General features: G+C 62.3%; 46 protein-coding genes, 3 tRNA genes and 1 pseudogene (2 of these 50 only partly in view). 28 read left to right on the top strand and 22 right to left on the bottom strand.

From position 1 onward, the window contains the following. The 7 genes from AC3Z8Y_RS06385 to AC3Z8Y_RS06415 form a co-directional block, all read left to right on the top strand. Window positions 1–1,639, top strand: partial view of a hypothetical protein gene (locus tag AC3Z8Y_RS06385; protein WP_490088934.1) — the 3' portion only. It extends 428 nt beyond the left edge of the window; the window shows 1,639 of its 2,067 coding nt (coding positions 429–2,067); its start codon lies off the left edge, out of view; its stop codon occupies window positions 1,637–1,639. A gap of 18 nt (window positions 1,640–1,657) precedes the next feature. Next, the gene (locus AC3Z8Y_RS06390) at window positions 1,658–4,282 is read left to right on the top strand and encodes a hypothetical protein (protein WP_490088935.1); all 2,625 of its coding nucleotides are present in this window, start codon (window positions 1,658–1,660) and stop codon (window positions 4,280–4,282) included. Further along, complete coding sequence (locus AC3Z8Y_RS06395) at window positions 4,282–11,094, top strand: hypothetical protein (protein WP_490088936.1); 6,813 nt, start codon at window positions 4,282–4,284, stop codon at window positions 11,092–11,094. The genes AC3Z8Y_RS06390 and AC3Z8Y_RS06395 overlap by 1 nt, the downstream gene beginning before the upstream one ends. Then, window positions 11,091–13,052, top strand: a complete 1,962-nt coding sequence (locus tag AC3Z8Y_RS06400; RefSeq protein ID WP_490088937.1) for a hypothetical protein — start codon at window positions 11,091–11,093, stop codon at window positions 13,050–13,052. The genes AC3Z8Y_RS06395 and AC3Z8Y_RS06400 overlap by 4 nt, the downstream gene beginning before the upstream one ends. A gap of 444 nt (window positions 13,053–13,496) precedes the next feature. Further along, window positions 13,497–15,380, top strand: coding sequence for an autotransporter outer membrane beta-barrel domain-containing protein (locus AC3Z8Y_RS06405; RefSeq protein WP_490088938.1), 1,884 nt, complete (start codon window positions 13,497–13,499; stop codon window positions 15,378–15,380). Between the two features lie 11 nt (window positions 15,381–15,391). After that, window positions 15,392–16,873 carry a hypothetical protein gene (locus tag AC3Z8Y_RS06410; RefSeq protein WP_490088939.1) on the top strand — a complete coding sequence of 494 codons (1,482 nt, stop codon included), beginning with the start codon at window positions 15,392–15,394 and terminating at the stop codon, window positions 16,871–16,873. A 97-nt stretch (window positions 16,874–16,970) separates the two neighbouring features. Then, window positions 16,971–17,231: a hypothetical protein gene (locus AC3Z8Y_RS06415; RefSeq protein ID WP_490088940.1), complete on the top strand. Its 261-nt coding sequence runs from the start codon at window positions 16,971–16,973 to the stop codon at window positions 17,229–17,231. Between the two features lie 3 nt (window positions 17,232–17,234). Here the strand turns inward: AC3Z8Y_RS06415 and AC3Z8Y_RS06420 are convergent, their stop codons facing one another. Further along, complete coding sequence (locus AC3Z8Y_RS06420; RefSeq protein ID WP_490088941.1) at window positions 17,235–17,720, bottom strand: N-acetylmuramoyl-L-alanine amidase; 486 nt, start codon at window positions 17,718–17,720, stop codon at window positions 17,235–17,237. A gap of 156 nt (window positions 17,721–17,876) precedes the next feature. Between AC3Z8Y_RS06420 and dnaX the strand changes: the two genes are divergently transcribed. From dnaX to recR, 4 genes are all read left to right on the top strand, one after another. Further along, the gene (dnaX, locus tag AC3Z8Y_RS06425) at window positions 17,877–19,925 is read left to right on the top strand and encodes a DNA polymerase III subunit gamma/tau (RefSeq protein ID WP_490088942.1); all 2,049 of its coding nucleotides are present in this window, start codon (window positions 17,877–17,879) and stop codon (window positions 19,923–19,925) included. 27 nt (window positions 19,926–19,952) lie between these two features. Continuing rightward, entirely contained in the window at window positions 19,953–20,279 is a 327-nt protein-coding gene (locus AC3Z8Y_RS06430; protein ID WP_040260854.1) for a YbaB/EbfC family nucleoid-associated protein, read from the top strand. A gap of 69 nt (window positions 20,280–20,348) precedes the next feature. Then, window positions 20,349–21,380 (top strand): NADP-dependent oxidoreductase, encoded by a 1,032-nt coding sequence (locus AC3Z8Y_RS06435; protein WP_490088943.1) that lies wholly within the window; start codon window positions 20,349–20,351, stop codon window positions 21,378–21,380. 75 nt (window positions 21,381–21,455) lie between these two features. Continuing rightward, entirely contained in the window at window positions 21,456–22,058 is a 603-nt protein-coding gene (gene recR / locus AC3Z8Y_RS06440) for a recombination mediator RecR (RefSeq protein WP_490088944.1), read from the top strand. A gap of 68 nt (window positions 22,059–22,126) precedes the next feature. Here the strand turns inward: recR and AC3Z8Y_RS06445 are convergent, their stop codons facing one another. The 11 genes and pseudogenes from AC3Z8Y_RS06445 to ccoN all read right to left on the bottom strand — a co-directional run bounded on the left by AC3Z8Y_RS06445 (window position 22,127) and on the right by ccoN (window position 31,851). After that, complete coding sequence (locus AC3Z8Y_RS06445; RefSeq protein WP_181114907.1) at window positions 22,127–22,675, bottom strand: adenine phosphoribosyltransferase; 549 nt, start codon at window positions 22,673–22,675, stop codon at window positions 22,127–22,129. 56 nt (window positions 22,676–22,731) lie between these two features. Further along, a complete protein-coding gene (gene fnr, locus AC3Z8Y_RS06450) occupies window positions 22,732–23,466 on the bottom strand; it encodes a fumarate/nitrate reduction transcriptional regulator Fnr (protein ID WP_490088945.1) in 735 nt (244 codons plus the stop codon). Window positions 23,467–23,598: 132 nt separating this feature from the next. Next, window positions 23,599–24,291 (bottom strand): sulfite exporter TauE/SafE family protein, encoded by a 693-nt coding sequence (locus AC3Z8Y_RS06455; protein ID WP_490088946.1) that lies wholly within the window; start codon window positions 24,289–24,291, stop codon window positions 23,599–23,601. After that, window positions 24,284–24,436 carry a cbb3-type cytochrome oxidase assembly protein CcoS gene (gene ccoS / locus AC3Z8Y_RS06460; protein WP_490088947.1) on the bottom strand — a complete coding sequence of 51 codons (153 nt, stop codon included), beginning with the start codon at window positions 24,434–24,436 and terminating at the stop codon, window positions 24,284–24,286. Before ccoS ends, AC3Z8Y_RS06455 begins: the two co-directional genes overlap by 8 nt. After that, entirely contained in the window at window positions 24,433–26,874 is a 2,442-nt protein-coding gene (locus tag AC3Z8Y_RS06465; protein ID WP_490088948.1) for a heavy metal translocating P-type ATPase, read from the bottom strand. The genes ccoS and AC3Z8Y_RS06465 overlap by 4 nt, the downstream gene beginning before the upstream one ends. After that, the gene (locus tag AC3Z8Y_RS06470; protein WP_490088949.1) at window positions 26,871–27,407 is read right to left on the bottom strand and encodes a FixH family protein; all 537 of its coding nucleotides are present in this window, start codon (window positions 27,405–27,407) and stop codon (window positions 26,871–26,873) included. The genes AC3Z8Y_RS06465 and AC3Z8Y_RS06470 overlap by 4 nt, the downstream gene beginning before the upstream one ends. Further along, the gene (locus AC3Z8Y_RS06475; RefSeq protein WP_490088950.1) at window positions 27,404–28,729 is read right to left on the bottom strand and encodes a 4Fe-4S dicluster domain-containing protein; all 1,326 of its coding nucleotides are present in this window, start codon (window positions 28,727–28,729) and stop codon (window positions 27,404–27,406) included. Before AC3Z8Y_RS06475 ends, AC3Z8Y_RS06470 begins: the two co-directional genes overlap by 4 nt. After that, window positions 28,726–29,640, bottom strand: coding sequence for a cytochrome-c oxidase, cbb3-type subunit III (ccoP, locus tag AC3Z8Y_RS06480; RefSeq protein WP_490088951.1), 915 nt, complete (start codon window positions 29,638–29,640; stop codon window positions 28,726–28,728). The genes AC3Z8Y_RS06475 and ccoP overlap by 4 nt, the downstream gene beginning before the upstream one ends. Further along, complete coding sequence (locus AC3Z8Y_RS06485; RefSeq protein ID WP_490088952.1) at window positions 29,633–29,800, bottom strand: cbb3-type cytochrome oxidase subunit 3; 168 nt, start codon at window positions 29,798–29,800, stop codon at window positions 29,633–29,635. Before AC3Z8Y_RS06485 ends, ccoP begins: the two co-directional genes overlap by 8 nt. A gap of 4 nt (window positions 29,801–29,804) precedes the next feature. Continuing rightward, window positions 29,805–30,413, bottom strand: a complete 609-nt coding sequence (gene ccoO, locus AC3Z8Y_RS06490) for a cytochrome-c oxidase, cbb3-type subunit II (RefSeq protein WP_490088953.1) — start codon at window positions 30,411–30,413, stop codon at window positions 29,805–29,807. Continuing rightward, window positions 30,410–31,851, bottom strand: a pseudogene (ccoN, locus tag AC3Z8Y_RS06495) (cytochrome-c oxidase, cbb3-type subunit I). Before ccoN ends, ccoO begins: the two are co-directional and overlap by 4 nt. Before the next feature lie 197 nt (window positions 31,852–32,048). Between ccoN and AC3Z8Y_RS06500 the strand changes: the two are divergent. Beyond that, window positions 32,049–32,708: an alpha/beta family hydrolase gene (locus AC3Z8Y_RS06500; RefSeq protein WP_490088954.1), complete on the top strand. Its 660-nt coding sequence runs from the start codon at window positions 32,049–32,051 to the stop codon at window positions 32,706–32,708. A gap of 6 nt (window positions 32,709–32,714) precedes the next feature. Here the strand turns inward: AC3Z8Y_RS06500 and AC3Z8Y_RS06505 are convergent, their stop codons facing one another. The 3 genes from AC3Z8Y_RS06505 to acnA form a co-directional block, all read right to left on the bottom strand. Then, on the bottom strand, window positions 32,715–34,280 hold the full coding sequence (locus tag AC3Z8Y_RS06505) for a methyl-accepting chemotaxis protein (RefSeq protein ID WP_490088955.1): 1,566 nt from the start codon (window positions 34,278–34,280) through the stop codon (window positions 32,715–32,717). A 56-nt stretch (window positions 34,281–34,336) separates the two neighbouring features. Continuing rightward, complete coding sequence (locus AC3Z8Y_RS06510) at window positions 34,337–35,026, bottom strand: RHS repeat-associated core domain-containing protein (RefSeq protein ID WP_490088956.1); 690 nt, start codon at window positions 35,024–35,026, stop codon at window positions 34,337–34,339. 144 nt (window positions 35,027–35,170) lie between these two features. Beyond that, entirely contained in the window at window positions 35,171–37,909 is a 2,739-nt protein-coding gene (gene acnA / locus AC3Z8Y_RS06515; protein WP_490088957.1) for an aconitate hydratase AcnA, read from the bottom strand. Between the two features lie 234 nt (window positions 37,910–38,143). On the opposite strand from acnA, the gene rlmM reads away from it, so the two are divergent. From rlmM to pdxB, 3 genes are read left to right on the top strand one after another with little or no spacing between them, the layout of a single operon-like run. Beyond that, window positions 38,144–39,199, top strand: coding sequence for a 23S rRNA (cytidine(2498)-2'-O)-methyltransferase RlmM (rlmM, locus tag AC3Z8Y_RS06520; RefSeq protein WP_490088958.1), 1,056 nt, complete (start codon window positions 38,144–38,146; stop codon window positions 39,197–39,199). Between the two features lie 41 nt (window positions 39,200–39,240). Continuing rightward, window positions 39,241–39,495: a sulfurtransferase TusA gene (tusA, locus tag AC3Z8Y_RS06525; protein WP_490088959.1), complete on the top strand. Its 255-nt coding sequence runs from the start codon at window positions 39,241–39,243 to the stop codon at window positions 39,493–39,495. A gap of 17 nt (window positions 39,496–39,512) precedes the next feature. After that, complete coding sequence (pdxB, locus tag AC3Z8Y_RS06530; protein ID WP_490088960.1) at window positions 39,513–40,709, top strand: 4-phosphoerythronate dehydrogenase PdxB; 1,197 nt, start codon at window positions 39,513–39,515, stop codon at window positions 40,707–40,709. An 8-nt stretch (window positions 40,710–40,717) separates the two neighbouring features. Here pdxB and AC3Z8Y_RS06535 read toward each other — a convergent pair whose 3' ends face one another. The 3 genes from AC3Z8Y_RS06535 to AC3Z8Y_RS06545 all read right to left on the bottom strand — a co-directional run bounded on the left by AC3Z8Y_RS06535 (window position 40,718) and on the right by AC3Z8Y_RS06545 (window position 41,922). Next, entirely contained in the window at window positions 40,718–40,900 is a 183-nt protein-coding gene (locus tag AC3Z8Y_RS06535; RefSeq protein WP_490088961.1) for a PA1571 family protein, read from the bottom strand. A gap of 119 nt (window positions 40,901–41,019) precedes the next feature. Next, on the bottom strand, window positions 41,020–41,301 hold the full coding sequence (gene ppnP, locus AC3Z8Y_RS06540) for a pyrimidine/purine nucleoside phosphorylase (RefSeq protein WP_490088962.1): 282 nt from the start codon (window positions 41,299–41,301) through the stop codon (window positions 41,020–41,022). A gap of 63 nt (window positions 41,302–41,364) precedes the next feature. Next, entirely contained in the window at window positions 41,365–41,922 is a 558-nt protein-coding gene (locus AC3Z8Y_RS06545; RefSeq protein WP_490088963.1) for a 3'-5' exonuclease, read from the bottom strand. Between the two features lie 182 nt (window positions 41,923–42,104). Here AC3Z8Y_RS06545 and AC3Z8Y_RS06550 point away from each other — a divergent pair, with 182 nt between their 5' ends. Beyond that, window positions 42,105–42,929 (top strand): substrate-binding periplasmic protein, encoded by an 825-nt coding sequence (locus AC3Z8Y_RS06550; protein WP_490088964.1) that lies wholly within the window; start codon window positions 42,105–42,107, stop codon window positions 42,927–42,929. A 6-nt stretch (window positions 42,930–42,935) separates the two neighbouring features. Here the strand turns inward: AC3Z8Y_RS06550 and AC3Z8Y_RS06555 are convergent, their stop codons facing one another. Continuing rightward, window positions 42,936–43,658 (bottom strand): UDP-2,3-diacylglucosamine diphosphatase, encoded by a 723-nt coding sequence (locus tag AC3Z8Y_RS06555; protein WP_490088965.1) that lies wholly within the window; start codon window positions 43,656–43,658, stop codon window positions 42,936–42,938. Beyond that, window positions 43,655–44,158, bottom strand: a complete 504-nt coding sequence (locus tag AC3Z8Y_RS06560; RefSeq protein WP_490088966.1) for a peptidylprolyl isomerase — start codon at window positions 44,156–44,158, stop codon at window positions 43,655–43,657. The genes AC3Z8Y_RS06555 and AC3Z8Y_RS06560 overlap by 4 nt, the downstream gene beginning before the upstream one ends. A 272-nt stretch (window positions 44,159–44,430) precedes the next feature. On the opposite strand from AC3Z8Y_RS06560, the gene AC3Z8Y_RS06565 reads away from it, so the two are divergent. Both AC3Z8Y_RS06565 and cysS read left to right on the top strand, forming a co-directional pair. Then, on the top strand, window positions 44,431–46,131 hold the full coding sequence (locus AC3Z8Y_RS06565) for a glutamine--tRNA ligase/YqeY domain fusion protein (protein WP_490088967.1): 1,701 nt from the start codon (window positions 44,431–44,433) through the stop codon (window positions 46,129–46,131). Between the two features lie 7 nt (window positions 46,132–46,138). After that, window positions 46,139–47,521 carry a cysteine--tRNA ligase gene (cysS, locus tag AC3Z8Y_RS06570; RefSeq protein WP_490088968.1) on the top strand — a complete coding sequence of 461 codons (1,383 nt, stop codon included), beginning with the start codon at window positions 46,139–46,141 and terminating at the stop codon, window positions 47,519–47,521. A gap of 87 nt (window positions 47,522–47,608) precedes the next feature. Here the strand turns inward: cysS and AC3Z8Y_RS06575 are convergent, their stop codons facing one another. Continuing rightward, window positions 47,609–49,408, bottom strand: a complete 1,800-nt coding sequence (locus tag AC3Z8Y_RS06575; RefSeq protein ID WP_490088969.1) for a sigma-54-dependent Fis family transcriptional regulator — start codon at window positions 49,406–49,408, stop codon at window positions 47,609–47,611. A gap of 211 nt (window positions 49,409–49,619) precedes the next feature. On the opposite strand from AC3Z8Y_RS06575, the gene AC3Z8Y_RS06580 reads away from it, so the two are divergent. The 6 genes from AC3Z8Y_RS06580 to AC3Z8Y_RS06605 all read left to right on the top strand — a co-directional run bounded on the left by AC3Z8Y_RS06580 (window position 49,620) and on the right by AC3Z8Y_RS06605 (window position 55,570). Then, a complete protein-coding gene (locus tag AC3Z8Y_RS06580) occupies window positions 49,620–50,714 on the top strand; it encodes an ABC transporter ATP-binding protein (RefSeq protein ID WP_490088970.1) in 1,095 nt (364 codons plus the stop codon). Next, window positions 50,714–51,811, top strand: a complete 1,098-nt coding sequence (locus tag AC3Z8Y_RS06585; RefSeq protein WP_490088971.1) for an ABC transporter ATP-binding protein — start codon at window positions 50,714–50,716, stop codon at window positions 51,809–51,811. The genes AC3Z8Y_RS06580 and AC3Z8Y_RS06585 overlap by 1 nt, the downstream gene beginning before the upstream one ends. After that, the gene (locus AC3Z8Y_RS06590; protein WP_181114830.1) at window positions 51,808–52,671 is read left to right on the top strand and encodes a carbohydrate ABC transporter permease; all 864 of its coding nucleotides are present in this window, start codon (window positions 51,808–51,810) and stop codon (window positions 52,669–52,671) included. Before AC3Z8Y_RS06585 ends, AC3Z8Y_RS06590 begins: the two co-directional genes overlap by 4 nt. A gap of 12 nt (window positions 52,672–52,683) precedes the next feature. Continuing rightward, complete coding sequence (locus tag AC3Z8Y_RS06595; RefSeq protein WP_181114828.1) at window positions 52,684–53,478, top strand: carbohydrate ABC transporter permease; 795 nt, start codon at window positions 52,684–52,686, stop codon at window positions 53,476–53,478. 12 nt (window positions 53,479–53,490) lie between these two features. Then, entirely contained in the window at window positions 53,491–53,763 is a 273-nt protein-coding gene (locus AC3Z8Y_RS06600; protein WP_181114826.1) for a DUF2160 domain-containing protein, read from the top strand. A 64-nt stretch (window positions 53,764–53,827) separates the two neighbouring features. Next, a complete protein-coding gene (locus AC3Z8Y_RS06605) occupies window positions 53,828–55,570 on the top strand; it encodes an ABC transporter substrate-binding protein (protein ID WP_181114824.1) in 1,743 nt (580 codons plus the stop codon). 177 nt (window positions 55,571–55,747) lie between these two features. On the opposite strand, the gene folD is transcribed toward AC3Z8Y_RS06605, so the two are convergent. Then, entirely contained in the window at window positions 55,748–56,602 is an 855-nt protein-coding gene (gene folD / locus AC3Z8Y_RS06610) for a bifunctional methylenetetrahydrofolate dehydrogenase/methenyltetrahydrofolate cyclohydrolase FolD (protein ID WP_490088972.1), read from the bottom strand. 290 nt (window positions 56,603–56,892) lie between these two features. Here folD and AC3Z8Y_RS06615 point away from each other — a divergent pair. The 4 genes from AC3Z8Y_RS06615 to AC3Z8Y_RS06630 all read left to right on the top strand — a co-directional run. After that, window positions 56,893–56,969 (top strand) — tRNA-Arg (locus tag AC3Z8Y_RS06615). 44 nt (window positions 56,970–57,013) lie between these two features. Beyond that, window positions 57,014–57,089 (top strand) — tRNA-His (locus AC3Z8Y_RS06620). Window positions 57,090–57,142: 53 nt separating this feature from the next. Continuing rightward, a tRNA-Leu gene (locus AC3Z8Y_RS06625) sits at window positions 57,143–57,227 on the top strand. A gap of 176 nt (window positions 57,228–57,403) precedes the next feature. Continuing rightward, window positions 57,404–57,671: the 5' portion of a type II toxin-antitoxin system HigB family toxin gene (locus AC3Z8Y_RS06630; RefSeq protein ID WP_490088973.1), read on the top strand. It continues 41 nt past the right edge of the window; 268 of the gene's 309 nt are visible here — the first part of the coding sequence; the start codon lies at window positions 57,404–57,406; its stop codon lies beyond the right edge, outside the window.

The following is a 57,671-nucleotide window of genomic DNA, read 5'->3' on the forward strand; positions in this document are numbered from 1 at the left end:
CTTCGAAGACGGTCGCGTGCAGGTGCGCATAGGTAATATCCACTTGGAGGCCTTGCGAGGCGGCGAAGCTTTTTATTCCTATGAAGTGCTTACCTCCTCGAGTGTGCATGAAGGTGAATCGTTGCGGCTGATCTGCTTCATTGATCGCCCCGCCGCGGTGGATATGCAACTGCCGGTAGCGCAAATCCGTGAAAGTCACGGTTTGATCATCGACCTCACCCAGATCACCGAGGTAGCGTTGGTGTGCGCGCCGCCCTACCAGGCAATGGCGATTGGCGATGAGGTGACTGTGACCTGGCAAGGCTACCGAAGCGCAGACGATAGCCAGCCCGTTCCGCCTTGGAGGGACCCCCTTACGCTCACCGCTGCTGACCTTGGGGCACCGATGCTATGGGCACTGCCGAAAACCGAATTACGTAAAAGCGACGGCTACCACGGCACGCTGTTCTATCAGGTCGATTACGCCGCGCCTCAAGTTGCCAGTGTGTCGATCGAGCAACAATTCACCTTCGGCTCGATGCCTCGCTCGGCCGACTGCAGGCCGACGCAAACCGCGGTTCCTCCCTATCTGGAGGCGCCCGAGCTCCCCGATTTCCCAGGTGGGGCGCTGGATCCTGCAGCCTATCCAGAGGGGCTGCGGGTGCGCTGCCCGATCTATCCCCGAATGCTGATAGCCGACGCCGTGTTCCTTCAATGGATCGGAACCGCAGGGAAGGTCATCCGCAGCCTTCAAGTTGACCCATCGGTGATGGACAGCCAGAAGCTCGAATTCCTGATCGACCCTCCTGCGCTTGCTTCGCTGGGGCTCGGTAACAGCGAGGTGTATTGGCATTTCGCCCGGCTGGGTAGCCAGCTGAGGAGCGAGGTACTGGCACTGCCCGTGCGGCCGGCGCTGCGCATGCCGCCGCCTCTGATCGATGGCATCAATCAGGATCCCGGTGAGGTGGACAACCAAGGCTACCTGCGCCCTGATGATATCGCACGCAACGGGGGTGTCACGGTTCGAGTGCCGGAAGGGGCCGAGTTTGGCGGCGCAACCTTACACATGCATTGGGAAGGGGATATCAACGGAGGCCAGCTGGAGCAGCATCGCCCATTGCCTGACGAGTCGCCACCCGCATTTCTTATCCCAGCCCAGTACGCCGCTCCGAATATGGGCGATAGCGAAGCGAAACGGTTCAACGTGTTCTATCGCGCGGTACTCGATGTAGGCGGGTACGTGGATTCTGAACCGTTTCGCCTGCTTATCCGCGCTCCAGACACGGAGTATCTGCCGCACCTTGCCTGCAGCGAAGCCATATCCGATAACAGGTTGTCGCTTGGCCAAGCCAGGGCCACAGGCGTAACGCTGAGACTTGATCGTTGGCTGCTGATGCAAAGGGACCAGCGGCTATGGATAGAAGGTGTAGGCAATACACCTGCAGGGGAACAGCGCTTCTGGGCGACCGCGAACCAGGCAAGCGGCCAAACTATCACCCCCGCTGAACTGCTTGCCGGTTACGTGAGCCTGCGCGTGCCCGCCACCACCTTCAACGCATTCACAATTAACACTTCGCTGCGCTTTACCGTGCAGTTGAGTTTCGACAATGGCACCTCACGCATTGAATTCCCCCGGTTGGATTTGCAACTTATAAATTGATTTTCGGAGGATGCTCTTATGAGCAAGCGAGAACAGCAAGATCCGGAAAAGCTCCTGGAATGGATGAAGGCGAATGACCATACCTGGGGGTGCAGTGCAGTTGTAGCTTACGACAGGTTGAGAACAAATCAACTGTTGTTCCAGGAATACATCGAGCGCTTCGACGGTAACCCGATGCCGGACACCAGTGGGGACTTTCCATCCGATCAGGACGAATATACCTGGCTCGGAGGCGTAGAGTTTTATGCGCCAATATTGAGCTTCGATCAAAGTGTCTGGACCTCCAGTAGCGCGAAGCTTACGATGAAAAGCGCCCAGGGGTTACAAATAAATATTGCGAAGGATAGCTATAACGACAACAATCAGCCACAGTTTTACTATCCTGCAGTAAAAATTCGCTATATGTCCCCGCTGGACGGCATCAAACACACGACGTACGTTCCTCTGGATAAGTCGGTTGGTGCGGTTGATGAAGGTAAAGTCACTATTTCATTGCAGAATACGCGTGAGCTCGAGAGCAGCCGATTCACCATCAGCCCGGCGGAAAGTGTTCAAAAGCGTGCCGCCACACTTATGGATCAGGTCTTCAAAGCCATGGGGCCAGAGCTTACGACATTCGAACTCAATACGTTGCAAAGCGACCCCAACGCCTTTTTTACACCCACGGACTTTAATATTCGCATTCATGCATTGAGTGAAACAGATACCGGCACGTCGCCTGTCAGCGAGGACGGTGCCGTAGTGTTGTTCATCAAGGCCGATGACGGGGACACCGCGAGTTTTCCGGCCGACGCTCCCGGCGCTTATCTTCTGCCTGGCGGTTACAGCGCAACCATGGCGCTGGGGCGTGCCTTCATGTTACGGCGGATTCTTCAGCGTGGCCTCGCAACCTTGGCAGAGCCGGGCTATTCGATTATTCAACTTCTCGACGCCGATAACCAATTCGTCGGGATGAAATTTCGTGAAGGCCGGCTGAAATCCGAGCGTTTCAGCTTTCAAGTGGTCAAGGATGGCGTGACGGCCAACCTCAGTGGCGTCACCCCTGCGTTGGAACTTGGTACAAGCGCGGACGATGACAGCCTTCGTGCGCCATTGACGATCCAATTTGCCACGCGGGAAGGCGATATATTCGCCGATTTGAGCTGGTCGAATCAGCAAACCTTCAACTGCGCCATCAATGGCACGGACACTGAAGTCAGTTATCAATGGTCCTACCAATGGTCGTACCGGCTTACGTTCGAGAACAATGATATCAAGCTGGAGCTGGTCAACGACCGCGCCGTGGTCAAGCCTCTGCAACGAGCGGTGGTGGGCCTTGCCTCGCACCCCTTGCTTAACGAGATCGTCTCCGCCATCGAGAATGAGCTTTTTATTGGGACAGTGCTGCCGATGGTCGATGCGGCGCTTGCAGCCCCCGTGGGCTACCTGAACGCCATGCGCCTGAATCAGCTGCTGTTTCGCAGTGAGAAGCCGGTAGAGCTTGAACGTATGCACCTGCCTCGCGGAGTGGTGCTTTTTGGTCATGTTTCTCCGGCGAAAACGCGATTTTATATCAATGTCTTGAACGATGCCGGCGAATCAGCCGAGCATATGCAGGTTAAAGGCAAGGTTTCGGTTGAAATAGCGCTGACTGATATAAATGAGGTGGCTACAGTCAGTTGGTCGGTGGAAGGCGTTCTCTATGAGGCAGATGTGGGAGGGTTTGATGACCCTGCTGCGCTTAGTGCTGTTTATAAAGCGCCCGAAACGTTGGTCGCCAGAAACTTCATTATAGTAAGGATAAAGGCGGCGGTTACTTTTAAAGACGACGAACGTGTTTATACAAGCCTCACACTGGTCAACGTGTACGGCTACGGCATCATGCTTGGCCCTCTGGTTCAGGTCATGGAGAAAGCCCAGGTACGGCAACTCTCGGTAACATCGGTCAGTGATGCCGATTCCCTCGATGGGAGGATGATGGGCGAAGAGGAAGTGGTAGGGGAGTTTCTGGAAAAAACTGGCGATCGCGAATTTCCATGGCGCTACACCGCGCCCACCAGTAGTAAGGTGTTTGACGAAGATGAGCCGGGCGTGGCCAATAAGCCGAAGGGGGTAGACCTCCGCCAAGCCAACTTTATAGATAGCGGCGGTAACAGCAGTTACGCCTATTTTCTGGTTCGGTATTTGCCACCTGACATGGCGCTTGTAGTCACGCCAAAGGAGGATGTCGGTGGCCTGCGCGCGCTGAGTATACGTTCCTACTGGAAACAGGACGGCGAGGAAATGCTCGCGCCGAAATACATACCGCACTGGACCTTCCTGGAGGGAGAAGGCAATTTAAATGTCTTGAGCGACGGTTCGGCCGAATATCTGTATCGGCCGGACATACCGCAAAAGTTTGTTGTGATAGTGATGAGGATTCGACACAGCGAGGTTCTAAAAGGTGCTCGGGCGAAGTTTGAAGGCATGTCTGCGCGTGGCCCCGGCGATAATGGCCCCGAACCTGATTATTACGGTGCGGTGCTTGTTCCATTGCCGTGGGTAGACATTCCTGCCCCGGGGGCAAGTGACAGCGCTGCAGAACCATTTTTCAAGCTTACGGAAAATCCGCGCAAAGCAGCGGCGGGCGAGCAACAAGCCGTGCCTTTTTCAGGGAGCAGATAATGTCCATGACTTACAGTGAGTTGAAAGCATACTTGAGTCTTCAGGAAGTCACCCAGGATTGGGCGATGCTTCTGGTACTTGAACAGGGCGCGTTCAATGGGCTGTTGAAGGAGATGTTTGCCGCCCGGCCGCGAACTCACAAGGTCGCGCCCGAATACTCGGAAACGCTCGCCACCAGTGATAACGAAACTGTGGTTTTCCAGGACGTACGCTTCAGCCCGCCGTCGCTTTCGGTAGAAGCGGCAGGGCAGGGTGGCGGCGATGCGGTATTGCGTTTCTCACTGGTGGCTGGCACCTATCGGGTCACTGGCAGAGCGAACGGGATCGAATACCTCATCGAGCAGGTCCAGTTCGCCGAAGGCCAGGGCTATGATCTGGAGCTGCGTGCGTCCTTGGCCGCGCTTCGCCTGGAGGTAGACCTTCAGGGCAGGGTTCTATGGCATTGGCCTTCGAGCTATCAGGCCTATACCCAGCTGGGCACCGTGGCGGCTACCCGTGAAAAGATCGCTGCCGCCCTGGAAGCGTACCTGCTCCCTGGGCAGGCAGGCCCAGGCGTACTGCATACCCATACCCTCAGTTTGCCTGCGCAGGGCGTACTAACGCCCAGGCGATTCTACTTATCAATCAGCTCTCCGGACGACGGTACGGGTCGCCATGCGGTCAACCTCTTCGGTTCGTCCGCAGAGCTTTCCGACAGTGGCATCGGCACGTTAAGCCCACCCTTCCTTTTGCCCGACGCCGATCCGGATGGCAGCGGCGCTTATGATGCTGCGGTGTTCATTGCGCCGGTTCTGGGCGAGCTGCTGCAAAGCCCGGGCGAGGATCTTGAGCCCCCTTATCGGGAGCAGGAGCTTGCGGCGCTGCTCTCGGTACTCGGCACCGAACCCTGCATGAAAGTCGACCACTGGTTGAAGCCGGGCGAAACCGAGAATGTGGCTGCGTTCGGGCAACCTCGATCAGCCAATGTTCCGCAGCCGGCCGTGCTGGTACCGGTAGTGGCACCGCAATGGGCGTTGCGGCGCATCGGGGCGGCGACCAACGACCCTGCCGAACCTCACGCGGCCCTGTTGGGCACAGGCTCTGTGTCACTTACGGCACACGGGCTGGGGAGCGGAATCAAGTGGTCGCTATCGGCCGAGGCTCCGGGGCAATTGACCTCCCAGGGGGCGGCGGCGCAATACCTGATACCCGATGAGCTCACGCCGGGCTATTACCAGGTCCGGGTCACGGCGAGTGACAGCGAAGGGCGCCTGGCCTTCGCGATGATCGTGCTGACCCCTGCCGGCTATACCGTTGCGCTTACACCTGCGGTGGCGAGGATCGACAGGGCCGGCATGGCCGGCAGGGCCAGCTTCACTGCCGAACGTGCCTTGGACGATGCCTATGTAGTCAACGATGTTGGCCAGGTAACGATCAACGATGATTATCGCCTGGATTACCAGGCGCCCGCCGGGGGCGATCAAACCCAGGCGCTGGTGGTTGCCCGCGGCTTCAAAAGCGATGGCTTCGCGCTCGTTGATCTGACGCCGCCGGCGCTCAATACACCTCGATGGGTGAACCTGCAGAAGTTCACCGTCGAGTGTACGCAAAGTGGTCCATCCGGTGATCGGTTCCATGACAGACACTTTGCCAATGGCCGCCAGCAGGTGGAGATCCGCATCACTATCCAGACCGCCGGGGTGAGCATCGGTAGCGATATCATTTACTACCCGTTGTCAGAAGCGGAACTTTCTACCCTGCGACTGAAGGTCAAGGGTGGTTCGCAGGTTGAGTTTCTGGAGCCTGGGGAGAGCGTCATTCGCGACGGAGCGCCCCAGATGTTTGCCACGACCTATCTGCGTAACCGTTACGATTTCATGAGCGGTAGCGCCTTTGCCGCCACGGCACCGGTTCCCAGGAATGATCCGGAAGACGGCACTACGGTCCGAACCCTGTACCTGCTGGCTCAACTTGATCCGGCTGGCGGCGGTGTCGGCGCTGTGGATTTCCAGGCGACCTTTACCGATTCTATCTTCCGGGTGCATACATCCTCACCGGACACCGACGGGCAGGTAAGCATTACTACCGTCGAGCCTGCGAAGGAAACGAGCGGGGTTTATACCTTAAGCCGGCTACGGCCCCCGGGGTCGGAATTCCCGTCCAACTGCACGGTATACGAAGGGGATATGGAGGACCCCTTCCGGCAATGCCTCACCTCGCTGGACTACTGGCAGCTTTCCTACCGGCCTCGGTCGGACGCTTCGGAAGTGCTTTTTCTGAATTGCACATTCGAGGTTGAAGAGCACTTGCGTACTGCACAGCTCTCGCTCTTGCGCTGGGAGAGCGAGCTGATGGAGGAGACGTATTGCACTTATACCGGCTATACGTTCCGGCCAAGGCTTCTTCCTGGCGAAACCGATGATCAGCAGTGGAAAACGCTGACCTACGATCCCTGGTTGCAGTGGTTGTCGAGGCTGCGCGGCCACCCTTTGTCGCCCAGCCTCGAGCCGAACCAGGAACCCGCCCCGGGCCATCTGTGGCTGGCCTTGTACCGGGTAAATAAATTCCCCTTCTGGTTTGACAACGAAGCGGAATTCACCAGCGATCCGCACCCTCTGAAAGCCTTTACCGCCCGTTTCGGCACGATTGACTGGGACACATGGACGTCCACCCCCCGACCATTGCGGGTGTCGCTCATCGACCAGTCCGGCAACCGTCATCGGTTGGAAATCGGGTTCCAGACCGATACCCGCAATACGCTGAAAGTCACCACGCGAGGCGAATCTCCCATGCGTCAGGCTACGACTCGGCTGCATTCCAATGCATTCAATTTCCTCAGCTTCCTGGACACCGGGGTGGACCCACGCACGGGCTTGTACACGGTGAGCACAGCGCTACCAGAGCTCAAGGCCAACGCGCTCGCGGGGCCGGTGGTGCCCTTGAAGCTCTCCTACAACCCCATCGATACCCGCAACCGAGGCTTCGGCCTGGGCTGGGACTTGAGCCTTACCCGGTTCGAGCCTGACGGCAATCGCATGCTTACGCTCTATACCGGCCAGCAGTTCAAGGTCACCGGTAGCGGTGGCACGCCGGCCCTGGAAGAGCGCAAGCTGGAGACCTTCCATTTCCATGAGGATGACAGCCAACACTGGCGCGTTGTGCATCTTGATGGCCTGGTGGAATACCTTCAGCTCATGGACAGCGCCGACGGCCGGGTAGCGTTGCCGGTACGGCTGGTTGCGCCTTCGGGGCACAGCGTAAGCCTTGAGTACGAGCCGTTTCGCGGATATCCAGCGCTCATCTCCGTTGCCGATGACAGCCGCGAGCTGCTGCGCATCGAGCGGTCCAACGATCTGATCAGCGTGCGGTTCTACCCAAGCGGCGATCAGGAAGTGGCGACCTTCGACCTCACCCTTGACGCTAATGAGCAAGTATCGCGCCTGGCCTTGCCTGTACCCGAGAAGGCGGCCTGGGAGTTCACTTACGCAAGCCGCAACGGCTATCGCTACATCGAGCAGGTGACCACGCCCGCGGGGGCGCGCGAGCGTATGTCCTATGAGGATAGTGGGCACCGCTTCCCCACTGCCGCGGGCAGGGCGAATCTGCCCCGGGTGACGCAGCATTTGCTGGAGCCCGGTCAGGGGCAGCCCGCGATCACTACCCGTTATAGCTACCAGATAGAGGTTGAGGGCCAGCTTCGGGACAACAACTTCCTTGGGGGTGGGCAGGACAGTATCCCGTGGACCGACGATGGCCTGGACAATCTGTACAGGGCCGACACGGCGTATCAGTACGGCACCGAGCAAGCCCTGATGGTGGACGACCAGGCGGTGCGCACCACAAAGCGCGTGTTCAACGCTTTCCATTTGCTCACGCTGGAGGAAACCACGCAGAACGGCCACACCCAGCGCTCCGAAACCCAGTACCACCTTGAGGAAGGTAAGGATTTCCGCGACCAACCGGCGAACTGCCAGCTGGTCAAGCAAGCCACCACGCGGTGGACCAGCACGGCAGGGACGCGTACAGAGCGCGTGCTGACCGATTACGACCACCACGGCAACCTGCTAGTGGAAACCGCGGCCACCGGGGTGATCACACGGCATCAGTACTATCCTGCCGAAGGCGATGGCGAGGATTGCCCCGCAGACCCACATGGGTTCACTCGCCAACGCAAGCAAACCACCGTAACACCTGCCGATGGCGGCGAAGGCAAGGCGCCGGTAAGGGTGCAGCGGTTCTTCTATCAGGCGCTGCCAGCGCTGGCCGATAGCGCCGAGCCCGCCTGGCCGGTGCAGGCCCGCGAGGAAAAAAGCCTTGAAGGGCATGAAACCACGCCCTATCAGGTCATTGAAAACCACTGGTATCAGGATGCTCAGGAGCCACTCACGCTTGGCCGCCTGGAGAAGCAGATCGCCACCTTCCATGACTTGAAAACCGCGACGGGCCTCGCCTCTGCCAGTCTGCGTGTCGACGAAGCGCCGACCACCACGACCCGCTTCGATTATGTGTTGGAGGATAGCGCCTGGCTTGCCCAGAGCGTGCTCAAGACCACCAGTACCTTCATTGGCTTTGATGAGACCTCGCGTGCCGTGAACGAAGAGCATTCAGTGCTCACCGGCCAGGTGTTGCTCCAGCGCGACGACAACGATGTGGAGGTGCGCTACCGCTACGATGCCTTGCAGCGGCTTACCGAGGAGATCCTCGCCCCCGAAACAGAGGATGAGGCGCTCCGTCGCTATACCTACGGCCTGGCTGCGGAGGGTGGACCGACCTGGCAGATTGAAGAGGATGTTCAGGGGGTTCAGTTCATCACGTACACCGACGGGATAGGCCGGGCTGTCGAAGAGCGACGGGCCGAGCCGGGAACCGCGCAGGCTCCCCGGGCCGGGCAGCGCCCTCACGCCGATGGCCTGCAAATCTACACAGCCCGCTACGACGCTCTGGGGCAGAAAGAGCAGGAAACGGTTTATGACGATTGCCAACCCGAGGACGTCGAAGAAGGCTGGCAACCCCTGGCGCTGACCACACGCTTTGAGTATGACGATTGGGGCCAGGAGCGGGTGCAGATCGGGCCGGACAATGTTCGGCGTGTGTCCGAAGCGTGCCCAGTGGGCGACGGCACCGCGCCTACCGTCAAGGAGTGGCAGGAAGTCGAAGAGGGTGACAGGGCCAGCGCGTTGATCACGACAGTGAAAAACCTGTTCGGCGACCCGGTGAGCGTTCATCGGGAGGGCGACGATGGGGTAAACGACACCACTACCTACGGCTACGATGGATTGGGCCGCAAGGTGAGAGAAACCACCCCGTGGGGGCGCAGCCAACGGAAAACCCTGATCGAACTGGATGTGTACGACCGCGAAACGGCCCGGGTGCTGCCAGATGGCGCCAGGGTGGAACGGCAATACGCAATCCATAGCGATGACGATCTGCCGGTGGAGATAGCGGTAGATGGTGTTGTGCTGGGCACCCAGACCTTCGACGGCCTGGGGCGGATGATCGCCGGCAATACCGGTGGCCGTGAGCGCACCATGACTTATGAGGCAAGCGAGACCCGCCCGCGTACGGTGATTACGCCCCGGCAGCACACCATTGAGTACGAATATCAGCCGCGGCTGGGGGAGGAGCCCATTCGCAGGCGTAGCAATACGGAGGAAATCTACCATTACGACAAACGCACCGCGCGGTTGATGGCCTGTGAGAAGGACGCGGTGGAGGTCATGAACCGCACTTATTTCACCAACGGCCAGCTGAAAACCGAGCAACGCAGCCTCGATGGCACCACCTACGCCATGCAATACCGTTACAGCGTGGGTGAACGCCTGCTTCGGTACACCGATGTGGCACAGGCTACCCAGCGCTACACCTATGACAGCGCCGGTCGCCTGAGCAAAAGCGAAGTCGGCGCCGGGCTTGAACCGGAGCTCACCTGCACCCTCACCTATGACCCATTGGGCCGCCCGCATACGGTGCGCACGGTGGACCATCCGAACGCAGGCGCCTACCTCGCCACTTCGTTGACCTACGACAGCGTTGGCCGGGAAGTGGAGCGCCGGTTCGATATCGATGGCTCCGTGAGTGTGTTGTTGCAGCGCTATGACAGCGCCGATTGCATCGTTCAACGTACCCTGCGCGAAGGCGATGAAACCCTGCGCGATGAGTTGTTCGAGTACGACCCCAGGGGCCACTTGACCTGGTACGAGTGCAGTGGCCCGGAATGCCCTATAGATCCGTACGGCAAGCGCATCAGCAGCCAGTTGTTTGAACTGGATGCACTGGATAACCATACCTACGTCACAACCAGCTGGAGCGACGAGGCCACTGAGCAGCTGCGCGAGTTCCATCGCCAGCTCCGCGCGGGCACGGCGAACATCTCGAATTTGCGTGAGCAGGTGACAGCGCCCGGCAGCAATTTCGCAGAGTACCTGTATGAAAACGCTGATCCGGTCCAGCTCAGCGCCATCTTGAACGATCACCAGCCCGATTATCCCGCCCGGATAGACCTGCAATACGACGCGGACGGTAACCTCATATTCGATGATGCCGGCCGTACCCTCGAATACGACCTGTTAGGGCGATTGGTGAACGTAGGTGGCCTGGATGGCGAACCCTCGGCCACCTACCAGTACGACCCGTCGGACATCATTTCAGGGCGCAAGGCCGAGGGCATTACCGAGCACCGCTTTTATCAGGCTGGGCAGTTGGTCACGCTGGTGGAGGGGGACAAGCACATCGGCATCGTACGTGCCGCCGACCATCTTGTCGCCGAGCGTAACAGCGAGCCAACCCTTCGCGATTTTTCCGCAACCCAGCACGCAGCAGGAGAACAGCCATGAAAAGGTTTAGCAACCGTGCCGTCGCAGCGCCCGTAATCCCCGAAGACGCCATCGCAGACCCCAGTGACAATACGCTGAAGCATGCGGCATGGCAGAACGGTCTGACAGTGCTTCAGTCGGAGTGGATGAACCGGCCGCCGGTGGGAGACGAGCGGCCGGCACAGGCTCAGCTCTGGGTGGGCGCGAACCCCGACCCTGACAAGACGGACGGCTGGGCTCCGGTGGGGGCGCCCTATATGGTATCGGTCGAAACCCAATTCCCGCTGGAGATGGAGGTGCCGCCGGATCTACTCGCTCGCGAAGGGCCAATGGCGTTAAGGGTACAGATCACACACTTCACCGGCGAGTTTGAGCACACCGATTTCGTGAGTTTCATCACCGACCGTACCCCGCCTTACGAACAGGCGACCCCACCCCTGGCCGACGTGACCCCATCGCCTATCACGGACGAAAAGTTGGAAGACGGTGACATTGAGATTACTGTACAGCCGTATCCGGCGCGCGCAAAAGGTGACGTGTGCAGCTTGTACTGGGTACGCTTCGGGGGCTCCTGGCCTCCGCCTGGTGCAGAGCCGGTCCTTCGTGATCAGCCCGTTCCGGAAACGGGCGATATCACCTTCACAGTGCCAGTCGAGAGCATCATCGCAACGGGCTCCGGCTCATACGTCGTGTCTTATGTGCTTGCCGACAAAGCCGGCAATTTCAGTGGCTTTGCTCAGCCCCGGCAGGTCAGCGTGGCCCTGGGCGATCTTGCTACTGGCCTCTCTGCGCCCAAGGTGCCCCTTGCACAGGAATCCGATAACGATGTGCTGGTCATTGCCGATGCGATCAAGGGCGTAATCGTCGAAATTCCACCTTTTCAAAATGCCGCCCAGGGCGATGCAATCAGGTTGTACTGGGGTCAGGAGGTGTATGAATTTGTACCATCGGATTGGCCATTTCCCAACCAGCCATTGGAAGTACCCGTTAATAACGACTTACTTAAGAAAAACTATGGAGAGGCTACCGGCGACGTGGATACAGAGGTGGCGTATGAAGTAGTGCGCGGTGGGTTGGTCATGGGCTCGCGCCAAAGCACTACGATCAAAGTTAACTTCTTCGTGGATGGCCCAACGGATCCCATTCCTGGCTGGCCGGACCCGATCAACGAGGCTCTCCCACTCCCCGTGCTTATACCGGACAGTGGTGGCGCAAACAACGCTTTGACTCCTGCTGACTTCGGTAAGGATGCAATAGTCAGGGTAGAGCGCATTGAAGGTATGATCGAGGGCCAGAAGTTAAGGCTCTATCTGGATGATCAGCTCATTGCGGAGGGGGAAGTCCCGGCGGCGCCGCCCGGAGATGACGGCGCGCCTCAGTTGATTGAAATAACAGTGCCCTGGGCCGATATCGTAGCCCGCAATAATGGTACATGGTCGCTTTACTATCATCTTGTTACGGCCTCATCCAGTAATTATTGGCAAAGCCCGGGCCAGCCAGTCACCATCGCCGCGCTACCTTTGCCCGAGTTGAGTTTTCCTCACGTAAACGATTACGGGTACCTCACTTGCAGCGCATTACGCCCCGCTGCGGGCGAGGATGAAAACGGCGATCCTTTAACTGGCATGGTGGTTCACGTGGCAGTGCCGGACCTGTCGCATTACCTGACGGCCGGAGCCACCTTGACGCTGTCCTGGGCTCCCTCTTCGGGCGGCGACAACCCCGAACCTATAACCCGGGGGCAGTACCAGCGTACAGTTCAAGTGGGCACGACGTATCCTGCCAAGGGGTTCATATGGGAGGTACCGTATGATCCCTATCTGTTGTGCATTTATGAAGATGTGCCGACTGCCGATGGCCATATTGGGATAGGCCGGGTCCAGGCTACCTTCGACGCCATGTCTTCTGGATGGACCACGCCGGTCACGGAACAACGGGTTGGGATGTATACGGCCGAGTCGTCGTGTAAGGTTGACTGAATAGCGAGCCGCAGAGCCGCCTGGAAGATTAGGACTATTCTTAATTCGTATTCTGATACTCGTCGTTACACTCGCGGCCCGGCCATGCTTGGGCCGCGATAATGTCTTCATGCCTGTAGCGAGGGAAAAATGCATCAGTCGAATAGTGTGCTTGCGCTTTCCATTCACCACGCTTTGAAAAAAAATATTTATCGTGCTGTTGTGCCGATCGTCTTTCTTCCGCTTTCGGCCCATGCAGTTGTTATCAGTACGGATACGCAAATAACTGGCAACACCGGCCAGTACTATGATGTTCGAAACGGCGCCACGCTTACTGCCACAAATGCCTCAATCCAGACAGTAAGTGCGCAAACGGGTGGGCGTCTTTTATTTGATAACGTAGTCGTCACAAAAACCGCAGTAGCCAGTGGGCCTAATCATCAAGCCGCTTTCACAGGTAGCGGGGTGCTCAGCAATAGCCAGGTAACCAACCTCGATACAAGGCCCGGTAACAGTTACGGGGTGCACGTTGGCACAGGTGGGGACCTGCAAATAATCAACAGCGCCATCAGCGGCGCCGGCGGCGGTGTACAAGTGAACGAGGGCTCGCTTGATATGAGCAACAGCACTGTGACTGGAGGAACGTCTGCAGGCATGGAGCTGTGGTCCGCAAACGCCACGGTGAGCCAAAGCACCATCACCGGGGAGAGTGGCGTCATGCTTGGTGAATACGTCCCAGGCACGGGATCTTCGGCACTCACACTGATTGGGAGTCAGGTCGTCGGAACCAGCAAGGCGGCGATCGAAGTAGGTTATAAGGCCTATTACCCAGTCGAAGCGGACATCCTGTTGCAAGATGGCACCACCCTGACGGGCAACGGCGGCGTGGCGGTCCATGTGAACGATGGTTCCACCGGGCATGTGACCGTAGACAACAGCGCCATCGTGGGCGACTACGTAGTCGACAACGGCGGCACCGGGGACCTGCTGTTGCGCAACGGCGCCAGCTGGACCGGCCGCCTGGAGAACCTGAGCAGCCTTGCCGTAGACAGCAATGCCCAGTGGAACATGGTTGAAAGCGCCAGCCTCGCGGCCCTGAGCATGAACGGCGGCACCGTGAAACTGGGCGAGGGCAGTGACTTCTTTACCTTGCAAGTGGGCGAGCTGTCCGGGGCCGGCAACTTTGCCCTGCATACCGACTTCTCTACGGACACTTCCGACCTCGTGCAAATCACCGGCAGTTCAGCCGGAGACCACACCTTGCAGATCGCCGCCAGTGGCCAGGACGCTGCCACCGGCAATGATATCCAGGTGGTTGAAACGGCCGATGGTGTTGCCCGGTTCTCGCTGCTCAACGGGCGCGTGGACGTAGGTGCCTACCAGTACGACCTGGTGCAGAACGGCAATGACTGGTACCTCACCCCCACTGACGAGATCACGCCGGGTACGGCCTCGGTGCTGGCGCTGTTCAACGCTACGCCCACTGTGTGGTATGGCGAAATGAGCACCTTGCGCAGCCGCATGGGTGAGTTGCGCCTGACGGAAGGCAAATCCGGCGGTTGGCTGCGCTCCTACGGCAACAAGTTCAACGTGGCCACGGGTAATGGTGTGGGTTACAGCCAGTATCAGCATGGTCTTTCCCTGGGGGCCGACGCTGCCGCCCCTTGGGGGGACGGGCAGTGGTTGGTAGGCGTGATGGCAGGCTACAGCGAATCCAACCTGGACCTCACCCGCGGCACCACCGGTGAGGTGAACAGCTACTATGCGGGCCTGTACACCACGTGGTTCGACAAGGCAAGCGGCTACTACTTCGACGGCACGATCAAGGCGAACCGCTTCCGCAACAAGGCCGACGTGACCCTGAGCGACGAGTCTCGCGCCAAGGGGAACTACGACACTGTCGGCGCCGGTGTCAGCGCCGAGTTCGGGCGCCATATCGAATTGGACGATGGTTACTTCCTGGAACCCTACACCCAATGGACCGCCTTGGCGGTACAAGGCCGCGACTACGACCTGAACAATGGCATGCAGGCAGATGGCGACCGCGCGCGCTCGCTGCTGGGCAAGGCAGGAGTGACAGCCGGGCGGACCTTCGATCTGCCGAGCGGCCAGAAAGTACAGCCCTACGTACGTGCGGCGGTGGCCAGAGAGTTCGCTCGCAATAATGCCGTATCGGTGAACGGTAACCGGTTCGACAACGACCTGGCGGGTTCTCGCGGCGAATTGGGCGCCGGCATCGCGGTCTCGGTCGCTGATCGTCTGCAATTGCACGCCGACTTTGATTACAGCCACGGCGAGGCCATCGAGCAGCCCTGGGGTGTCAATGTCGGGCTGCGTTATCACTGGTAAAAGGAGGCGGTATGAGGGGTGAAGCGTTGGATGACGATGTAATCGACCAAGAGCTGCTGATAGAAGCGGCGCTTCCCCCGGTACCAGGCGACCCCCGGGCGCACCTCCTGCCGACCGCAGCACGCTCTGCCCCCGTGCGAGTTCAGGTTGTTCCATGGCTGAACTCGCGCCCTACGCCGGAGCATCCGGAGGCGCTCTGGATATACCGAGGGAGTGAAGAGCTGGGCCACAAGCAGTGGATAGCGCCTATCCCCGACGACGACCTGTTCGTCGACGTGGATATGAGCCACTGGGAAGAAGGCGAACATGCACTGGATTACCGTGTTCAGCTTGCCAATGGCGAATACGGTCGGTCGCGGAAAATATCGCTGTGGATCGACCTTACTGCACCGGCCGGGGGGCAGTCGCTCGTCTTCCCGGACGACCTTGCCCCGACAGGCACCGTTACTGCCCATTACCTCGAAACCCATGGCGACGAAATAGAAGTGGAGGTGGCCCCGCTCGGCGACTTGAAGCCAGGGGATGTACTGCAATTCTACTGGAGCCAGAGCCTGGCCAAGGCGTTGCCAAGCGATGAAAGCTGGGTAGGCGACTGGGTGTTGTCGCAGGAAGACCTTCAAGCGCCCCAAGTGGTTTACGCGTACCCAGGGCAGGCGTTGCGCGACCGGGGTGACGGTACGCGTTACGCTTATTATCGGGCGGTAGACCGTGCGGGCAACGAAGGCAGCCCATCGTGGCCTTCTTCGATCACCGTTGCCGCCGCTCCGGTTCCCCGTGACCTGCCACCACCGTCGGTAACGCAAGGAGCCGGCACGCCTCCTCGGCAAAGCCTCGACCCGTCTCGGGCGCTGCAAGGTGTCACGGTCGAAGTACCGCCCGACGCGGTGATATATGAGGACGAAGCCATCGTGCTGCAGTGGGGCGAGGCCGATCAGGCCGGAGGCTGGACGTCCGCCCGGCTTGCCGCAGCGCACCGTCCCTGGGTATTTACAGTCCCTCCCACCGCCATCGGCGCGCACCTGAGCCGCACGCTGGCGGTCGGTTATACGGTGTACACCCACAGCGGGGCCGAACCTTCGGCAGTGACTACTCTGGCGGTTTCGGCCATGCGCAGCGATCAGTTCCCCATGGTGCGATGCCGGGAAGCGGAAGGCTTCACCTACCTTAGCCTTGCGCGGATACCGGCAAACGGCGCAACGTTGATTCTTGAGAAATGGGCATTGATCAGTACCGATCAGCGCGTGAGGCTGACCCTTTACGGAACCCTGCAAAGCGGCGGCGTGTACGAGAAGGTGGTGGTGGATCGGCGTGCGGTGACCCAGGCGGAGCTGGCCACCGGTATTACCCAGATCGTACCTAAAGCGGATATCGCGCTCTTTCTGCGCAACAATCCGCTTCGGCTGCGTGCCTATGTAAGCTGGGACCGTGGCGCCACCTGGCCACCGGCCGGCGTGCCCAATTTCCCGGTTCGACAGTTGAACCTTGTCGACTGACCAAGGCGCCAGCCGATAGCTCGCATTTACATCGCTCCGTCGCTGCTTCATATTTCACCGCTTTGGTGAACACGAAAACGTTACGGAGTATGCGCACGTGGAACAGTCGCTCAGCCAGCCCTTGGATACGGTGTATATCCTGCGTATCGACGGCACCCGCTTCGGCCCCTTCGAAACGCGGCTGGAGCCCCACAAGGTGCTGATCTGGGAAGAAACCCTCAACGCCGGCGCTGGCGACACCCTGGAGCATCACCAGCCTGGCGGTGAAGTGGCCAGTTACCTGATTACCAACACGCACTTCCAGCCGAAGATGAAAGGCATAGAAGCTCACTACACGGTGCGCTTGCGGCCGGAGTGACGGTCAACACCGCAGCGGATGGGCTGCCAGCCATTGCGCCACGTCGAAGCATGGGCAGGCCTTGCTGAATTCGTTCAGGGTAATCCGGCCGTTGCCATCCAGGTCCGGCGAGAAGTCCCGGTGCCCGCGGACCGTTGCCCCGGGATAGCGGCCCTTGAGTTCGGCCAGCAAGCGGTGAAGGCTGGCGAATTGCGCCGGAGTGAAGTTGTTTTCCGGCTTGCCCGCCGCATCCAGGCCGCCCACCAGGCAGATGCCCACCGATGCCTGGTTGAAGCCTTTCACGTGGGAACCCACGGTGCTTTCATCACGGCCCGGGTCCACGCTGCCATCCCGGCAGATCACGTAGTGATAGCCGATATCGGCCCAGCCTTGGGACAGGTGCCAGGCGCGGATGTCCGAAGCGCGTACCGGGGCCGTCGCTCGGGTGGCGGAGCAATGCACCACCAGCCAGTCCGTGCGCGAGCGTTGCTTGAGGGTAATGGTGGTCATGGGCTGCGTCCTTTGCAGTGAAAACGGCGCACAGCAAAGCGTGGCCGGGCGCCGGAGCCAACCGGGAAAGGCTACCGGCTACGCCGGGGCGGATGCTTTTTCCCGCCCGCTCGGCTACGATTGGCGGTCCAAAGCTTCAGGTCGTGACGGTTTTCCATGAGTTATCAGGTTCTTGCACGTAAATGGCGGCCGCGTTCGTTCCGCGAAATGGTCGGGCAGGGCCATGTGCTCAAGGCCCTGATCAACGCGCTGGACAACCAGCGGCTGCACCACGCCTACCTGTTTACCGGGACGCGTGGCGTGGGCAAAACCACCATCGCGCGCATCATCGCCAAGTGCGTGAACTGCGAAACCGGCATCACCTCCACCCCTTGTGGCACCTGCTCGGTATGCCGGGAAGTGGACGAAGGTCGCTTCGTCGACCTGATCGAGATCGACGCCGCCAGCCGCACCAAGGTCGAAGACACCCGCGAACTGCTGGACAACGTGCAGTACGCACCCAGCCGTGGCCGCTTCAAGGTGTACCTGATCGACGAAGTGCACATGCTCTCGTCGCACTCGTTCAATGCCTTGCTCAAAACGCTTGAAGAACCGCCGCCCTACGTCAAGTTCATCCTCGCCACCACAGACCCGCAGAAGCTGCCGGCGACCATTCTGTCCCGCTGCCTGCAGTTCTCGCTGAAGAACATGACCCCCGAGCGGGTGGTCGAGCACCTGGCCCACGTGCTGGGCGCGGAGAACATCCCGTTCGAAGACGATGCGCTGTGGTTGCTGGGCCGCGCTGCCGATGGCTCCATGCGCGACGCCATGAGCCTCACCGACCAGGCCATTGCCTTCGGCGAGGGCAAGGTGCAGGCCGCGGACGTACGCGCAATGCTGGGCACCCTCGACCACGGGCAGGTATTCGGCGTATTACAGGCGCTGCTGGACGGTAATGCCAAGGCGTTGCTAGAGGCGATCGGCCACCTGGCAGAGCAGGGGCCGGACTGGGCCGGTGTGCTGGCCGAAATCCTCAACGTCTTGCACCGTATCGCTATCGCCCAGGCGCTGCCGGAGGCCGTGGACAACGGCCATGGTGATCGCGAGCAGGTGTTGGCACTGGCACAGGCGCTGCCGGCCGAAGACGTGCAGTTTTACTACCAGATGGGCTTGATCGGGCGCCGAGACCTGCCGCTGGCACCCGAGCCACGCGGCGGCTTTGAAATGGTACTGCTGCGCATGCTGGCGTTCCGGCCAGCAGGCGAGCAGGCGCCGCCAGCGCAGCTAAAGCCGGCGGGGATCAGCCAGGCCACGGCTGATTCCCCTGAGGCGGTGGCCCCGGTCGCGTCGCCTGTAAAAGCACTTGCGCCGCCCGAGCCGATAAAACCCAAGCCAACGCCCGAACCCCGGCCGATGACAGCGCCAGCGGCGCCAGCCATCGCCTCCGACGACCCCAGCCTGCCCTGGAACGAGCCCGCTGCCAGCGATGCCGAAGTGCCCATGCTGGCACCGGCACCGGCGCCCGAGGCTATCCTGGATACCCGCGCCGAACCGCCGGAACTGCCACCCATGCCCGTGCCCACCCCCGCGAGCGTGGTGCCCCCGGCGCCGGAAAACGACGCCGAACTGGACGACAACGCCGGCGCGCCTATCGAATACCAGCCGGCGGGCATGCTGCGCGACGACGAGCCGCCGGCCGACGATGACTATTACCCGGGCGATGCCGACCCTGCCAGCTATGGTTACCTGGACGACCTTGCCAGCCACGCCGCCGAGCCGGTAACAACGCCCGAGCCTGCCCCGGCCGCCGCGCCCGCCAGTGGGCTTGCGCTGCAATGGCTGGAGCTGTTCCCGAAGCTGCCGGTGTCTGGCCTTACCGGTAGCATTGCCGCCAACTGCAGCCTGGTTGCAGTGGATGGCGATACCTGGCTGCTGCACCTGGACCCGGCTCAGGGCGCGCTGTTCAACGCCACCCAGCAGCGGCGCTTGAACGACGCCTTGAACCAGCACCTGGGCCGCACGCTCACAGTGAAGATAGAACTGGTGCGGCCCCAACAGGAAACCCCCGCCCAGGCCGCAGCCCGTCGGCGCGCCGAGCGCCAGCACGAGGCCGAGGAGGCGATTGCCGCCGACCCGTTCATCCGCCAACTGATGGAACGGTTTGGCGCCACCGTGCGCAACGATACCATTGAACCCCTGGACGCCCTGGCCAACCAGGGCGAATGAAACCGAACGAGAGTGGAGAACCGTCCCATGATGAAAGGTGGCATGGCAGGCCTGATGAAGCAGGCCCAGCAGATGCAGGAAAAAATGGCCAAGATGCAGGAAGAACTGGCCAATGCCGAAGTCACCGGCCAATCGGGTGCAGGCCTGGTGAGCGTGGTGATGACCGGCCGTCATGACGTCAAGCGCATCACCCTGGACGACAGCCTGATGCAGGAAGACAAGGAAGTGCTGGAAGACCTGATCGCCGCCGCCGTGAACGACGCCGTGCGCAAGATCGAGCAGAACAGCCAGGACAAGATGTCGGGCATGACGGCGGGTATGCAGTTGCCCCCTGGCTTCAAGATGCCGTTCTGACCGCAGAAAAAGAAACACCTTCCCGCCAGCGCGGTCTTCCTTCAACCCCCCTTTGAAGGAGCCGCGCTTATGGCCGCCGACGCCATCCAGAATCACCGTTTCGTCCTCGCCTCCCGGCCGAAGGGCAAACCTGTAGCTGAAAACTTCCGCAGCGAAACCCAAACCCTGCCTCCTTTGGAGGACGGTCAGGTGCTGCTGCGCACGCTCTGGCTATCGCTGGACCCCTACATGCGTGGCCGTATGAGCGACGCGCCGTCTTATGCACCACCCGTGGAAATCGGCGAGGTGATGACCGGCGGGGCTGTGAGCCGGGTTGAAGCGTCGCGTCACCCGAAATTCCAGGAAGGCGACCTTGTGGTCGGTATCACGGGCTGGCAAACCCACTCCATTTCCGACGGTACCGGGTTGCTGCCATTGCCGGCAGGCATTCCACAGCCTTCCATGGCGCTGGGTGTGCTAGGCATGCCGGGCATGACCGCGTTCATGGGCTTGACCCATATCGGCCAGCCCAAGGAAGGTGAAACACTGGTCGTAGCCGCCGCTTCCGGAGCGGTGGGCTCGGTGGTGGGCCAGGTGGCCAAGCTCAAGGGCTTGAAGGTGGTAGGCGTGGCCGGTGGCCCGGACAAATGCCGCTATGTGGTGGATGAGCTGGGCTTTGATGCCTGTATCGACCACCGCAGCGACAGCTTCGCCCAAGACCTGGCGGCAGCCTGCGACAAGGGCATCGACGTGTACTTCGAGAACGTGGGCGGCAAGGTGTTCGAGGCCGTGCTGCCGTTGCTCAATGCCCATGCGCGCATCCCGCTGTGCGGCCTGATCGCTCACTACAACGCGGACGAATTGCCCGAGGGCAAGGATCGCTTCAGCCTGCTGCCGCGGGTATTGCTCACCAAGCGTGTGCGCATGCAGGGCTTTATCGTAATGGACGATTTCAAGGACCGTCAGGCCGAGTTCTTCTCGGCCATGGTGCCGTGGGTCCGTGACGGCAAGATCAAGTTCCGCGAGGACGTGGTCGAGGGCCTGGAGAATGCCCCAGAGGCGTTCTTCGGCCTGCTGGAAGGCAAGAACTTCGGCAAGCTCGTGGTCAAGGTCAGCGATTGATCGGGGAGCATTGACCCGTTGCAGGGGCGCGGGTATAACCCGCGTCTCCGCCGTTTTTTGTCAGGTTGTTTCTGAATGAGCTTCAGCCCACTGATCCGTCAACTGATCGATGCCTTTCGCATTTTGCCCGGTGTTGGCCAGAAAACCGCCCAGCGCATGGCGCTGCAATTGCTGGAGCGCGACCGTACGGGCGGGGCCCGGCTGTCCCAGGCGCTGGCCCGGGCCATGGACGGGGTAGGGCACTGCCAACGGTGTCGTACCCTTACCGAGGAGCAACTGTGCCCGCAGTGCGCCGACCCACGCCGGGATGACACCCTGCTGTGCGTGGTCGAAGGGCCAATGGACGTGTATGCGGTAGAACAGACGGGCTATAGAGGCCGCTATTTCGTGCTCAAGGGGCATCTGTCACCGCTCGATGGCCTGGGCCCGGAAGCCATTGGCATTCCAGAGCTGATCCAGCGTGTGGAAGCGGAGCCCGGCCTGGCGGAAGTGATCCTGGCCACCAACCCCACCGTGGAAGGCGAAGCCACCGCCCACTACATCGCCCAACTGCTCAGTGATAAAGGCCTGGTGGTATCGCGCATCGCCCACGGTGTGCCCCTGGGCGGCGAGCTGGAAATGGTCGACGGCGGCACCCTTGCGCACTCATTTGCCGGGCGCAAGCCGATGGCGCTTTGATCGCCGAACCCTGGATTCCCTATCGCCCGTGTAGGAGGGGGCAAAGCCCCCGAACCTTCAAATAACGCTTACATCTCATCCAAAGCGAACGCGGTAAGGCTGAACACCGGCACGCCGGCTTCGATCAGGCGTTGCCCGCCGCCCAGTTCGGGCAGGTCGATGATGGCAGCGGCTTCGTGCACATGGGCACCCATGCGGCGAGTGAGGTTCACCGCAGCCAGCAGGGTGCCACCCGTCGCGATCAAGTCATCGAACAACACCAGCGAGTCGCCTTCACACAGGCTGTCGGTGTGCACTTCCAGGAAGGCTTCGCCGTATTCGGTCTGGTAGCCCTCGGAAATCACATCGGCCGGGAGCTTGCCCTGCTTGCGGAACAGGATCAGCGGCTTGTTCAGTTCGTGGGCCACCACGGCGCCGATCAGGAAGCCGCGGGCATCCATGGCGCCAATGTGGGTAACGTTCTGCTCCACATACCGCTCCACGAAATGATCAATCACCGTGCGCATCGCCCGTGGCGATTGAAACAGCGGGGTGATGTCGCGAAACACCACGCCGGGCTTGGGGAAGTCCACAACGGGGCGTATCAGGGACTTGATGGTCGAATCGTCGAAGGACATGGTACGTCTCGGCAGGTGCAAAAACGGAGATTATACCCGCCTGGTGCCGGTCATGGTCAGCCCTGCATCGCCCCGCCGCCCAGCGCGCACAGTTCCACTGGCTGCAGAATGCGTACTTCCTTGCCTTCGGCGGCGATCAGCCCGCTCTGCTGGAAACGGGTGAATACCCGCGACACGGTTTCCACCGCCAGCCCGAGGAAATTGCCGATGTCGTTGCGCGACATGCTCAAGCGGAACTGATTGGGCGAGTAGCCCCGGGCGCGAAAGCGCGCCGACAGGTTGATGAGGAACGTGGCGATACGCTCGTCGGCGCTCTTCTTCGACAGCAATAGCATCATTTGCTGATCGTCGCGGATCTCGCGGCTCATCAGCCGTAGCAACTGGCGTCGCAATTGCGGCAGTTGCGCGGCCAGGTCTTCCAGCCGATCGAAGGGGATTTCGCACACGGAGGTCGTTTCCAGCGCGACCGCCGACACCGGGTAATAATTGGTGTCCACGGCGCACAGCCCGACCAGCTCGCTGGGTAAGTGGAAGCCGGTGATCTGCTCCTGGCCGCCATCGCTGAGGTTGAACGTGCGCAAGGCACCGGAGCGCACTGCGTAGAGGGCGCCAAAGGGGTGGCCCTGGCGGAAGAGAAACTCACCCTTTTTCAACGGGCGGCCGCGCTTGACGATAGCGTCCAGCGCGTCCATGTCCTGCAGGTTCAGGGACAATGGCAGGCACAAGGGGGCCAGGCTGCAATCCTTGCAGTGCGCCTGATGGCCTGCCCCTTGTTTAAGTGGCTCGGACATCTTTGAAATTCCTTGAATCACTTGTAAAACGCAAGGGTAACCGATTTTTTCCAGCGCAGGGGCAGGGCGGGCGGGCGCGGCCGCTGTTAGAGGATCCGCGCTAACAGTGCAGCGCACGCCAAGGAGCAACGCCTACCCGAGGCTCACCCGCTCCATCACCCAGTGTTGATGCGGCCCCGGCACGCTCCATAGCCCAAAGGCAATCACCAGCACGCCAGCGGCCATGCGCACGCCCCTGCGCCGTAGCCAGGCGAGCAGCGTACGGCTGGCCATGCCCGTGACGAACATCATCGGGCAGGTGCCCAAGCCGAACGCCAGCATGGCCAAGGCGCTCTTGAGCAGATTTCCCTGTGCGGCGCTCCACAGCAGGGCGCTGTACACCAGCCCGCACGGTAGCCAGCCCCACACCGCACCCAGTGCCACGGCCTGGGGCACGCTGCGCGGTGGCAATAATCGCTGGCTCAAAGGCCGCAAGTACCGCCATACCCCACGGCCCAGCGCTTCTATCCGGGTAACGCCGTGCCACCAACCAGCGAGGTACGCGCCCAGGGCGATCAACAGCAGCGCCGCCAGCGTGCGCAACAGGGTGAACGCAGGGCTGTGCGCCACGGCCATGCCAAAGCCACCAAAGGCCAGCCCGGCCAGGCCATAACTGCTGACTCGGCCCAGGTTGTAGCCCAGCAGCAAGGCGAGCCGGGGCGGCCGGCCAGGCGTAGCGGCCGTGGCAAGCGCGCCCATCAGCCCGCCGCACATGCCCAGGCAGTGGCCGCTGCCCAGCAAGCCCAGCATGAAGGCCGTGGCCACAATGGAAGCAAGGTCAGTCATCGGCGGGGTCTTCGTCCATCAACAGCCGCCGCGCCGGCGAGTCCAGGTCGTCATACTGCCCGCTGTTCACTGCCCACACGAACAGCCACAGGATCGCACTGACGATCAACAGTGCGGTGGGGATCAGGTAGTAAAGCGCGCTCATTCGGTGTGGCTCATGGGCGTGCTCAAGCGCAGGGCATTGAGGGTCACCAGCAGCGAACTCAGCGACATGCCTGCTGCTGCCCAGGCCGGCGTGACCAGCGCCATGGCCGCGAACGGCAGCACCAGCCCGTTATAGACGCCGGCCCACGCGAGGTTTTGCACGATCACACGGCGACAGCGGCGTGCCGTGTGCAGGGTGCTCACCACTGCGGCAAGCCGGTTGGTCAGCACTACCGCGTCTGCCTTGGTCCGAGCCAGGTCGGTGCCTTGGCCCATCGCAACCCCAACGTCCGCTTGTGCGAGCAAGGGGGCGTCATTGCTGCCATCACCCAGCGCCAGCACGGTTTTTCCTTCGCTGTGCAGCCGCTCCAGCAGTTGCAGCTTTTGAGCAGGTAACAACCCTCCATGCGTCTCGATGTTCAGGGCCTTCCCCAACGATGCCACAGCGCCTGAGCTGTCGCCGGAGGCCACCAGCACGTGCCAGCCTCGGTGGCGGGCAAATTCCACCAGCGTCGGCGCGTCGTCGCGAAGGTGGTCATCGAGGCCGAACCAGGCCAATGGGCCTTCGGTGTCGGCCAGCAAAAGCCATTGCCGCTCGCTGTCTGGAAGCGTGGGTTGCGTGCTGCCTGAAAGCGCGCTCCCCCAGTGCGCCGCGCCCAGGCGCAGCCGCCGGCCCTCGACCAAACCTTCAAGCCCCAGGCCCGGCACCGCCTGCACGGAAGTGGCCAGCAGGGCAGTAGGTGGAAATGCCCGGGCCAGCAGATGGCCCGAATCCTGCTGCAGCGCACTGGCCAGGGCCAGGCATTCATTGTGCTGGCAAGCCCCCAACGGCTGAATGCTCACCAGCCAGGGCCGGCCCTCGGTGAGGGTGCCGGTTTTGTCCAGCAGCAGGGTATCGACCCGGTTCAGGGTTTCCAGCACATGGCCCCGAGTAACAAGCACGCCCTGTTGTTGCAGCGTGCCGAGTGCGGCGGCGAGCGCGGTGGGCGTGGCAAGGGACAGCGCGCAGGGGCAGGTAGCCACCAGCATCGCCAGGACGACCCAAGGTGCCTGGGCGGGGTCCAGCCACCACCATAGGCCGCCAAACAACGCAGCCGCGCCGAGCGAGGCGAGCAAAAACCACCGCGCCGCCCGGTCGGCCAGGCGCACGAGGGCCGGCTTTTGAGCCTGGGCACGCTCCAGCAGCCTGCCCATCGTGGACAGCTGGCTGTGATCGCCCACTGCCGTGACCCGTACACGTAGCCGCTGATCCAGGTTCACCGTCCCGGCGTTCACGGGATCCCCAGGGGCGCGGGCGCAGGGCTTGAACTCGCCGGTGAGCAGGGCTTCGTCCAGGCGCGAGTGGCCCGCGACGATGACGCCATCGGCGGCCACGGTAGCGCCCGGCGGTACCAGGATTTCGTCGCCCATCTTAAGCGCGCTCGTCAGCACGCGCTCACTCACCCCTTCGGCTGCCAGGCGCAGGCAGCTGGAGGGCAACTGCTGTTCCCAACCCACGGCCGCCTGCGCGGCGCGGGCCCGCACACGATGTTCCAGGTAGCGCCCTGCCAGTAGAAAGAACGCGAACATCCCGACCGTATCGAAATACAGCTCGCCCTTGCCTGTCACGGCCGTGTAAATGCCCCCGCAGTAGGCCCCGCCGATGGCCAGCGCGACGGAAAGGTCCATGCTTGCTTGCCGGGCCCGCAACGCGCGGCAAGCGCCGCGGAAGAAGGGCGCGCAGCTGTAGAACACGATGGGTGTGGTGAGGAACAGCCCGACCCAGCGCAAGATGGTGTGCAATTGCGGGCTGAGCCCCAGGTTGAACTCTGGCCACGTCGCCATCGTGGCCATCATCACCTGAAACCAGAGTATGCCCGCCACACCCAAGCGTTTGAGGGCAGCCCGCGCTTCCTCGGCATGAGTGACAGCTGCCTCATCGGCACGCCACGGCTTGGCGCGGTAACCGATGCGCTGCAGCTGGCTAAAAACACGGCTCAGCGGCAACGTGTGAGGGTGCCATACAAGGCTCAGGCGCCGGCTACTCACATTGACTTCTGCCGCTTCGACGCCGGGCATGCGGCGCAGGCAGTGTTCGATCAGCCAGCCACAGGCGGCGCAATGCACCCCTTCGAGCGCCAAGGTGATACGAGCAGTGCCACCCGCCTCGCTGACGAATCCCTCAATGGCGCCAGCAGCGTCAAGCGCCTCGGCCTGTTCGTCTGTGTGAGGTGAGGGCATGAGGCGTGGCGAAGGCGGCTTGTCACGATGCTCGTAATATCGCGTAAGCCCGGCCTCCACAATGCTTTCGGCCACGCAGCGGCAGGCCTGGCAACAGAACGCCTGGCGCTTGCCCAGCAGCTCGTTGGCGTGGCGATCCAGTAGGGCCGCTGGCACTGGCGCCTGGCAATGAAAGCAGCTAACCGGCGCGGCGTCGCCGAGGCGGGCAGCGGCTGTCACGGCGCAAGGGCCCCGCTCAATGCATCATCGCCCAGGGTTACCGGGTGGTCGGGCACCAGCCATTCCTGTTCATAGATGCGCCAGGTGCCTTCGGGGCTCTCGCCCAGCAATTCCACCAGGCGGCGGCCCGTCACCTGGCCTTCGAACTGCCCACGGTATTCAGTGATACCTCGGACGGCGGACGGGCCACGCAGCAATCCCAGGTGCAGGTCCCGCTCTGCCTGCGCAGGCGCAACAAGGTTGAGTGCCAGCCGCTCGGGCTTGCTCGCGCCACGCAGCCGCAGGCGCACTTCGCCGGTCAGGCTGTCCAGCTCAAGCTCTGCGCGTTGCCCCAGCTTGCGGGCCAGCAGGTCTGCGGTAAGCTCGCGGTCGACGCCTTTGCCGGCGTCGCGGTAATGGTCATGCACCACCGCATCTTGCGTGTTGATGGCAAGCACCAGTAGGCCAATGCTTCCGGCTACCGAGCCACCCAGCAGGGCTGCGATGAACCAGGGCCAGCGGTGGCGATACCAGCGGCTGGTAGCGTTTTTCATCGAACCGCCCCTGTGAACCGGCTCGCAGCCCGCGCCCCAGTGAGCGCTGAGGAGCCCACCTCGCTGACTTCGAAGCTTACCGGTTGGTCGATGGCCTGGGCGCAGGGCAGGGCCAGGCTGATGGCTGCCGTACGCTGCTCGCCAGGTGCCAGGCTCATCTGCGCCACGCCGTGCCAGGCGAACTCGGTGAGGCCCGTGGCCCGAAGGCGATACACGCGGGCGTGCTGGCTCTTGTTCATCAGGGCGAGGCTGTATAGGTTTTCAATGTTCCCGTCTCCACGGTCCCGGTACAGCAGGCGGTCTTTGCTCACGGTGAGCGACACCAGCGGTCGGCTGGCCAGCCCTTGAGCCAGAACGGCCAGGCTTGCCATCAGCGCAAGGCCGTAGCCCACCAACCGCGTGCGCAGCAGCGGGCGCCGTAGCGGGCCCAGTGTAGGGCCTTTGGGGTACACGGGGGGCGCGGCGCCACGATAAGCCACCAGACCTTTCGCAAGATTCATCCTGGTCATCACCCCATCGCAGGCGTCCACGCACGCGCCGCAGGCGATGCAGGCGATCTGCAAGCCGTCGCGAATGTCGATGCCGGTGGGGCACACCTGCACGCACAGCGTGCATTCCACACAATCGACGCGATCAGGGTGGTAGGCCACCACCGGCGTATGGGTGTCGAACATCACGGCCTGGAAGCGTGCATAGGGGCACAGGTAAACGCACAGATGTTCCCGAAGCCAGCCGGCATTGCCGTAGGTCGCCAGGGTAATGCCGCCGAGCCAGCCCAAGGTGGGCGCACCGAGATTTGCGGTGAGCAAACCTGGCAGCAAGGTGTGCAAGGGCACGAACAGTGCCACCAGCGTAACTGCGGTCCAGATGCTGACGCCAAGCCACAGCACGTGTTTGGCCACTCGGCGCGCGGCCTTGTGCCGGCCATAGCGGCGGCCGCGCTCGGTCAGGCGCTCGCACCACGTGAATATCGCGGCCCATACGGTTTGCGGGCACGCATAGCCGCACCACACCCGGCCAGCGATCACCGTGACGAAGAACAGCGCGAACGCAGCCACGATCAGGGTGCCCGCCAGCAGGTTCAGGTCTTCTGGCCAGAAGCTGGCGCCGAACAGGTTAAAACGGCCTTCCGCCAGGCTCAGCCACACCGCCTGCTCCCCGTTCCAGCGCCACCAGGGGAGGGTGAAGAACACCGCTGTCAGGCAGGCACCGATTACCTTGCGCAGGCGTGTGTAACGGCCATTTACCCTGCGCGGCAGGCGATTGTGCGGGCGCGACACGGGCACAGCTTGCGTGATGTCCCGCAGCGGCAGGCGGTTCATGGCGCGGGCTCGGTATTGGAGGGGGGCGGAGCTGGCTGGGCCAGGCTGTATACATAGGCTGCCAGCACCCTTACCCGATCATCACCGAGCAACTGCGCCTGAGCGGGCATCTGCCCTTGGCGCCCGTCGTGAATGCTGCGCCGCACGTCTTCGAAGCCCGATCCGTAAATAAACCCCTGAGCCTGGGTGAGATCGGGCGCGCCCACAACGGGATTGCCGCGGCCGGCGGGGCCATGGCAAGCGACGCAAGCCTGGGCATAGCGTGCTGCGCCATTGGCTGCGTTTGCCGCTTCGCCGTCGGGCACTGGGCGGCCATTGAGCTGCAGCACATAGGCGGCGATGTCTCGCGTGCCTTGGTCACCCAACACGGCGCCCCACGCCGGCATCACACCTATCCGGCCCTGGCCAATGCTGGCAACGAGGGCCGCAGGGTCCGCGCCCCAGCGCCAAAGGCGATCGGTGAGGTCAGGATAGCCAGAAGCCCCCTTGCCATCGGCGCCATGGCAAAGCGCGCAATTGCTGGCAAACAGGCGAGCGCCCATGGCCACTGCCTTTGCGTCCTTGGCTATTCCTTCAATTGGCATCGCCTTGAAGCGTGCGTACAGCGGGCCATAGGCCTGGCGTGCCTGCGCCTGTTCCGCTTCCCACTGCCCGGCACTTGTCCAGCCCAGCAGCCCACGCCAGCTGCCCAGCCCGGGATAGAGCGCCAGGTACACGGCGGCGAACACCAGAGTGGCGATGAACAGCCAACGCCACCAGCGCGGAAGGGGGTTGTCCTGTTCCTCTATGCCATCGAAGCGTTCGTGCTCCACCGAACCCCGGCCTTGGCGCGTCGCCCATAACAGCAGGCCCAGGGCGGCAAGGGTGCCCAAGGTGAAAACGCTGATGTACAGGGTCCAGAAGCTACTCATCGCGTTGCTCGCCGTGGCCGTGGGGTTCGTCCGCGAAGGGCAGCGCAGCGGCTTCGTCGAAAGCCGCTCGGCGCTTGCCGCTATACGCCCAGCTGAACAGCGCCACAAAGCCGAGCAGTACGATCAGGGTGCCGAGGCCACGCAGGGTGCCAATATCCATGGAGTCACTGCCCCGCCTTGATGGCCGTGCCCAAGCCCTGCAGGTAGGCCACCAGGGCGTCCATTTCGGTCTTGCCCCGCACCGCTGCCTCGGCCCCGGCAATTTCCGCATCGGTATAGGGCACGCCAAGGGCGCGCAGGGTTTGCAGCTTGCGCGCGGTATGGCTGGCATCCACTGGCGTTTGCGCCAGGAAGGGGTAGGCCGGCATTACGGATTCGGGCACCAGGCTGCGCGGGTCCATGAGGTGGGCCACGTGCCAGGCATCGGAATAACGCTTGCCCACGCGGGCAAGGTCCGGCCCGGTGCGCTTGGAACCCCACAGGAAGGGGTGGTCCCAGGCGCTTTCACCGGCGAGGGAATAATGGCCGTAGCGTTCGGTTTCCGCGCGCAAGGGGCGGATCATCTGGGAATGGCAGCCCACGCAGCCGTTGGCGATGAACACGTCGCGGCCTTCCACCTCCAGCGCACTGCGCGGGCGCATATCCGCCAAAGGCTTGGTGGTCACGTCCTGGAAAAACAGCGGCACAATTTGCGTAAGGCCGCCCACACTGATCGCCAGCACCATCATCAGCGCCATCAGGCCTATATTTTTTTCGAGGCGGGCGTGGTTCAACGCGTGGCCCCTTCGGGCAGGGCCGCTGCGTGCTCGGCCTGCGCCGGGTCGCCGGCGCGAACGGTTCGCCAGAGGTTCCAGGCCATTACCAGCATGCCGCTGGCGAAGCACGCTCCGCCGAGCAGGCGCACCACATACCCGCTTCGGCTTGCCACCACCGTCTGCACGAAGCTGTAGGCCAGGGTGCCGTCGTCCAGCACCGCTCGCCACATCAGGCCCTGGGCCAGGCCGTTGGTCCACATCGCTGTCACATAAAGCACCGTGCCCACGGTGGCCAGCCAGAAGTGTGCATGGATGGCCGTGATGCTGTGCATGGCGGGGCGGCCGAATACCCGAGGCGCCATATGGTAGGTGGCGCCAATGGTAATCATCGCCACCCAGCCCAGCGCGCCGGCGTGCACATGGCCGATGGTCCAGTCGGTGTAGTGAGTGAACGCGTTCACCGTCTTGATGGCCATCATCGGCCCTTCGAAGGTGGACATCCCGTAAAAGGCCAGCGCCACCACCAGAAACCGCAAGATCGGATCGGTGCGCAGCCTGTCCCAGGCTCCCGCGAGGGTCATCATGCCGTTGATCATGCCGCCCCAGCTGGGCACCAGCAGGATCACCGACATCACCATGCCCAGGCTTGCGCCCAATCGGGCAGGGCGGTGTAGTGCAGGTGGTGCGGCCCCGCCCAGATGTACAAGGTGATCAGCGCCCAGAAGTGCACGATGGACAGCCGATACGAATACACCGGCCGATTGGCCTGCTTGGGCACGAAGTAATACATCATCCCCAGAAAGCCCGTGGTGAGAAAAAAGCCCACGGCGTTGTGGCCGTACCACCACTGCACCATGGCATCGGTCGCGCCGGCATACACCGGGTAAGACTTGAACAGGCTCACGGGCAACGACAGGTGGTTGATCACATGGAGGATGAGCATCACCACGATGAACGCGCCATAGAACCAGTTGGCCACATAGATATGCCGGACCTTGCGCGCCCGGAGGGTGCCGAAAAACAGCCAGGCGTAGGCGGCCCATACCACCGCCAGCAAGAGGGCGACGGGCCATTCGAGTTCGGCGTATTCCTTGCTGGTGGTGTACCCCAGCGGCAAGGTTACCGCCGCAGCGATCAGTACCGCCTGCCATCCCCAGAATACGAACTGGGCGAGGCCGTCGGAAATCAGCCTGGCCTGGCAGGTGCGTTGCACCACGTACAACGAGGTGCCGAACAGCGCGCAGCCACCGAAGGCGAAAATCACCAGGTTGGTGTGCAACGGGCGCAAGCGGCCGAACGTGGTCCAGGGGAGGTCGAGGTTCAGCGCGGGCCACACCAACTGGGCGGCGATCAGCACGCCCACTGCCATGCCGAGAATGCCCCAGGCCACGGTCGCCACGGTGAACTGGCGTACCACCCGGTAGTTATAGGCCGCGCTGGGCGGTGCTGTGCTCATGTCAGGTCCACTGTCGGTCTCGGGCAGCGGGCCGCAGTGTGGGGGAAGCCGCTTCGCTGTGCAATGCGACCGGCGGTCTCGGTCAAGCCATCACCATGGGTTTCCAACCCTGTGCGACCGGCGCAGCCGGGGACGGTCACATGGCACTTTCTGCCCGCTTCGGGCACAGTCGGGCTTTGCCTGGGGAGGAACCAAGCGTGAGCGATGAATGGGCGGAGCGGGTCCGCGATAACGGTTGGTTGTGGGACGGCGCTACGGGGGCGGCCAGCGAGGACGAGCGCACGTGCCTGATCCTGGCTCACGGCGCGGGGGCGCCCATGGACAGCGCGTTCATGAATACCATGGCGAGCTTGCTGGCCAAGGGCGGCATCGATGTGTTGCGGTTCGAGTTTCCCTATATGGCCCAGCGCCGCGCGGACGGCGGCAAGCGGCCACCCAACCCGCAGGTACGCTTGCTCGAAAAGTGGCGCGAAGTGTACGCACTGGCGCGCACCCAAGTGCCCGGGCGGCTGGCCATTGGCGGGAAATCCATGGGCGGGCGCATGGCCAGTTTGCTGGCCAACGAGTTGGGCGCCGACGCTCTGGTGTGCCTGGGTTATCCGTTCTATGCGGCAGGCAAGCCGGAAAAGCCGCGTACCGAGCACCTGGCAGAGTTGCAGGTACCCACGCTGATTCTCCAGGGCGAACGCGACGCTTTGGGTAACCGCGCTACGGTAGAGGGCTATACGCTTTCGCCCGCCATCGAACTGTACTGGCTACCCGCTGCGGACCACGACCTCAAGCCGCTGAAAAGCTCCGGGTTTACCCATGAGCAACACCTGGAGGCCGCAGCGGACCGGATTTACGCGTTTTTGTAGTGCCAGTTACCGGTTGAACCGCTCCACCAGCGAGTACTGGCTTGCCGCAGTCTGGGTCAGGGCTTCGCTCAGCAGCGCGGTGCTCTGGGCCTTGCCGGAGGTCTGGTCGGCCAGCTCGGCGATGGTGGTGATGTTGCGGCTCACTTCCTCGGCCACAGAGCTCTGCTCCTCGGTCGCGGCGGCGATCTGCGTGGCCATGTCGGTGATGTTGGCCACCGCTTCGCTGATGCCCACCAAGGCCTGGTCGGCTTCCATTACTCGCGCCACGCCTTCCTGTGCCTGGCGATGGCCGGCTTCCATGGTTTGCACGGCGGCCGTGGCGGTGTGTTGCAGCTTGGCGATCAGGCTGTGGATCTGCCCGGTGGATTCGGTGGTGCGCTGCGCGAGCTGGCGCACTTCGTCAGCTACTACGGCGAACCCGCGGCCCATTTCGCCCGCGCGGGCGGCTTCGATGGCGGCGTTGAGGGCCAGCAGGTTGGTCTGGTCGGCGATGCCCTTGATCACGTCCACCACGCCACCGATCTCGTCACTGTCCTTGGCCAGGCGGGTCACGGTCTGCCCGGTTTCACCCACCGAGGCCGACAGGCGCTCGATGGCTTCGCGGGTTTCCCCGGCTATGTCACGGCCACGGCTGGTGAGCTGGTTGGCCTGCTGGGTCGCGTCGGCGGTACGTTGCACATGGTTGGCCACTTCCTGGGTGGTGGCGGCCATCTGGTTGACGGCGGCGGCCACTTGCTCGGTTTCGGCCTTCTGCCGGTCAAGGCCTTCGGAGCTTTCGTGCGCCAGGCTATCGGCTTCCCGAGCCTGGCCTTTGAGGTGCTCGGCGGTGTCCTGCAAGCGGGTGAGGCAGGTTTTAAGGCGAGCTTCCTGGCTCAGCATGGACATCTCCAGCTGCCCCTGAACGCCACGGCTGTCGGTGTACATCTGCGCGATCAGCGGGTCGGACGTGGTTTGCTCGGCCAGTTGCAACAGGCGCTTGAGGCCACGCTGCTGCCAGCTCAAGCCCAGCAACCCAAGCGGGACCGACAGCGCAGCAGCCAATGCGAAGCCCCAGCCAGTGTTCAGCCACAAACCAATCAAAAAGCCGATCTGGCTCACCAGAATGAAGGGCAGCCAGTCCCGCACCACCGGCGCCCAGCGGTCAACGGCAGCCACTGCCGGCTTGCCCGCGTTCAGGCGCGCATACAGTGCCTGGGCGCGGCGGATCTGCTCGGCCGTCGGCTTCACCCGCACGGATTCATAGCCCACCACCTGGCTGTTCTCGAGTACTGGCGTGACATAAGCGTTAACCCAGTAGAAGTCGCCGTTCTTGCAGCGGTTCTTCACGATGCCCATCCATGGCCGCCCGCTCTTGAGGGTTTGCCACATGTGCTCGAACACCGCCGACGGCACGTCGGGGTGACGCACCAGGTTATGCGGCGCGCGGATCAACTCCTCGCGCCCGTACCCGCTGATCTCGACGAACGCATCGTTGCAATAGTTGATCATCCCCTTGGTATCAGTAGTGGAGATCAACCGCTGATGGGCCGGGAAGGTACGTTCACGCTGGGTGATGGGCTGATTATTGCGCATGGGTGGCGGGTTCCGCTGAGTGCTTTGGCAGGGTGTCGGCGGCTGGCGCTAAAACCTTAGCGTTTAACGGGTGTCCATACCCCCGGCTCGAATTCCCATTCGACGGTGTCGTCTGAACGCCTGCGCATTCGAATATGAGTGGTTGTTTCAGACGACTGCGCTTGTTTTTGGCTGAGGTGGTTGATCGGCTCTTTGGGTAGTACTGGTGGCGCAACTACATCGCGTTTTTTACGGAGGTGCCCGAGTGGCTCCCGGCTTGGCAGTGGCAGAGGGTTAGCAGGCCGCTTAGGTGAAGGCGCTGTGGCCACTAATTGAGAATCGACAAGGTTAGGATTGGCGATCCCGGAAATAATTGATTCCTGGCTGCTTGAACTGGTCAGTCTCTGTTTATGCTTGCCCCGGAGAATGCCTAGCAGTTTGCGCCAGATGTTAAAGGGCGCATGCCCCGTATGATCTGCATGATTAATAGGTTCTCCTCGGCAATAAGCATAGGCATTCATCCCTCCCTCTCTGAACGGGCTCCAACTGTCCGGTGCGTAAAACCGCAGCAGTTGCGGCGAATAGGCTCTGTAGCCGTTACCTGGCAGGTAATAACCATTCTCCAGCCACAAGCCGTGATAAGCCGAGGCGCCAACGATTCGGGCGGGCAGCCCGCCGAAGGGGGTATAGGCGAAACGTTGCGGGTACCCGTGCCGCGCAAGCACAGAGCCAGGCAAGTCGGTGATAGTCAGTGTTATGCAGGTCATGGCATCTCTCCGGAAGATGTTCTATCCCAGCAAACAATACGTACCCGCAACAGCTGACAAACAGCCAGGTAGAGCGCAAAAGGCACCCTGGTAGCAGTCCATTCCCGGGCTTTCGCCGACTACCCGGCGGCGGCCCGGGATAGGTCAGGCAATCAACTGCCGCAGCACATAGTGCAGAATCCCTCCGGCCTTGAAGTATTCCACCTCGTTGAGGGTATCGATCCGGCACAGCACTTCCACATCGGCTTGCTCACCCGTGGTGCGGGTGATGCGCAGGGTAAGGTGCATGCGCGGGGCGAGGGTGGCGCCGGTGAGGCCGAGGATGTCGAAGCGTTCGCGGCCAGTAAGGCCCAGCGTCTTGCGGCTTTGCTCCGACAGGAACTGCAGCGGCAGCACGCCCATGCCCACCAGGTTGGAGCGGTGAATGCGTTCGAAGCTCTCGGCAATCACCGCCTTCACGCCCAGCAGGTTGGTGCCTTTTGCGGCCCAGTCGCGGCTGGAGCCAGTGCCATACTCCTGGCCGGCGAGAATCACCAAGGGATTACCAGCGGCCTGGTAGCGCATGGCCGCGTCGTAGATGGCCAACTTCTCGCCGGTCGGGATGTGAATGGTATTGCCGCCTTCCTCGCCACCCAGCATTTCGTTGCGGATGCGGATATTGGCGAAGGTGCCGCGCATCATCACTTCGTGGTTGCCGCGCCGGGAACCATAAGAGTTGAAGTCCTTGGGCTCCACGCCTTTTTCCCGCAGGTAACGCCCAGCGGGGCTGTCGGCCTTGATGTTGCCGGCAGGGGAAATGTGGTCGGTGGTCACCGAGTCGCCCAGCACCGCCAGGGCGTAGGCGCCGTTCACGTCCGCGATCACTGGCAGCGGGCCGGCGATGTCTTCGAAGAAAGGCGGGTGCTGGATATAGGTGGAATCCTCCTGCCACACGTAGGTCGCCGCTTGCGGCACTTCGATGGCTTGCCACTGGGCGTCACCGGCGAACACTTCGGCGTATTCCTTGTGGAACATGGCAGTGTTTACCTTGGCCACGGCCTCGGCGATTTCCTTCTGGCTGGGCCAGATGTCGCGCAGGTACACCGGTTTGCCGTCTGGGGTGGTGCCCAAGGGCTCGCTGGCAATGTCGATCCGCACATTGCCTGCCAAGGCATAGGCAACCACCAGGGGAGGGGAGGCCAGCCAGTTGGTTTTCACCAGCGGGTGTACCCGGCCTTCGAAGTTGCGATTGCCGGACAGTACCGAGGCCACGGTAAGGTCAGCCTGCTGAATGGCCTTCTCGATGGGCGCGTCCAGCGGGCCGGAGTTGCCGATGCAGGTTGTGCAGCCGTAGCCCACCAGATCGAAGCCCAACTGTTCCAGGTAGGTCAGCAAGCCAGCGGCCTTGTAGTAATCGGTCACTACCTTGGAACCGGGCGCCAGTGAGGTTTTCACCCAGGGCTTGCGGTTCAGGCCTTTTTCCACGGCCTTTTTGGCCAGCAAACCGGCCGCCATCATCACGCTGGGGTTCGAAGTGTTGGTGCAGGAGGTAATGGCCGCGATCACCACCGCGCCGTGCTTCAGGGCATAGGTGTTCGTGCCGTCGCTGTATTCAGCTTCGCCTGCCTGGTCGGCATTGCCCACGGCCACGCCGCCACCGCCCTCGCTTTCCAGCCGGCCTTCCTCCTTGTCGGCGGGCTTGAGCTGCAGCCCGATGAAGTCATTGAAGGCTTGGCTCACCTTGCCCAGCGGCACCCGGTCCTGAGGCCGTTTGGGCCCGGCGAGGCTGGATTCCACTTCATTCATGTCTAACTCAAGCTGAGCGCTGAACACCGGTTCCTCGCCCGGCAGGCGCCACAGGCCTTGCGCCTTGCAGTAAGCCTCCACCAGTTGCACAGTTTCCTCGGGGCGACCGGACAAACGCAGGTAGCCCAGGGTAATGTCGTCCACCGGGAAGAACCCGCAGGTAGCGCCGTACTCGGGCGCCATGTTGGCGATGGTGGCGCGGTCTGCCAGCGGCAGATCGGCCAGCCCGTCACCGTAGAATTCCACGAACTTGCCCACCACGCCTTTCTTGCGCAGCATCTGGGTCACGGTCAGCACCAGGTCGGTGGCGGTGATGCCCTCGCGCAGCTTGCCGGTAAGCTTGAAGCCCACCACCTCGGGGATCAGCATGGACACCGGTTGGCCCAGCATGGCGGCTTCGGCCTCGATACCGCCCACGCCCCAACCGAGCACGCCCAGGCCGTTGATCATAGTGGTGTGGGAGTCGGTGCCCACCAGCGTGTCCGGGAAGGCATAGGTGCGGCCGTCTTCTTCGCGGGTCCACACGGTGCGCCCGAGGTACTCCAGGTTCACCTGGTGGCATATCCCGGTGCCCGGCGGTACCACGCTGAAGTTGTGGAACGCGCTCTGGCCCCAGCGCAGGAAGGCGTAACGCTCGCCGTTGCGCTCCATTTCGATGTCGACGTTTTCGCCGAACGCCTCGGCGTTGCCGTAGCGGTCTACCATCACCGAATGGTCGATTACCAGGTCTACCGGAGACAGCGGGTTGATGCGCTGCGGGTCGGCGCCGGCCTTGGCCACGGCCGCCCGCATGGCAGCCAGGTCCACCACGGCGGGCACGCCGGTGAAGTCCTGCATCAGTACCCGCGCCGGGCGATACTGGATTTCGCGGTCCGAGCGGCGTTCTTTAAGCCAGTCGGCCAGCGCGTGCAGGTCGGCCGAGGTGACAGTGGCGCCATCCTCCCAGCGCAACAGGTTTTCGAGCAGCACCTTGAGGGACATGGGCAGCTTTTGAAGGTCGCCCAGCTGCGCGGCGGCGGCGGGCAAGCTGAAATAGTGATATTCACGGTCGCCGACCTTGAGGGTCTGCAGGGTTTTCAGGCTATCGAGGGAGGGCATGTAAAGGGTCTCCTGACGGCCCGCACGGCACGGGCCATTGGCTGAGCTTCTTTGCACTGGACTTTCCCGGCGGCTCGGGGGTTCCCATGCGTTTGCCATGGGAATTGCGCAGCGCTCGAACGGTAGCAACCCAACGGCCCACGGCGGGCGCGGCTGCGCTATCATCCGCGGTTTGTTACGCCACCCCTCGATCAATGCAGGGGCTACCCGAACGGCGTGACCTGCGGAGTGTAGATGAATACCTTGCTGTTCCACTGCCGCCCCGGTTTCGAGGGCGAGGTGTGTGCCGAAGTCAGCGAACACGCGGCCACCCTGAATGTACCCGGCTACGCCCGCGCGAAGCCGGCCAGTGCCTGCGCCGAATTCATCTGTACCGATGCCGACGGCCCGGCGCGCTTCATGGCGCAGTTGCGCTTCAGCGAGCTGATCTTCCCTCGCCAATGGGCGCGCGGCCAGTACGTGGCACTGCCGGAAACCGACCGTATCAGCGTATTGCTCGAGGCACTGAAGGATTACCCCGCTTTCAGCAGCCTGTGGCTCGAAGTGCTGGACACCAACGACGGCAAGGAGCTGTCCACGTTCTGCCGCAAGTTCGAAGCGCCGCTGCGCAAGGCGCTGGAGAAGGCCGGAAAGCTGCGGTCTGGCCCGCCAGGCGCCCGGTTGCTGCTCACTTTCATTAGCGGGCGCCAGGTGTTCGTAGGCGTGGCCGACGAGCAGAACAGCGCGATGTGGCCCATGGGCATCCCGCGCCTGAAGTTCCCGCGCGAGGCGCCCAGCCGCTCTACGCTCAAGCTCGAAGAGGCCTGGCACCATTTCATTCCCCGCGACCAATGGGACGAGCGTTTGCACAGCGACATGACTGCCGTTGACCTGGGCGCGGCCCCAGGCGGCTGGACCTGGCAGTTGGTGAACCGCGGGATGCTCGTTACGGCCGTAGACAACGGCCCCATGGCACAGAGCCTGATGGACACCGGGCTGGTGCGTCATCTGATGGCAGACGGCTTTACTTACGCACCGCGGCCACCCGTGGACTGGATGGTGTGCGACATCGTAGAGAAGCCTGCCCGCAACGCGGCATTGCTGGAAACCTGGCTGGGAGAGGGGCATTGCCGCGAGGCGGTGGTGAACCTCAAACTGCCGATGAAGCAACGGTACGCCGAAGTGCGCCGGTTGCTGGAGCGGATCAGGGAAGGCTTCAAGGCCCGGCGTATAAATGTGGCCATCGGCTGCAAGCAGCTGTACCACGACCGCGAGGAAGTCACCTGCCACCTGCGCCGGCTCGATCGCTGATACGCCTTTCTCACTACCTGGCTTGTCTGGAGAAGTAGCCCATGCCCGAAGCCCTTGAACATCTGAACGTGGACGCTGTGCTGGACGCCACCGGCCTCAATTGCCCGGAACCTGTAATGATGCTGCACCAGCACGTGCGCGACCTGCCTGCGGGCGGGCTGCTCAAAGTCATTGCCACGGACCCGTCTACCCGCCGTGACATTCCCAAATTCTGTGCTTTTCTCGAACACGAACTGGTTGGCCAAGAAGAATCGGCCGGCACCTACCTCTACTGGATTCGCAAGAAGGCGCAGTAAGCGCCCATAGGCCCCCCATGCTGATCGTGGCAGACGAAAACATTCCCCTGGTCGATGCCTTCTTCCAGGGCTTTGGTGAAATCCGCCGGTTGCCTGGGCGCACGCTCAGCGCCGAGGCCGTTCGCGATGCCGATGTGCTGCTGGTGCGCTCGGTTACGCAGGTCAATCAGGCGTTACTCGAAGGCAGCAAGGTCCGCTTTGTGGGCACCTGCACCATCGGTACCGACCACCTGGACCTTCCATGGCTCGAAGCCGCAGGCATCCACTGGGCCAGCGCGCCAGGCTGCAACGCCCGTGGCGTGGTGGACTACGTGCTTGGCAGCCTGTTTACCCTGGCCGAGCTGGACGGCGTGGCACTGCCCGAGCGGCGCTACGGTATCGTTGGTGCCGGGCAGGTGGGCGGCCGGCTGGCCGCGGTGTTGCGGGGGCTGGGCTGGGATGTGCGGGTGTGTGATCCGCCCCGGCAAGCCGCGGAAGGCGGCGATTATTGCAGCCTGGAAGAAATCATCGAGCAATGCGACGTGATCAGCCTGCACACCCCGTTGACGCGAACCGGGCCATACCCCACCTGGCACCTGTTCGATCGTGAACGCCTTGAGCGACTGCGCCCGGGCACGTGGCTGATCAATGCGGCGCGGGGCCCCGTGGTCGGCAACGAAGCGCTGAAAAACGTATTGCTGGCCCGTGACGACCTTCAGGCCGTGCTGGATGTATGGGAACAGGAGCCCGCCGTGGATCTGGCCCTGGCAGACCTGTGTGTACTGGCTACGCCTCACATTGCCGGTTACAGCCTGGAAGGGCGCCAGCGCGGTACGGCGGCCATCTATCAGGCGCTATGTGTGTGGCAAGGCGTGGTAGCAGAGGTGTCTCTGGAGGCATTGCTGCCTCCACCAGCGCTGGCGAGCGTTACGCTTGATGGTCTCGCGGACCCGGCCTGGACGCTGGCGATGCTGTGCCGAGCGGTGTACGACCCCCGCAGCGACGATGCGGCTTTCCGGCGTAGCCTCAGCGACGACCCGGCACGCCAGCGTGCTGGGTTCGATGCCTTGCGCAAGGCCTACCCACCGCGGCGGGAAATCAACGGGCTAAGCGTACGGATCGACGGCGAGGCGCCGCTGCTGCGCCAGTATGTAGAGGCCCTGGGCGCAAAGCTGGAGGGCTGTGATTGTTCTGTGGCACCGGGCGCGCAGCCCGGGAATGGACTGCAGGGCTGAATGGAGCCTCAGCCCGCCGCCTGAGCTTCCTGCCTGCGCTCACTTTCCAGCGCCTGGCACGCTTCGCGCACCATACCCTCGGTGATCGGGATTTCCCGACCGGCCTCATCGATGATGGCGCCACCTACCCGGTGATGTTCAGGCAGCGGTTGTTGAACGGGAGAAATTTCGGCGGCGTGTTGTGGGTTCATGCGCAGGTCCTCATAGGCGTAGGCGGTCTGAATACACTGGGCCGGCTGCGTGACCCTCCGGTTACACGCCAGCCCAGGCAGCAGACTTTTACCCTGCGCGTGAGTTCCCCTAAGGGGAATCAGCGATATTCGCAAAGATAGGCGGTTTCGCTGGCGACCTTGAGCTGGAATTTGCTATTGGCCGGCACATTGAACTGGCTGCCTGCCTCGAAGGTTTCCCATTCGTCGCGGTCAGGCAGCTTTACGGTAAGCGCGCCGGACACCACATGCATGATTTCCCGTTGCGCCGTGCCAAATTCATATTCGCCCGTTGCCATCACGCCGATGGTGGCCGGACCTTCAGCGGTTTCGAAGGCAATGGATTTCACGGTGCCGTCGAAGTACTCGTTGACCTTGAACATGGGGCGATCCTCTCGCTTGGGTCTGAAAACGGTGTGCCAGTATGCCCAAGCGAGCCGGGGGCGTCATCCGCTTTTGTACTGTTCGGGTAACGCCAGAGGCAGCAGGCGAGCCGTATTGCGTGCATCTTCGAGCGCGCGATGCTGGCTGCCCTGGAACTGCAGGCCGGCCAACTGCAGCGCGCCGTTAAGCCCGGTAGGGCGGGGAAGCTGGCGGGCCTTGGCAAAGCGCTGCTTGAGGTTCACATGGGGCACGTTGGCAAGCAGGCTGGCCAGGTTGTATTCGCGCCAGGCCAGCACAAATTGCTGCCGGTCGTAGTCTCCCCAACTCGCCCAGCCTGCCAACGGTGCGGGCACGTGGCCCAACCAGCGCTCGAATTGTGCCCATACCTGCGGCAGGGGTTGGGCCCCGTCGATATCGGCCTGGCTGATATGCGTCAGTTCCCGGCAAAAGGACGTGAGCAAGGGCCTGCGTTGTGGGCGAACGAACCGCTGGAAGTGGTCCAGTTCGCGGCCGTCGCGGTCGACCAGGCAGGCGCCGATCTCGATGATTTCCATTTCCTCGACCGGCCAGCCACCCTCGTCGGTGGTGGCTTCCAGGTCAATGACCAGCCAATGCGGCATATGTGGCCCCTTGAATAGCGTCCAAGGCTAGAGCCTAGCCAAGCCGGGAAGGTTCCGATACCCGCGCTCAATGGTGGCCCACGCAGTGATAAGCCACAATCCAGGCGATGAACGAGGCCCGAAGTTGTTTGTGCGGGTGAAAACGCCTAGCTTATGTCGATTATCCAGTTGGAGCGCCCGCCTTGTTCTTCACGCCCTCGCGGGCCGCACTCGCGTTCGCGACTTGGTTCGCCGCTTTTTGCGCAGGCTCGGCAGCCCAGGCACAGGACGTTGTGAAAGTCGCCGCCGCGCACTTTCCGCCCTACACCGTCCATCCCGAAAGCGGGGCCGACACGGGCTTGCTGCCCGACCTGGTGGCGGCCCTGAACCGTGTGCAAGGCCGCTACCTGTTCACATTGGTGCCTACATCGCTGCCGCGCAGGTTTCAGGACCTGCGCCAGGGGCGCGTGGACATGGCCATTTTCGAGAACCCTCGATGGGGTTGGGAGGGTACGCCCCATGTTGCCGTGGACATGGGCCTGGAGGACGCCGAAGTGTTCGTGGGCCGACGTATGGACGGCCGCGACGATCGGTATTTCGCGAGCCTGGCCAACAAGCGGATGGCCCTGTACAGCGGCTATCACTATGCGTTCGCCGGTTTCAATGCCGAGCCGGAGTACCTGGTCAGCCATTATCGGGCGACCCTGACGTACTCCCACGACAGCAATCTGTTGATGGTCGCGCGCAACCGTGCCGATATCGCACTGGTGACCCGCTCCTACCTCACCGGCTTCTTCGACAAATACCCTGAGCTCAAGGCTTCGCTGCTGGTGTCCCAGCGCACGGACCAGATCTACCATCACTATGCGCTGTTGAGGCCGAACGGCCCGATCACCGGCGACGAGCTGGCGGGCTATCTGGAGCAGTTGCATGCCAGTGGCGAAATGAAGCGGCTGTTCGCCCCGTACAACGTGGACGTGCTGCCTCGGGTAGACGGCACCGCGGTAATCGAACACCGGGTGCCGTAGCGGCGCTCAGCCCAGCTCGAAGGCTTCGAGCCGCGCGCCTTCGCGGTCCCACTCCAGCACCCAGCCCTGGCGGTCCCAGTCGCCCAGCACGATTCTCCGCGCGGGCGCCTCGCCGACCTGAAGCTTGTGCACCGCCGGGCGGTGAGTATGGCCGTGGATCAGGGTGGTCACGCCGGCCTGGCCCATGACGCGCGGCACTTCGTCGGGTGTAACGTCGACGATGTCGCGGGCTTTCATGCGGGTATGCGCCTTGCTTTCGTTGCGCAAGCGGCGGGCGAGCCGCTGCCGCCAGCCCACCGGCAAGTGTCGCAGCGCCCACAGCGTGAGCGGGTTACGCAACACACGGCGCAGCTTGAGGTAGCCTTCGTCGCGGGTACACAACAGGTCGCCGTGCATCAGCAACACCTCTTCGCCGTCCAGGTCGATCACGCAGGGATCGCTGAGCAGGGTGCAGCCGGCGGCCTGGCAGAATGCTTCGCCAATCAGGAAATCCCGGTTGCCGTGCATCAGGTACACCTGGGTGCCGCTGTCGGTCAGCTCCCGCAGGGCGCGGCAGATGCTGGCCTGGTAGGGCGACATGGCGTCGTCGCCGATCCAGGCCTCGAAAAAGTCCCCGAGGATGTAGAGCGCGCGAGCAGCGCGAGCACGGCCCTCGAGGAAGTGCAAAAACGCCCGGGTGATATCCGGGCGTTCTTCTTGCAGGTGCAGATCAGAGATCAGCAGTATCACTCGATGATCTCGGCTTTCTCGATGATCACGTCGTCTTTCGGCACGTCCTGATGGCCAGCCTTGGAGCCGGTGGCAACGCCTTTGATAGCATCGACCACGTCCTGACCTTCGACCACTTCACCGAACACGGCGTAGCCCCAGCCCTGGGTGGTGGGCGCGGTGTGGTTGAGGAAGCTGTTGTCAGCCACGTTGATGAAGAACTGCGCCGAGGCCGAGTGCGGCTCCATGGTGCGGGCCATGGCAACGCTGTACTTCTTGTTCGGCAGGCCGTTGTTGGCTTCGTTCTTGATGGGCGCGCGCTTGTCGGTCTTTTCCTTCATGCCAGGCTCGAAGCCGCCGCCCTGGATCATGAAATTGCCGATCACACGGTGGAACACAGTGTTCTCGTAATGGCCGGCCTTTACGTATTCGATGAAGTTGGCAACGGTGCCAGGGGCCTTGTCTGCGTTGAGCTGCAGAACGATGTCGCCGTGGTTGGTGGACAGTTTGACCTTGGACATACAAATTCACTCTTGTCAGATATTCAAGTGGCGCCACGGTTTTAGGGTAGCGGCCTGTTAGTGCCTTGAAAGCATCAGCTATGATACGGGCTTTGTTTTAGGCTTTACACGAAAAGTGGCTGCGCTCGTTCATGCCGCGTCAAAAACCGGCTCGGAATGCTCATTTACAACCAGTAAACTCCGCATCCTCGCCGGCTTTTTCCTTGCCTGACCTTCGCTCGCCGACTTTTCATGCAAACCCTAACTGGCTTACACCGTATTTGAAGGATTCCATGACCAAGCCTACCGCCGACAACGCTTCGACCGCCGCCGCCAAGGCTGAGCCTGTAGTTCCGGCCAACTTCCTGCGCCCGATCATGCAGGCCGATCTCGAGGCCGGCAAGCACACCGCCATCGTCACGCGCTTCCCGCCGGAGCCCAACGGTTACCTGCACATTGGCCATGCCAAGTCCATCTGCGTGAACTTCGGCCTGGCCCAGGAATTCGGTGGCAGCTGCCACCTGCGTTTCGATGACACCAACCCGGCCAAGGAAGACCAGGAATACATCGATGCCATCATGGCGGACGTGAAATGGCTGGGCTTCCAGTGGGCGGGCGAGGTGCGTTACGCCTCCAGCTATTTCGACCAGCTGCACGCCTGGGCGGTGGAACTGATCAAGGCCGGCAAGGCTTATGTGGACGACCTCACCCCCGAGCAGGCGCGGGAATACCGCGGCAGCCTCACCGAGCCGGGCAAGAACAGCCCCTTCCGTGAGCGTTCGGTACAAGAAAACCTCGACCTGTTCGCCCGCATGAAGGCTGGCGAATTCAAGGACGGCGAGCGTGTGCTGCGGGCGAAGATCGACATGGCCTCGCCCAACATGAACCTGCGCGACCCCATTCTTTACCGCATCCGCCATGCGCATCACCACCAGACCGGCGACGCCTGGTGCATCTACCCCAACTACGACTTCACTCACGGGCAGTCCGACGCGATCGAAGGCATCACCCATTCGATCTGCACCCTGGAGTTCGAAGGCCATCGGCCACTGTACGAGTGGTTCCTGGACAACCTGCCGGTGCCGAGCAAGCCGCGCCAGTACGAATTCTCCCGGCTGAACCTGAACTACACCATCACCAGCAAGCGCAAGCTCAAGCAGTTGGTAGACGAACAGCACGTGCGCGGCTGGGACGATCCCCGCATGTCCACACTGCAGGGCTACCGCCGCCGTGGCTACACCCCGCAGGCGATTCGCAACTTCTGCGAGATGATCGGTACCAACCGTTCCGACGGCGTAGTGGACATGGCCATGCTGGAATTCAGCATCCGCGAGGACCTGGACCGCACCGCGCCGCGCGCCATGTGCGTGCTGCGCCCGCTGAAGGTGACCATCACCAACTACCCGGAAGGCCAGCAGCAGATGCTGGAGCTGGCGCGCCATCCCAAGGAAGACATGGGCGTGCGCCAGTTGCCGTTCGCGCGGGAGCTGTACATTGACCGTGACGATTTCATGGAAACCCCGCCCAAGGGCTACAAGCGCCTGGAGCCGGGTGGTGAAGTGCGCCTGCGTGGCGCCTACGTGATCCGCGCCGACGAAACGGTGAAGGATGCCGACGGCAACATCGTCGAGCTGCTGTGCTCGTACGATCCCGATACCCTGGGCAAGAACCCCGAAGGCCGCAAGGTGAAGGGCGTGATCCACTGGGTACCGGCCGAGGCCAGCGTGGAATGTGAAGTACGGCTGTACGACCGCCTGTTCCGTTCGGCCAACCCGGAAAAATCCGAAGAAGGCGGCAGCTTCCTGGACAACATCAACCCGGATTCGCTGCAGATCCTCACCGGTTGCCGCGCCGAGCCGTCGCTGGCCCAGGCACAGCCCGAGGACCGTTTCCAGTTCGAGCGCGAAGGGTACTTCTGCGCCGACCTGAAAGACACCCAACCGGGCAAGCCTGTATTCAACCGTACCGTGACCCTGCGTGACTCCTGGAGCTGATGCCGCCGTGCTGAACATCTATAACACGCTGACCAAGGCCAAGGAGCCGTTCAAGCCACTGGACGGCAACAAGGTGCGGATGTACGTGTGCGGGATGACCGTTTACGACTACTGCCACCTAGGGCACGGCCGCAGCATGGTGGCGTTCGACCTGATCACCCGTTGGCTGCGCTACAGCGGGTACGACCTTACTTATGTGCGCAATATCACCGACATCGAAGACAAGATCATCAACCGGGCCAACCAGAACGGCGAGCCCTATGATGCCCTTACCGCGCGCATGATCGACGCGATGCACGAGGACGAGCGCCGGCTGAACATTCTGCCGCCGGATCAGGAGCCCCGCGCTACCGACCACATCCCCGGCATGCAGGCGATGATCCAGACCCTGATCGACAAGGGCTACGCCTACGCGCCCGGCAACGGCGACGTGTACTACCGCGTAGGCAAGTTCCAGGGCTACGGAAAGCTGTCGCGCAAGCGCATCGAAGATCTGCGCATCGGCGCTCGCATCGAAGTGGAGGAGGCCAAGCAGGACCCGCTCGACTTCGTACTGTGGAAAGCCGCCAAGCCGGGCGAGCCAAGCTGGGAGTCCCCGTGGGGCCCTGGCCGGCCGGGCTGGCACATCGAGTGCTCGGTGATGTCCACCTGCTGCCTGGGTGAAACCTTCGACATCCACGGCGGTGGCAGCGACCTGGAGTTCCCGCACCACGAGAACGAGATCGCCCAGAGCGAGGCCGCGACCGGCAAGCCCTACGCCAATGCCTGGATGCACTGCGGCATGATCCGTATCAACGGCGAGAAGATGTCCAAGTCGTTGAACAACTTCTTCACCATTCGCGATGTGCTCGAAAAGTACCACCCGGAGGTGGTGCGTTACCTGTTGGTGGCCAGCCATTATCGCAGCGCCATCAACTATTCCGAAGACAGCCTGCGCGACGCCAAAAGCGCGCTGGACCGCTTCTACCACGCGCTCAAGGGCTTGCCGGCCAGCGCAGCGGTGGGTGGGGAGGCATACGTGGAGCGGTTCGCCGCGGCCATGAACGACGATTTCAACACCGCCGAAGCCTGCGCGGTATTGTTCGACCTCGTGCGGGAAATCAACCGCCTGCGTGACACCGACGCCCAGGCCGCCGCTGGCCTGGCTGGGCGTTTGCGGGAACTGGGTGATCTGCTGGGCGTATTGCAGCTGGATGCCGAAGCCTTCCTGCGCGCCGATGCCGAAGGCCGTGTAGATGCCGCTGAGGTGGAAGCGCTGATTCAGGCGCGACTACAGGCCCGAACCGACAAGAACTGGGCCGAATCCGACCGCATTCGCGACCAGCTCACTGCCATGGGCGTGGTGCTGGAGGATGGTAAAGGCGGTACCACCTGGCGCTTGGCGGACTAAGGTCGGCTGCATGTAGAACCTGGCGGAGCCAGGGAATGGCCTCGATCAGGGCTTGAAATGGCCCTGTTCGCAGGCTGGCGCCAGCTCCTACGGTCCTGCACTTTCCGCGGGCCAGGCGCCTGCGTTTATCTCGCGCAGGCGCTTGTACACGGTGTTGCGGCTTACGCCCAGCCGGCGCGCTACCTGTGAAATATTGCCGTCGGTGGCCCGCAGCAGGGCGTTGATGTCCTGCGCCGGCACTTCCACTACCCGAGGTGGCGGCGCAGAGGCAAAGGGGGTTAGGAGGGTGTCGGGCAAATGCTCCGGTTCGATCCTGGCGTCGTCTGCCAAGGCCAGCGCCACTTGAATCACGCTGCTCAACTGGCGCAGGTTGCCGGGCCAAGGGTGGTTCATCAGCGCCTGCAGCGCCGCGTCACTGAAACCGGCGCGTTGCTCGGGCTGCCGGTGCTGTTCCCAGATGGCCTGAATCAGTTCAAGGCGGTCGCTGCGCTCGCGCAGTGGGGGCAGCTTCAACGTGCAGCCCGCAATGCGGTAGTACAAATCTTCACGGAAGGTGCCCTCGGCCACGGCTTGCGTCAGGTCCCGGTGGGTGGCGCAAATCACCCGCACATCCACCGCCACCGGATCGCCGCTGCCCAGGGGTTGAATGCAGCGCTCCTGTAGCACGCGCAGTAGCCGCGCCTGGGTGGGCAGCGGCATGTCGCCGATCTCGTCGAAAAACAGCACGCCTTTGTCCGCCTTGCGGATCAGCCCGGCATTACCTTTCTGGTTCGCACCCGTGAACGCGCCTTTTTCGTAGCCGAACAGTTCGGACTCCACCAGCTCCATCGGGATCGCCGCGCAATTCACCGCTATCAGCGGTTGGCTGGCGCGGGAACTGGCGGCGTGCAGCGCCTTCACCAACACCTCCTTCCCGGCGCCGGTTTCTCCGCTGATCAGCAGCGGAATATCCCGTTCGAGCATGCGCAGGCCTTTATTCACCAGTGCGTGTTGTTCGCTGGGCGAGGCGGGTGCATGAGGCACAGGGTTTGTAGGTGGGCTCAGCAAGCACTGGAGGCGGCTGCGGCCGGCGGCAAGCAGGGGAAACGGAAGCTGGGCAGGCCGGGCCGCCAGGTCTGCCAGGTCTGCCAGGCTGGCTCGGAACAAAGTCTCGATCGGCAGGTTTCGCGGATCCTTGCCCAGCAGCGTGTCTGCCCGCCGGTTGGCGGCAATCACCTGGCCCCGAGGGTTTACCACCACCACGCCTGCCCAGGGGCTGTCCAGGTTGTTGCGCGCCGTATTGAACACCAGCCGGTGATAGCTCCCGGCGAAGCGGGCCTCCAGCAAGGCGTTTTCCAGCGCCTGCGCCATCATCTTCACGGTGCCCAGGGTATGCGAAGGGGGCAGAAAGCTATCGCTGGACAATCCCAGTACGCCCACCAGCCGCCGATCCGCATCGTACACCGGTGCGGCGGAACCGCTCATGAACCGGTTGGCCGCCAGGAAGTGCTCGTCGTGTTCAACATGCACCGCCTGGCCGCAAGCGAGCGCCGTGCCAAGGGCGTTGCAGCCCACGCGGGCCTCGCTCCAATCGGCGCCCTCCATGAAGGCCCGGGCCTGTGCTGGCTCGAAGCGCGGCGTGCCCCAGCTGCGCAACAGCCGGCCATGCTCATCGGCCAGCACCAGCAACGCCTGAATGGGCGCCAGTACCTGGCCATACATCGGTAGCAGTTGGGTATCGGCGATACCCAGCAGTTCGTTCCGGCGCACCCGCCATTGCTCAACGGTAGCGGGCGGCGGCGTGCCGTGGTCAGGGGCATCGTGCGCGTGAAGCCCAGCGGCGACAGAGCGCGCCCAGGCTTCGCGGATGGCTTGTTCGTGAACGATGCCGTGGGTGCTTGCGGACATTGCGCTGCCCTTTATGGTTATTTTTGTTCACCCAGTGTTGTTCAAACCTGAACCTTGTCAACACTTCGGGTGTTCAATTGTTCAGCCGTAGCTGTTCATTTTTGTTCAGTTGCGAACCTTCAGGCGCAGCGGCGGGCCCTGGATCGGGTCTTTCTGGAAAATGGCACGGATGTGGCTATAGCCATGGCACTACAACAACAAGGTTGCCGCCATGGCACTGGAACTGCGCAACGTGTGTCGCATCGTGGACGGGCAGCGCTGGATCGACAACGCCGACCTGCGCTTCGAAGCCGGCTCCTTTAATGTACTGCTCGGGCGTACTCTGTCCGGCAAAACCAGCCTCATGCGCCTGATGGCCGGCCTGGACCGCCCCGACAGCGGCCAAGTGCTGATGCACGGCAAGGACGTGACCGGTGTGCCGGTGCGTGCTCGCAAGGTGTCGATGGTTTACCAGCAGTTCATCAATTACCCGAACCTTACCGTTTACGAAAACATTGCCTCGCCGCTGCGCCAGGCACGCTTGGCGAACGATGAAATCGACCAACGCGTCCGAACTACCGCCAAGATGCTGCGGATAGAGCCCTTCCTCTCGCGGTATCCGCTGGAGCTCTCCGGTGGGCAGCAGCAGCGTACGGCCATGGCCCGGGCGCTGGTAAAAGACGCCGAGCTCATCCTCTTCGACGAACCCCTGGTTAACCTGGACTACAAGCTGCGCGAAGAGCTGCGACTGGAAATGCGCGAGCTGTTCGCCGCCCGCCATACCATCGCCATCTATGCGACCACCGAGCCGAATGAAGCCCTGGCCCTGGGCGGTACCACGACCATTGTGCACGAGGGGCGGATCATCCAGAGCGGTGATACTGCGCAGGTGTACCAACGCCCGAGCGAGGTGCTGGCAGCAGAGTTGTTCTCCGAGCCCCCGCTGAACCTGTTGCCCGGGCGGATCAGCGGCGGAGAAACCAGCTTCGCCGATTTCGCGCATTTTCCGCTCAATGCCGACCTTCAAGGGATCGGCGAGGGTGACTTCCGCTTCGGTGTGCGGCCCAGCCATATCAGCCTGGTGCCGTCCAACGATGACGACCTGGAACTGGCCGTCACGGTGGAGCTGGCCGAAATCAGCGGTTCGGAAACCTTCCTCCACGTTCGCAATGATCAATGGCGCCTGGTGGCGCATCTGCCTGGCGTGCATGAGTTCGCCGTGGACGCTCCAATCAAGGTGTACATCCCCACTCACAAACTGTTCGTGTTCGAGCCGCAGGGGCGTTTGGTGCAAGCCCCCGGCCGGCGCGCGGCGAGGGTTGCCTGATGGCCGAAATCCGTTTGCAGCAACTGGCCCACAGCTACGCCCGGCAGCCTGGCGCGCCGGAAGACTACGCCTTGCGCCAGCTTGACCACATCTGGGCCCAGGGCGGTGCCTATGCGCTGCTGGGGCCGTCTGGCTGCGGCAAGTCTACGTTGCTCAATATCATTTCCGGCCTGCTCACACCCTCCGAAGGCCAGGTGCTGTTCGACGGCAAACGGGTGAACGAGCTCACCCCCGAACAGCGCAACATTGCCCAGGTGTTCCAGTTCCCGGTGGTGTACGACACCATGACGGTGTTCGACAACCTGGCGTTCCCGCTGCGCAACCAGGGCATGGCGGCGGACCGCGTACGCCAGAAGGTGCAGGAAATCGCCGAGGTGCTGGAGCTCACGCCGGTGCTGAGTAAAAAGGCCCGAAACCTCAGCGCCGATGAAAAGCAGAAGGTGTCCATGGGGCGGGGGCTGGTGCGCGATGACGTGTCGGCGATCCTCTTCGATGAGCCCCTGACGGTGATCGACCCGCACCTCAAATGGAAGCTGCGGCGCAAGCTCAAGCAAATCCACGAGCAGTTCAACATCACCATGGTCTACGTGACTCACGATCAGCTGGAGGCCTCCACCTTCGCCGACAAGATCGCGGTGATGTACGGCGGCCAGATCGTGCAGTTCGGCACCCCGCGAGAACTGTTCGAACGGCCCCGGCACAGCTTTGTCGGCTACTTCATCGGAAGCCCGGGCATGAACCTGATCGAGGTAACCGAGCAGAACGGTGAGCTGACCTTCGGTGACGTGACCTTGCCGGTGCCCGCCGGGCTCTCGGGGCAACTGCCGGCGCTGGCCGGGCAGCGTTTGCAATTGGGCATCCGCCCCGAATTCGTACGGATCTGGGATGCGCATTCGGAGCACACCTTATCCGCGCGGCTGCGCCATGTAGAAGACCTGGGCACCTACCGCATCGTCACGCTGGAACTGGGCGGGCAACGGATAATGGCCCGGTTGCCCGAGGATCGGCAACTGCCGGAAGGTGACGTGCCGGTGAGCTTCCCGGCACCCTGGTTGATGCTCTATGCCAACGATGTGCTGGTGGAGGCCGACCAATGAACAAGGTGCCCAACAACAAGGCATGGTGGCTGGTACTGCCCGTGTTCATCCTGGTGGCCTTCAGTGCCATCGTGCCGATGATGACCGTGGTGAACTACTCGGTGCAGGATATCTTCGATACCTCCAGCCGCTTCTTCGTGGGCGCCGACTGGTATCGGCAAGTGCTGCAGGACCCGCGCTTGCATGATTCGCTGTTGCGCCAGTTCGTATATTCGGCGTGCGTGCTGGCGATCGAGATCCCGCTGGGGATCGGCATTGCCCTCACCATGCCGGCCAAGGGGCGGCGTGCGTCGTTGGTGCTGATCGTGATGGCCATTCCGCTGCTCATTCCTTGGAACGTGGTAGGCACCATCTGGCAGATCTTCGGCCGCGGCGACATCGGCCTGATGGGTTGGGCGCTGAATGCCATGGGCGTGGACTATAACTACGCTGCGCACACCCGCGACGCCTGGGGCACGGTGCTGGTGATGGACGTATGGCACTGGACCTCGCTGGTGGCCTTGCTGTGCTACTCCGGCCTGCGGGCGATCCCTGACGTGTATTACCAGGCCGCGCGCATCGACCGGGCCTCGCCCTGGGCAGTGTTCCGGTACATACAGCTGCCCAAGCTGAAAAGCGTGCTGCTGATCGCCGTGATGCTGCGCTTCATGGACAGCTTCATGATTTATACCGAGCCCTTCGTGCTCACCGGCGGCGGCCCCGGCAATGCCACCACCTTCCTGAGCCAGACCCTCACCCAGATGGCGGTGGGGCAGTTCGACCTGGGGCCAGCGGCGGCGTTCTCGCTGGTGTACTTCCTGATCATTTTGCTGGTGTCCTGGCTGTTCTATACCGCCATGACCCACGGCGACCGGGACTGAGGAGCAGCGACCATGCGCAAACCCATTGCCCTGACGATGTTTCTGGCGTTTTTGCTGATCCCCATTTACTGGCTGATCAACATGTCGTTCAAAACCAATACGGAGATCCTCGGCGGGCTCACGCTGTGGCCCAAAGACTTCACGCTGCAGAACTATCAGGTGATTTTCACCGACCCCAGCTGGTATGAGGGCTACCTCAACTCGTTGTCCTACGTGACCCTCAACACTTTGATATCGCTGTTGGTGGCGCTGCCGGCGGCTTATGCATTTTCCCGGTATCGGTTCCTCGGCGACAAGCACCTGTTCTTCTGGCTGCTCACCAACCGCATGGCGCCGCCGGCGGTGTTCCTGTTGCCGTTCTTCCAGCTTTATTCCTCCATCGGCTTGTTCGACACGCCTTATGCCGTGGCGCTCGCCCACTGTTTGTTCAACGTGCCGCTGGCGGTGTGGATTCTCGAGGGCTTCATGTCGGGCGTGCCCAAGGAGATCGACGAAACGGCCTACATTGATGGCTACGGTTTCTGGAAGTTTTTCCTGCGGATCTTCATCCCGTTGATTGGCTCCGGCATCGGCGTAACGGCGTTCTTCTGCTTCATGTTCTCGTGGGTGGAGCTGCTGCTGGCGCGCACGCTGACCAGCGTCAACGCCAAGCCCATCGCCGCGGTCATGACCCGCACAGTGTCGGCGGCCGGGATTGACTGGGGGGTGCTGGCGGCAGCCGGTGTGCTCACCATCCTGCCAGGCCTGCTGGTGATCTGGTTCGTTCGCAACCATGTGGCCAAGGGCTTTGCCCTGGGCCGTGTTTAAGGGAGCCGTAGCATGAGCTGGATGGCCTGGACCCTTCCCACCGCGGTGTTCTTCATTGCCGTGGGCCTGTTGCTGGTGGCCATGACCACCATCGAATTACGTTGGCCGGGTGCCGAGCGGCGGGGCTTTTTGCCCATTGCCACTACCCGCGGCGATCGGCTGTTTATCGGCCTTCTTGGTAGCGCCTACCTTCACCTGGTGATCGTGGGCGCTACCGACTGGAGCATCTGGGTGGCCTCGGCGCTGGCCCTGGTGTGGTTGGCAGTAGTGATGCGCTGGGGCTGAACGCCCTTTGCTAGAACAGCGCGGGCCGTTGGCCAGGCGCGTACATCCATTCGGGAGATTCCCCATGTTCGAGAATAAAAACAACAGGCGACAGGGCATCACACTGGCCGCCCTGCTGGTGTTCACTGCCTATGGCTCGCACGCCTTCGCCGATCAGTATGAAGACGCGGCGAAGAAGTGGATCGGCAGTGAATTCACGCCTTCCACCCTGACCCCAGACCAACAGATGGCCGAGCTCAAGTGGTTCATCGAAGCGGCCAAGCCGTTCCGCGGCATGAGCATCAAGGTGGTGTCCGAAACGCTCACCACCCATGAATATGAATCGAAGGTACTGGCCAAGGCGTTCACCGAGATCACCGGCATCAAGCTGACCCACGACCTGGTGCAAGAGGGCGACGTGGTCGAGAAACTGCAGACCCAGATGCAGTCCGACCAGAACATCTACGATGGTTGGGTGAACGACTCCGACCTGATCGGTACCCACTTCCGCTACGGCAAGGTGGAATCCCTCACCGACCTGATGGCCAATGAAGGCAAGGATTACACCTCGCCAACCCTGGACATCAACGACTTCATTGGCATTTCCTTCACCACCGCGCCCGACAAGAAGATCTACCAACTGCCCGACCAGCAGTTCGCCAACCTGTACTGGTTCCGCGCCGACTGGTTCGAGCGCCCGGACCTTAAAGCGAAGTTCAAGGCCAAGTATGGCTACGACCTGGGCGTACCGGTGAACTGGTCCGCCTACGAGGACATCGCCAAGTTCTTCAGCGAGGACGTGAAGGAGATCGACGGCAAGCGCGTGTACGGCCACATGGATTACGGCAAAAAAGATCCGTCCCTTGGCTGGCGCTTCACCGACGCCTGGTTCTCCATGGCCGGTGGTGGCGACAAGGGGCTGCCCAACGGCCTGCCTGTGGACGAGTGGGGCATCCGCGTGGAGAACTGCCGGCCGGTGGGCTCCAGCGTGACCCGCGGCGGCGATACCAACGGCCCTGCTGCGGTTTTTGCCACGCAAAAATACATCGACTGGCTCAAGGCCTATGCACCGCCGCAAGCGGCCGGCATGACCTTCTCCGAAGCAGGGCCTGTGCCAGCTCAGGGCGCGGTGGCACAGCAGATATTCTGGTACACCGCCTTTACTGCTGACATGACCAAGCCGGGCTTGCCGGTGGTGAACAGCGACGGCACGCCGAAGTGGCGGATGGCGCCATCACCCAAGGGCCCGTATTGGGAAGAAGGCATGAAGCTGGGCTATCAGGACACCGGTTCCTGGACCTTCTTCAAGTCCACCCCCGAGAAGCAGCGGCTGGCCGCCTGGCTGTACGCGCAGTTCGTGACCGCCAAGACCGTGTCGCTGAAGAAGACCATCGTAGGGCTGACCCCGATTCGTGAATCGGACATCAACTCGCAGGCCATGACCGACCTGGCGCCCAAGCTGGGTGGGCTGGTGGAGTTCTACCGCAGCCCGGCGCGGGTGCAGTGGACGCCGACGGGGACCAACGTGCCGGACTATCCGAAACTGGCGCAGCTGTGGTGGAAGCACGTGTCTGACGCGGTCAGCGGCGAGAAATCGGCCCAGGAAGCCCTCGACGGGCTGGCGGCGGATCAGGATGCGGTGCTGAAACGGCTGGAGCGCGCGCAGGCCAACTCCGCGTGCGGGCCTAAGTTGAACGAAGAGAAAACCGCGCAGTACTGGTTCGACCAGCCCGGCGCGCCCAAGCCCAAGCTCGCCAACGAGAAGCCTCAGGGCCAGACCGTCAACTACAACGAGCTGCTGAAGTCGTGGGAGGCGGCGAAGAAGTAAAAATGCCGCCTGTTCCCGGGCTAACGCCCGGTCCCACACGGATTGGAGCTTTGCCCAGGAGGGCGTGGGCTGGATTCAGCTGTGTAGGACCTGGCGGAGCCAGGGAAGGACCGACAATGGACACTGCCGGCCGGGCCCCAGTACCGGCACTACCGGCTCCGGGGCGCGGTTCGCAGGTCAGCCGTGCAGTGCCTCGGCGGCGTACAGGGTGTTTTCCAGCAGGCAGGCGCGGGTCATGGGGCCCACGCCGCCGGGTACGGGCGTGATCCAGCCCGCGCGGGGCAGGGCGGTTTCGTACACCACATCGCCCACCAGCTTGCCGTCTTCCTGACGGTTGATGCCCACGTCGATCACGATGGCGCCTGGCTTGATCCACTCGCCTTTCACCAGCCCCGGCTTGCCAGCGGCCACGACCACCAGGTCGGCACGGCTGACATGCTCGGCCAGGTCGCGGGTGAAGCGATGGGTAACGGTGACCGTACAGCCACCAAGCAATAGCTCCATGGCCATGGGGCGGCCCACGATGTTGGAGGCACCCACTACCACAGCGTTCATGCCGTAGAGGTCCTGGCCGGTGCTTTCCAGCAGCGTCATGATCCCCTTCGGCGTGCAGGGCCGCAGCAATGGAATGCGCTGCGCCAGGCGGCCGATGTTATAGGGGTGGAAGCCGTCTACGTCCTTGTCGGGGCGAATCCGCTCCAGCAGCCCGGATGCGTCCAGCCCTTCGGGCAACGGCAGTTGCAGCAGGATGCCGTCGATGGCCGGGTCTGCATTGAGCCGGTCGATCAAACTTTCGAGTTCGTCCTGGTGCGTGGTGGCAGGAAGGTCGTACGCCTGAGACAGGAAGCCGACTTCTTCGCAGTCCTTGCGCTTGTGGGACACATACACCTGCGACGCAGGATCGGTGCCCACCAGGATGACGGCCAGCCCGGGAACCCGCAGCCCTTGTTCCCGCCGTTGGGCCACTCGCTGGGCAATCCGCTGGCGCAGGCTGGCGGCAATGGCCTTGCCGTCGATAAGTTGTGCTGTCATGACGCGTGATAAACCATCGAAGGGGAAGAAAATGTGCGGCTATTCTCGCACGCCGGGCGGTCAGGTCAAAGGCGCCGAGACGAGCGAATCCGCTAAGCCCTTTAATTCAATGCATTTTTTTCTACAAAACAGTTGACGGCCCCCGGGGCCCTCTATAAGATTCGTCGCACTTGTCGGGCAGGGCCTAACGCTGGCGCAAGTGACCGCTGAAAACCTCTTGTCCTTCAATTGGTTATCAGGCATTTACGCGGTGCGGCTTTTTCACTTCAGCCCTGAAGTTGAAATACAGAGCGCCCGTAGCTCAGCTGGATAGAGCATCCGCCTTCTAAGCGGATGGTCGCAGGTTCGAGTCCTGCCGGGCGCGCCATTTGGCAGCTTTGGCACTCAGCCCTGAACAAGTAATGCAATATGGTGGGCGTAGCTCAGTTGGTAGAGCGCTGGATTGTGATTCCAGTTGTCGTGGGTTCGATTCCCATCGTCCACCCCATATTCACAAAGGCGCCTTACGCAAGTCTGGCGCCTTTGTTTTAAGCGTTTCATGCGGACGTGGTGAAATTGGTAGACACACTGGATTTAGGTTCCAGCGGCGCAAGCTGTAAGAGTTCGAGTCTCTTCGTCCGCACCATGTAACAAAAAAGCCGTCCTTTGGGGCGGTTTTTTTGTTTTTGGGGTTTGTGAGGCCGTTATGCTCCAGGGCTGGCTTGTCTGGCTGAGGTGCTGTACTCCCTTGCCCAGCGTCTTCCTTCCTGCTTGCCACCCATAATTTACGGGCCTACAATCTCCCAAAACGGGAGATGTGGCATGCGGGTGATCGCCAAAAGATCCCTGGTGAGGTTCTGGGAACAACCAGGGCATGGAGATGCCAGGGCGCCATTGGAAAGCTGGCACGAGCTGGTCCTCAAGGCAGAGTGGCCAACGCCCCAGAGCGTGAAGGATCAGGTTGGAACTGCCAGTATCTGCGCGAACAATCGCGTGGTATTCAATATCGGAGGCAACAAGTATCGGCTTGTGGCTGAGCTCCAATACAGAGCTGGCATCGTCTGGGTCAAATTCGTGGGCACCCATCAGC

This window comes from Pseudomonas sp. 3MAES_34.3B (genome assembly GCF_058145875.1).

Excerpts from the sequence above, each read along its gene's own strand:
- AC3Z8Y_RS06580 (WP_490088970.1), top strand. The coding sequence starts at position 49,620 with ATGGCACTGGAACTGCGCAACGTGTGTCGCATCGTGGACGGGCAGCGC.
- AC3Z8Y_RS06430 (WP_040260854.1), top strand. The coding sequence starts at position 19,953 with ATGATGAAAGGTGGCATGGCAGGCCTGATGAAGCAGGCCCAGCAGATG.
- AC3Z8Y_RS06505 (WP_490088955.1), bottom strand. The coding sequence starts at position 34,280 with ATGCGCAATAATCAGCCCATCACCCAGCGTGAACGTACCTTCCCGGCC.
- AC3Z8Y_RS06435 (WP_490088943.1), top strand. The coding sequence starts at position 20,349 with ATGGCCGCCGACGCCATCCAGAATCACCGTTTCGTCCTCGCCTCCCGG.
- AC3Z8Y_RS06595 (WP_181114828.1), top strand. The coding sequence starts at position 52,684 with ATGCGCAAACCCATTGCCCTGACGATGTTTCTGGCGTTTTTGCTGATC.
- AC3Z8Y_RS06410 (WP_490088939.1), top strand. The coding sequence starts at position 15,392 with ATGAGGGGTGAAGCGTTGGATGACGATGTAATCGACCAAGAGCTGCTG.
- recR (WP_490088944.1), top strand. The coding sequence starts at position 21,456 with ATGAGCTTCAGCCCACTGATCCGTCAACTGATCGATGCCTTTCGCATT.
- pdxB (WP_490088960.1), top strand. The coding sequence starts at position 39,513 with ATGCTGATCGTGGCAGACGAAAACATTCCCCTGGTCGATGCCTTCTTC.
- AC3Z8Y_RS06575 (WP_490088969.1), bottom strand. The coding sequence starts at position 49,408 with ATGTCCGCAAGCACCCACGGCATCGTTCACGAACAAGCCATCCGCGAA.
- AC3Z8Y_RS06510 (WP_490088956.1), bottom strand. The coding sequence starts at position 35,026 with ATGACCTGCATAACACTGACTATCACCGACTTGCCTGGCTCTGTGCTT.
- AC3Z8Y_RS06485 (WP_490088952.1), bottom strand. The coding sequence starts at position 29,800 with ATGGATATTGGCACCCTGCGTGGCCTCGGCACCCTGATCGTACTGCTC.
- rlmM (WP_490088958.1), top strand. The coding sequence starts at position 38,144 with ATGAATACCTTGCTGTTCCACTGCCGCCCCGGTTTCGAGGGCGAGGTG.
- AC3Z8Y_RS06560 (WP_490088966.1), bottom strand. The coding sequence starts at position 44,158 with ATGTCCAAGGTCAAACTGTCCACCAACCACGGCGACATCGTTCTGCAG.
- AC3Z8Y_RS06475 (WP_490088950.1), bottom strand. The coding sequence starts at position 28,729 with ATGAACCGCCTGCCGCTGCGGGACATCACGCAAGCTGTGCCCGTGTCG.
- AC3Z8Y_RS06585 (WP_490088971.1), top strand. The coding sequence starts at position 50,714 with ATGGCCGAAATCCGTTTGCAGCAACTGGCCCACAGCTACGCCCGGCAG.
- acnA (WP_490088957.1), bottom strand. The coding sequence starts at position 37,909 with ATGCCCTCCCTCGATAGCCTGAAAACCCTGCAGACCCTCAAGGTCGGC.
- AC3Z8Y_RS06445 (WP_181114907.1), bottom strand. The coding sequence starts at position 22,675 with ATGTCCTTCGACGATTCGACCATCAAGTCCCTGATACGCCCCGTTGTG.
- ccoP (WP_490088951.1), bottom strand. The coding sequence starts at position 29,640 with ATGAGTAGCTTCTGGACCCTGTACATCAGCGTTTTCACCTTGGGCACC.
- AC3Z8Y_RS06455 (WP_490088946.1), bottom strand. The coding sequence starts at position 24,291 with ATGACTGACCTTGCTTCCATTGTGGCCACGGCCTTCATGCTGGGCTTG.
- fnr (WP_490088945.1), bottom strand. The coding sequence starts at position 23,466 with ATGTCCGAGCCACTTAAACAAGGGGCAGGCCATCAGGCGCACTGCAAG.
- AC3Z8Y_RS06400 (WP_490088937.1), top strand. The coding sequence starts at position 11,091 with ATGAAAAGGTTTAGCAACCGTGCCGTCGCAGCGCCCGTAATCCCCGAA.
- AC3Z8Y_RS06590 (WP_181114830.1), top strand. The coding sequence starts at position 51,808 with ATGAACAAGGTGCCCAACAACAAGGCATGGTGGCTGGTACTGCCCGTG.
- ccoS (WP_490088947.1), bottom strand. The coding sequence starts at position 24,436 with ATGAGCGCGCTTTACTACCTGATCCCCACCGCACTGTTGATCGTCAGT.
- dnaX (WP_490088942.1), top strand. The coding sequence starts at position 17,877 with ATGAGTTATCAGGTTCTTGCACGTAAATGGCGGCCGCGTTCGTTCCGC.
- AC3Z8Y_RS06565 (WP_490088967.1), top strand. The coding sequence starts at position 44,431 with ATGACCAAGCCTACCGCCGACAACGCTTCGACCGCCGCCGCCAAGGCT.
- AC3Z8Y_RS06545 (WP_490088963.1), bottom strand. The coding sequence starts at position 41,922 with ATGCCGCATTGGCTGGTCATTGACCTGGAAGCCACCACCGACGAGGGT.
- AC3Z8Y_RS06390 (WP_490088935.1), top strand. The coding sequence starts at position 1,658 with ATGAGCAAGCGAGAACAGCAAGATCCGGAAAAGCTCCTGGAATGGATG.
- folD (WP_490088972.1), bottom strand. The coding sequence starts at position 56,602 with ATGACAGCACAACTTATCGACGGCAAGGCCATTGCCGCCAGCCTGCGC.
- AC3Z8Y_RS06535 (WP_490088961.1), bottom strand. The coding sequence starts at position 40,900 with ATGAACCCACAACACGCCGCCGAAATTTCTCCCGTTCAACAACCGCTG.
- AC3Z8Y_RS06605 (WP_181114824.1), top strand. The coding sequence starts at position 53,828 with ATGTTCGAGAATAAAAACAACAGGCGACAGGGCATCACACTGGCCGCC.
- tusA (WP_490088959.1), top strand. The coding sequence starts at position 39,241 with ATGCCCGAAGCCCTTGAACATCTGAACGTGGACGCTGTGCTGGACGCC.
- AC3Z8Y_RS06395 (WP_490088936.1), top strand. The coding sequence starts at position 4,282 with ATGTCCATGACTTACAGTGAGTTGAAAGCATACTTGAGTCTTCAGGAA.
- ppnP (WP_490088962.1), bottom strand. The coding sequence starts at position 41,301 with ATGTTCAAGGTCAACGAGTACTTCGACGGCACCGTGAAATCCATTGCC.
- AC3Z8Y_RS06420 (WP_490088941.1), bottom strand. The coding sequence starts at position 17,720 with ATGACCACCATTACCCTCAAGCAACGCTCGCGCACGGACTGGCTGGTG.
- AC3Z8Y_RS06600 (WP_181114826.1), top strand. The coding sequence starts at position 53,491 with ATGAGCTGGATGGCCTGGACCCTTCCCACCGCGGTGTTCTTCATTGCC.
- AC3Z8Y_RS06470 (WP_490088949.1), bottom strand. The coding sequence starts at position 27,407 with ATGAAAAACGCTACCAGCCGCTGGTATCGCCACCGCTGGCCCTGGTTC.